The organism is Streptomyces sp. NPDC001848, assembly GCF_042891915.1.
Lineage (GTDB): Bacteria > Actinomycetota > Actinomycetes > Streptomycetales > Streptomycetaceae > Streptomyces.
In genome coordinates, this window is the sequence record NZ_JBIATP010000002.1 from 538,458 (window position 1) to 593,239 (window position 54,782).

Below are 54,782 nucleotides of genomic sequence, written 5' to 3' on the forward strand. Positions count from 1 at the left end.
CCCAGCCGTGGAAGGTGATGTAACCGTTGCCGTTCCGGTCGTCGCGGGACCTGGTGTAGGCATGGGTGTCCGCGTGGGCACCGGACGGCTTGTACAGGTGGATGGTGTCCTTGTCGTTGTTCCAGATGAAGTTGCAGTTCTGGCGGTGGACGACGTTCCCGGCGTCCGAGTCGGTGCCGTGCCCCCCGCGCAGGTTCACGTGGTCGCCGGGCTGGAGGTAGTGGTTGGCCAGGAAGGTGAACCGGTTGCCGGCGGCGTCCTTGACGACGTAGCCCTTCAGGTTCACCGTGGTGCTGCGCGAGTAGTTCTTGATCGTGAGGTACTCGCTCTTGGTGTTTCGGGTACGGCAGTTGTTGGAGTCCCGCCCCGGTGCGTCGTACTGGACGCCCTTGATCTTCGGGGCGGAGGAGTACTCGGTGGCCTGGGCCGGGGTCGCGACGACGACGGCGAGCGCTGCGGCCGTGACGGCGGCCGGCGCAAAGCGAATACGCATGAGGTCCCCCTGAGGGGGTCGACCGAGGCGACGGGGGCGGCAGTCGGGGCATCTGCTGCCGCCCCCGTTCCTCACGGCGACGCCGGTGGGTACAAGGAGCGCGGCAGCTTCGAGGCCGCCGCCGCGTCCAGCAGCCACAGCGTGCGCGAGCGGCCGTGGGCGCCCGCCGCCGGGGCCTGGATCTCGCCCGCGCCCGACAGGGCGATCGCCGCCGCCTGCGCCTTGTCCTCGCCCGCCGCCAGCAGCCACACCTCGCGTGCCGCGCGGATCGCCGGCAGCGTCAAGGAGATGCGCGTAGGCGGCGGCTTCGGTGCGCCATGGACGGCGACCACCGTTCGTTCCGTCTCCCGTACCGCCGGCAGCTCCGGGAACAGCGACGCCACATGGGTGTCCGGGCCGACGCCCAGCATCAGCACGTCGAAGGTGGGCACCGGGCCGTGGTTCTCGGGACCCGCGGCCCGGGCCAGTTCCGCCGCGTACGCCTCGGCCGCCGACTCCACGTCCGCACCGTAGGGGCCGTCCGACGCGGGCATGGCGTGCACGCGCTTCGGGTCCAGCGGCACGGAGTCCAGCAGGGCCTCGCGGGCCTGGGTCACATTGCGCTCGGGGTCGCCCTCCGGCAGGTAGCGCTCGTCGCCCCACCACAGGTCGAGGCGGCCCCAGTCGATGGCGTCCCGGGCCGGTGCGGCGGCCAGTGCGGCGAGCAGGCCGTTGCCGTTGCGGCCACCGGTGAGCACGACCGACGCGGAGCCGCGCGAGGCCTGCGCGTCCACGATCTTCGTGATCAGCCGGGCCGCCGCGGCCTGGGCCATCAACTCCTTGTCGCGGTGCACGACGAGCTGGGGAGCAGTCACTTGGCGGCCGCCTTCTTCGCCGGGGCCTTCTTGGTGGCCTTCTTCGCGGGTGCCTTCGCGGCCGTCTCCACGGGGGCCTCCACCGCCACCGGCTCCTGTGCCGGAGCATCGGCGGCCTCCGCAGCCCCCGTGTTCAGCCGGTCCACCCCGTACCGCAGCGCCGACGCGTACGTGTCGTCCGGGTCCAGCCGCCGCAGCTCCTCCGCGATCAGCTCCGCCGTCTCCCGGCGCTTGAGCGCCACCGCACGGTCCGGCTGGCCCTGGATGGACAGGGTCGCGAGCGAGCCGTCCGCGCGGTCCAGGGTGATCGGACCGCAGGTGGTGTCCATGCGGACCGCGGTCAGGCCGGGACCCGAGGAGATCGAGCGCTTCACCGGGACGTCCAAGCGGTCCGCCAGCCACATCGCAAGGAGTTCGCAGCTCGGGTTGAACTCCTCGCCCTCCACCTCGACCTTCCGCACCTCGCAGGTGACCTGGTCGAGGGCCGCGGCCAGCATCGAGCGCCAGGGCGTGATACGGGTCCACGACAGGTCGGTGTCGCCGGGCGTGTAGGCATCGGCCCGGGCGCTCAGCTCCCGCACCGGCGCCTCGGCCGTGTAGGAGTCGGTCACCCGGCGCTGCGCGAGCGCGCCGAGCGGGTCGTTCGCCGGGTCGAGCGGCGCGTTCACCGGCCACCAGGCGACGACCGGGGCGTCCGGCAGCAGCAGCGGGAGGACGACCGACTGGGCGTGGTCGGACACCTCGCCGTACAGCCGCAGCACCACCGTCTCGCCGGTGCCCGCTTCCGCGCCCACCCGCACCTCGGCGTCCAGACGCGACGAGGTCCGGTCGCGCGGCGAACGCGAGACGCGCCTGATGACCACGAGGGTGCGCGAGGGGTGCTCGCGCGAGGCCTCGCTGGCGGCCTTCAGCGCGTCGTAGGCGTTCTCCTCGTCGGTGACGATGACCAGCGTGAGCACCATGCCGACGGCAGGCGTGCCGATCGCCCGGCGGCCCTCCACCAGCGCCTTGTTGATCTTGCTGGCCGTGGTGTCCGTGAGGTCTATCTTCATGGCCGGCGCCAGCTCCGTCCGTCTCGCTGAAGCATCTCGTCCGCCTCGACGGGCCCCCAGGTGCCGGCCGGGTACTGCGCGGGCCTGCCGTGCTCGTCCCAGTACTCCTCGATCGGGTCGAGGATCTTCCAGGACAGCTCGACCTCCTCCGTCCGGGGGAAGAGGTTGGCGTCACCCAGCAGCACGTCCAGGATCAGACGCTCGTACGCCTCCGGGCTGGACTCGGTGAAGGACTCGCCGTAGGCGAAGTCCATGGACACGTCCCGGATCTCCATCGAGGTGCCCGGCACCTTGGAGCCGAAGCGCACGGTGACGCCCTCGTCCGGCTGGACGCGGATGACGACCGCGTTCTGGCCGAGCTCCTCGGTGGCCGTCGTGTCGAAGGGGGAGTGCGGGGCCCGCTGGAAGACGACCGCGATCTCCGTCACCCGGCGGCCCAGCCGCTTGCCGGTGCGCAGGTAGAACGGCACGCCCGCCCAGCGGCGGTTGTCGATCTCCAGCTTCACCGCGGCGTAGGTGTCCGTCTTCGACTTCTTGTCGATGCCCTCTTCCTCGAGGTACCCGATGACCTTCTCGCCACCCTGCCAGCCGGCCGCGTACTGCCCGAACACGGTCGAGGCGCCCAGGTCCTTCGGCAGCCGCACCGCGCCGAGCACCTTGGTCTTCTCCGCGGCGAGCGCGTCGGCGTCGAAGGAGGCGGGCTCCTCCATGGCCGTCAGCGCCAGCAACTGGAGCAGGTGGTTCTGGATGACGTCCCGGGCGGCACCGATGCCGTCGTAGTAGCCGGCGCGGCCGCCGATGCCGATGTCCTCGGCCATGGTGATCTGCACGTGGTCCACGAAGGACCGGTTCCAGATCGGCTCGAACATCGTGTTGGCGAACCGCAGCGCCAGAATGTTCTGGACCGTCTCCTTGCCCAGGTAGTGGTCGATGCGGAAGACCTGGTCCGGGGCGAAGACCTCGTGCACGACCTTGTTGAGCTCCTCGGCCGACTTCAGGTCGTGACCGAACGGCTTTTCGATGACCGCGCGGCGCCAGGAGCCGGCCTGCTGGTCGGCCAGGCCGTGCTTCTTCAGCTGCTGGATGACCACCGGGAAGGACTTCGGCGGCACGGAGAGGTAGAAGGCGAAGTTGCCGCCCGTGCCCTGCGCCTTGTCGAGCTCCTCGATCGTCGAGCGCAGCCGCTCGAAGGCGTCGTCGTCGTCGAAGGTGCCCTGGACGAAGCGCATCCCCTGGATGAGCTGCTGCCAGACCTCCTCGCGGAACGGCGTACGGGCGTGCTCCTTGACGGCGTCGTGGACCACCCTGGCGAAGTCCTCGTGCTCCCAGTCGCGGCGGGCGAAGCCGACGAGCGAGAAGCCCGGGGGCAGCAGACCCCGGTTTGCCAGGTCGTAAACGGCTGGCATCAGCTTTTTACGTGACAAATCGCCCGTAACGCCGAAGATGACCAGGCCCGACGGCCCCGCGATACGCGGGAGCCGCCGGTCCGCGGCGTCACGAAGCGGATTCGCTCCGTGTACGGATGTCAAGATTTCAGCCCTCCGAGGGCGCGAGGCGCTGCAGTTCCGCCTCGGTCGACTTGAGGAGGTCGTTCCAGGACGCCTCGAACTTCTCGACGCCCTCGTCCTCCAGGAGCTGGACCACTTCGTCGTACGAGATCCCGAGCTTCTCGAGCGCCTCCAGGTCGGCGCGCGCCTGCTCATAGGTGCCGGCGACGGTGTTGCCGCTGATCTCGCCGTGGTCCTCGGTGGCCACCAGGGTGGCCTCCGGCATGGTGTTCACCGTGTTCGGCGCCACCAGCTCGTCCACGTACAGGGTGTCCTTGTACGCCTTGTCCTTCACGCCGGTGGAGGCCCACAGCGGACGCTGCTTGTTCGCGCCGGCGTTCTCCAGTGCGGACCAGCGGTCGGAGGAGAAGACCTCCTCGTACGCCTGGTAGGCGAGCCGCGCGTTGGCGACGGCGGCCTTGCCGCGCAGCGCCTTCGCCTCGGGCGTGCCGAGCGCGTCGATCCGCTTGTCGATCTCGGTGTCGACGCGGGAGACGAAGAAGGACGCCACCGAGTGGATACGGGAGAGGTCCAGGCCCCTCTCACGGGCCTTCTCCAGGCCGCTGAGGTAGGCGTCCATGACCTCGCGGTAGCGCTCCAGCGAGAAGATCAGCGTGACGTTGACGCTGATGCCGTTGCCGATCGTCTCGGTGATCGCCGGCAGGCCCGCACGGGTCGCCGGGATCTTGATGAGCGTGTTCGGCCGGTCGACCAGCCAGGCCAGCTGCTTGGCCTCGGCGACGGTGGCCCGGGTGTTGTGCGCGAGCCGCGGGTCGACCTCGATCGACACCCGGCCGTCCTGGCCCTCGGTGGCGTCGAACACCGGACGCAGGATGTCCGCCGCGTCCCGGACGTCCGCCGTGGTGATCATGCGGATCGCCTCTTCGACGGTGACCTTGCGGGCGGCGAGGTCGGCGAGCTGCTGCTCGTAGCCGTCGCCCGACGAGATCGCCTTCTGGAAGATCGTCGGGTTGGTGGTGACGCCCACGACGTGCTGCTGGTCGATCAGTTCGGCGAGGTTGCCGGACGTGATCCGCTTGCGCGACAGGTCGTCCAGCCAGATCGCGACGCCTTCCTCGGTAAGGCGCTTGAGTGCGTCTGTCATGGAAATTGCATCTCCTACGTGTCGTGTATCAGCGTCAGCGCTGGGCTGCGGCGATCGATTCCCGGGCGGCGGATGCGACGTTCTCGGCAGTGAAACCGAACTCGCGGAAGAGCACCTTGCCGTCGGCCGAAGCACCGAAGTGCTCCAGGGAAACGATGCGTCCCGCATACCCGACGTACTTGTGCCAGGTGAGGCCGATCCCGGCCTCGACCGCGACCCGCGCCCTCACCGACGGCGGCAGGACGCTGTCCCGGTACCCCTGGTCCTGCTCCTCGAACCACTCCACGGACGGCATCGACACCACCCGCGTCGGCACGCCCTCGGCCTGGAGCTGCTCGCGCGCCTCGACGGCGAGGTGCACCTCGGACCCGGTGGCGATCAGGATCACCTGCGGTTCGCCACCGTCCGCCTCGAACAGCACGTAGCCACCGCGCGCGGTGTCCTCGTTCGGCTCGTACGTCGGCACGCCCTGACGGGTCAGCGCCAGACCGTGCGGGGCGCCCTTGCCGAACTCCTTCGTCCAGCGCTTGAGGATCTCGCGCCAGGCGATCGCGGTCTCGTTGGCGTCGGCCGGGCGCACGATGTTCAGGCCCGGGATGGCGCGCAGCGAGGCCAGGTGCTCGATCGGCTGGTGGGTCGGGCCGTCCTCACCGAGACCGATGGAGTCGTGCGTCCACACGTACGTCACCGGCAGGTGCATCAGCGCGGACAGGCGCACGGCGTTGCGCATGTAGTCGGAGAACACGAGGAACGTGCCGCCGTAGATCCGGGTGTTGCCGTGCAGCGCGATGCCGTTCATCTCCGCGGCCATGGAGTGCTCGCGGATGCCGAAGTGGATCGTGCGGCCGTAGGGGCTCGCCTCCGGCAGCGGGTTGTCGGCCGGCAGGAAGGAGCTGTTCTTGTCGATCGTGGTGTTGTTCGACCCGGCGAGGTCGGCGGAACCGCCCCACAGCTCGGGGATGACGGCACCCAGCGCCTGTAGCACCTTGCCGGAGGCGGCACGTGTGGCGACGCCCTTGCCCGCCTCGAAGACCGGGAGCTTCTCCTCCCAGCCGGTGGGCAGCTCGCCCTTGCTGATCCGGTCGTACTCGGCGGCGCGCTCGGGGTTGTTGTCCCGCCACTGCTGGAAGGACTTCTCCCATTCGGCCTTGGCCTCACGGCCTCGCCGAAGCGCCTCGCGGGTGTGCGCCAGGACCTCGTCCGTGACCTCGAAGGACTTCTCCGGGTCGAAGCCCAGGACCCGCTTGGTGGCCGCGACCTCGTCCTCGCCCAGCGCGGAGCCGTGCGCGGCCTCGGTGTTCTGCGCGTTCGGCGCGGGCCAGGCGATGATCGAACGCATCGCGATGAAGGACGGCCGGTCCGTGACCTTCTTCGCTTCCTGGATGGCGTTGTAGATGGCGTGCGGGTCCAGGTCGCCGTCCGGCTTCGGCGCGACGCGCTGCACGTGCCAGCCGTAGGCCTCGTACCGCCGAGCCGTGTCCTCGGAGACCGCGGTCGCGGTGTCGCCCTCGATGGAGATGTGGTTGTCGTCCCACAGCAGGATCAGATTGCCGAGCTTCTGGTGCCCGGCCAGCGAGGACGCCTCCGCGGAGATGCCCTCCTGCAGGCAGCCGTCGCCGGCGATGCAGTAGATGAAGTGGTCGAAGGGGGACTCGCCCTGCGGGGCGTCCGGGTCGAACAGGCCGCGCTCGTAGCGGGCGGCCATCGCCATGCCCACGGCGTTGGCGACACCCTGGCCCAGCGGGCCGGTCGTCGTCTCCACGCCCACCGTGTGCCCGTACTCGGGGTGGCCGGGGGTCTTCGAGCCCCAGGTGCGGAAGGCCTTCAGATCGTCCAGCTCCAGGCCGAAGCCGGCCAGGTACAGCTGGGTGTAGAGGGTCAGGGACGAGTGGCCGGCGGACAGCACGAAGCGGTCACGGCCCACCCAGTCGGCGTCGGCCGGATCGTGGCGCATCACCTTCTGGAAGAGGGTGTAGGCGGCCGGAGCCAGGCTCATCGCCGTACCCGGATGGCCGTTTCCGACCTTCTGTACGGCATCGGCGGCCAGGACACGCGCGGTGTCGACCGCACGCTGGTCCAACTCGGTCCACTCGAGGTCTGTGGTGGTCGGCTTGGTGCTCACCCTGGGTCAGGGCTCCTCTCCACATGTCGAATGCCGGTGCACTGGGCGCCCACCGGCCGCTGCTGAGCCTACCCCTGTAAGTACGTGCGTCTTTTCGGGTCATTCCAGACTGCCGGGAGTCCCGGAAGTCCGCCTCCCGACCCGCCATATCCGTGGTCGGCAACTGAATACGGAGCCGCTCATCCGATCGCTCAACCGAGCGGGAACGGGCTCGTGCTCCACCGTTCCTTTCACCGTTCGTTTCACCGGCCGCACAGCCGCCGGCGAACACGACCCACCCCCCGCGAAGGGCGCGCTTCGGGCAACGTCTAAAGTTGCGTGAGTACGCGCGAGCCTTTACTGGGCGTTCACAGCCACGGCTCGCTGGGATGTCTCTGTCAGGGGTGTGCGTGACGGCCGTCGAATCCCGTCCTGGGGGCACCTCCCAGGCCCTTCAGGCACAGGGGGAGGGGGTGCTTGGTGCGAGCAAGAGCCCGAGCCACCGGCCGTTCGGGGCCCGTGTCAAGGCGTTCGTGGCACTGACCAAGCCGCGGATCATCGAGCTGCTGCTGATCACCACGGTCCCGGTGATGTTCCTCGCCCAGCGGGGCGTGCCGGATCTGAAGCTGGTCCTGCTCACCTGCCTCGGCGGCTACCTGTCCGCGGGCGGTGCCAACGCGCTGAACATGTACATCGACCGCGACATCGACGCGCTGATGGACCGCACCTCCCAGCGCCCGCTGGTCACCGGCATGGTCAGCCCCCGCGAGTGCCTCGCCTTCGGCATCACGCTGGCGGTCGTCTCCACGCTGCTGTTCGGTTTCACGGTCAACTGGCTGTCGGCGTGGCTGTCGCTCGGAGCGCTCCTTTTCTACGTCGTCGTCTACACGATGATCCTCAAGCGTCGTACCTCGCAGAACATCGTGTGGGGCGGCATCGCCGGCTGCATGCCCGTACTCATCGGGTGGTCCTCGGTCACCAACTCCATGTCGTGGGCCCCGGTCATCCTCTTCCTCGTGATGTTCTTCTGGACGCCGCCGCACTACTGGCCGCTGTCCATGAAGGTCAGGGAGGACTACGCGCGCGTGGGCGTGCCCATGCTGCCGGTCATCGCCTCCAACAAGGTCGTCGCCCGGCAGATCGTGCTCTACAGCTGGGTCATGGTCGCCGTCTCCCTGCTGCTGACCCCGCTCGGCTACACCGGCTGGTTCTACACGGCGGTCGCGCTGGCTGCGGGCGGCTGGTGGCTGTGGGAGGCGCACGCGCTGCAGAACCGGGCGAAGGCGGAGGCCACCGGGGCCAAGCTGAAGGAGATGCGGCTCTTCCACTGGTCGATCACCTACGTCTCGCTGCTGTTCGTCGCCGTGGCGGTCGACCCGTTCCTGCGCTGACGACGCGCACACCGCGTCGGCTGACGTACGTCACAGGGCACTGCTCTCGCCAGTCGATCTACCCGTCGGTAGCATCCTGACCATGGCAGACACGCAGCAGGTTGACCCCAAGGACGAGCGCAGGGTGGCCCGGATCGCCCGGCAGATCAGCTCCTTCTCCAAGGCCCACGGCGGTGCCGAGGGCCAGGTCGCGTACATCGGGCAGCGCGGGGCGCGGATCGTGCTCGTGGGCGAGGACGGCACCTGGGGCGACCTCGTGGCGCCCAGCTACGCCGTGGCCGAGAAGGCGGTGGAGAAGTCCGGCATCACCGTCCACGAGGCGTTCGACGGCGAGTTCGCGGGCAAGGTGGAGACCGGCCCCTACGAGTGGACGCGCATGGCGGGGATCCAGGTGGGCGGCAAGCGCGCCGCCCGGTAGCAACACCTCATGCCGGGTTCACCCGTTAGGACCTTCAGGAGGCACGGTCCAGTCACGGGAGTCCGGATGATCGAAACGCCGTCCCTGGTGGACCAGTACTGCCACGGCGTGCTCCGCAGCGAGCTGGGCCTCGGCACCTTCGAGGCCCACCTCGCCCGTACCGAGGGCCCGCCCGCCGCCGGTACCACCCTGTTCGACACCCAGACGGGTTTCGCCGTACGCCGCTGGTGTCCGCCGCTGCTCGGTCTGGAGCCGCACTGCCCGCCCGCCCGTTATCTCGCCCGGCGGCGTGAGCTCGGTGTCCTGGAAGCGGGGCGCAGGCTGCTGCGCGGCAGCGGCATCACCACCTACCTCGTCGACACCGGGCTGCCCGGCGACCTGACCGGGCCCGCCGAGATGGCGTCCACGGGGGATGCCGAGGCACACGAGATCGTGCGCCTTGAGCTGCTCGCCGAACAGGTGGCCGACACCTCCGGCACCGTGGAGGGATTCCTCGCCAATCTCGCCGAGTCGATCCACGGGGCGGCGGCGCACGCGGTGGCGTTCACCTCGGTCGCCGGCGTGCGGCACGGTCTGTCCCTCGCGCCGGAGCCGCCGGGTCCCGGGGAGGTGCGCGGCGCGGCCGGCCGCTGGCTGGCGGGCCGAAGAGTCGGAGGCACCCTGTCCGACCCGGTGCTGCTGCGCCATCTGCTGTGGAGCGCGGTGGCCTCGGGCCGGCCGCTCCAGCTCCATGCGGGCCTCGGCGAACCGGGCCTGCGCATCGACCGCACCGACCCCGTCCTGCTCACCGACTTCGTGCGCGCCACGGCCGGTCTGGGTACGGACCTCGTCCTGTTGCACGGCTACCCGTACCACCGGCACGCGGCGCATCTGGCCGGGGTCTTCCCGCACGTCTACGCGGACCTGGGCGCCGCGCTGGTCCGCACCGGCGCCCGGGCCGCCGCCGTCCTGGCCGAGATCCTGGAGCTGGCGCCCTTCGGCAAGCTCCTCTTCTCCAGCGGCGCCCACGGCCTGCCCGAGCTCCATGTGATCGGCGCCCGCCTCTTCCGCGAGGCGCTGTCCCGGCTGCTGGGCGGCTGGGTCTCCGAGGGCGCCTGGTCCCTGGCGGACGCCCAGCGGGTGGCGGAGATGATCGCGGCGGGGAACGCGCGCCGGGTGTACGGGCTGCAGTGAGCCCTGCGGGGTACGACCGTCAGGCGTTGGTGAGAGCCGACTCCGCCGAGGGACCCGGAAGGCCGGTGGCCGCTCCGGCGCGTTCGCGCAGCGACAGCAGCACCCGGAGCACCCCGATCCACACCAGGCAGGAGCCGAGCATGTGGAGGCCGACCAGGACCGCGGGCAGGTGCGTGAAGTACTGGACGTAGCCGATCACGCCCTGGGCGAGCAGGATCAGGAACAGGTCGCGGGTGCGGGCCAGGGGGCCCTTGGGGGCGTCGACGGCCTTGAGGAGGAACCACAGCGCGAACGTCAGCGTCACCACGATCCAGGCGAGCACCGCGTGCACCTTGGCCACCGTCTCCCAGCTGATGTGGATCCGGTCGACCTTGCCGGAGTCACCCGGGTGCGGCCCGGCCCCCGTCACCACCGTGCCGACGGCGATGAGCAGCAGGGACGCGGCCACCAGGAACCACACCAACTGCTGCACGGCCTTGCCGACCAGCGGCCGGGGCGCGCCGTCGCCCTCGCGGGCGCGCTGCCACATCACCGCGGCGACCGCGACGAGAGCCGTCGCCAGCAGGAAGTGGGCCGCGACCGTGTACGGGTTGAGGCCCACGAGCACGACGATTCCGCCGAGGATCGCGTTGCTCATCACGAGCCAGAACTGCGCCCAGCCCAGCCGGGTCAGGCTGCGCCGGTACGGCTTCTCGGAGCGGGCGGCGATGATCGCCCAGCCGACCGCGGCGCACAGCACGTACGTCAGCATGCGGTTGCCGAACTCGATGGCGCTGTGATAGCTCAGCGCGTGCGTCGGCGTCAGTGAGCCGTCGGTGCACTCGGGCCAGGTCGGGCAACCGAGACCCGAGGCGGTCAGCCGGACGGCACCGCCGGTGACGACGATGACCACCGACATGACGAGCGCGGCGAGAGCCGCCCGCTGGACGGTCCGGGGCTCGGGGGTCCAGCGGTCGGCGATGAAGGCGAGCGGGTTGCGCAGGGCCGCTGTGGCGTCGGCGCGGTTCAGCTTTGGCACGCCCACCATCGTAGGCCGCCGCTTGTGCACGCTTTCACGAGGGTCCCGCTCTGCTCACTCCCAGCGGAAGAACCTCGCGGCGGCGGCCAGGCCCACCACGGCCCACACCGCCAGGATGCCCAGGTCACCCCAGGGGGTTCCGGCCCCGTGCTGCAGCACGGACCGCAGACCGTCGGAGAGGGCGGAGATCGGAAGCAGCCCGAGGACGTCCTGGGCGCCCGCGGGGAACTTGTCCAGCGGCACGATCACGCCGCCGCCCACGAGCAGCAGCAGGAACACCAGGTTGGCGGCGGCCAGGGTGGCCTCCGCCTTCAGCGTGCCCGCCATCAGCAGGCCGAGCCCGGAGAAGGCGGCCGTGCCGAGGACCAGCAGGAGCAGCACGGCGAGGGGGTTGCCGTGTGGCGACCAGCCCAGCGCGAACGCGATCACCGTCAGCAGCACCACCTGGAGGACCTCGGTGACCAGGACGGAGGCCGTCTTGGCGGTCATCAGCCCCCAGCGGGGGAGCGGCGAGGAGGCGAGCCGCTTCAGCACGCCGTAACGGCGCTCGAAGCCGGTCGCGATGGCCTGTCCGGTGAACGCGGTCGACATCACGGCGAGTGCCAGGATGCCGGGCGCGAGGAAGTCGACGGCCTTGCCCGCGCCGGTGTCGACGATGTCGACCGAGCTGAAGAGGACCAGCAGCAGCGTGGGGATGACGACCGTCAGGAGCAGTTGCTCGCCGTTGCGCAGCAGCATCCGCGTCTCCAGCGCGGCCTGCGCGGCGATCATGCGGGGCAGGGGGGCGGCGCCGGGCTTGGGCGTGTAGGTGCCGATGGTGGTCACGAGCGCAGCTCCTTGCCGGTGAGCTCCAGGAAAACGTCCTCCAGGGTGTGCCGTTCGACCGAGATCCTGTCCGGCATCACCCCGTGCTGCGCGCACCACGAGGTGACGGTCGCCAGCAGCTGCGGATCGACCTTGCCGACGACGCGGTAGGCGCCCGGCGTCAGCTCCGCCGCCGAACAGTCCGCCGGGAGCGCCTTCAGCAGGGAGCCCACGTCGAGGCCGGGCCGGCCGGTGAAGCGGAGCGTGTTCTCGGCGCCGCCGCGGCACAGCTCCTCCGGGGCGCCCTGCGCGATCACGCGGCCCGCGTCGATGATCGCCACGTCGTCCGCGAGCTGCTCGGCCTCGTCCATGTGGTGGGTGGTCAGGATCACGGAGACGCCGTCGGCGCGCAGATCGCGGACGAGGTCCCAGGTGGCCCGGCGGGCCTGCGGGTCGAGGCCGGCGGTCGGCTCGTCCAGGAACACCAGCTCGGGGCGGCCGACGACGGCCATGGCGAGCGCGAGCCGCTGCTGCTGCCCGCCCGACAGGCGCCGGTACGGCGTCCTGCCGCAGCTGCCCAGCCCCAGCCGCTCGATGAGCGCGTCCACGTCGAGGGGGTGCGCGTGCAGCTTGGCCACGTGGCGGAGCATCTCCTCCGCGCGGGCGCCCGAGTACACGCCGCCGGACTGGAGCATCACGCCGATCCGGGGACGCAGCGCGGCGGCCTCTCCGACCGGGTCGAGGCCCAGGACGCGCACCGTGCCGGAGTCCGGCTTCCGGTACCCCTCGCAGGTCTCGACCGTGGTCGTCTTCCCCGCCCCGTTGGGGCCGAGAACAGCGGTGATACCCGCCCGGGCCACCAGGTCGAGCCCGTCCACCGCGGTCTTCGTGCCATACCGCTTCACCAGGGCCTGTACCTGGACGACCGGCTCACTTCCCATGGGTCCAGAGTCTAGGTAGGCGTCCCGGGCAGCGGACGAGGGGGGCCGGAAACCGATTGCACCGAGGACGACAGCGTCCGGAAACCACTCTTCGCGCGGCCTGTGCAGTGTCAGCCACCGCTCCGCGTAAGCCACCGCGTCCGCGACCGGGAACAGCCGCACCTGGGCCGCGCCCACCCTTCCCCGCACGACGGGCCTGTCCCGCTCGAAGTCGTGCCCCAGTTCGTCGAAGCGCTCGGAAGTGATCGACACCTCGGTCACCACTTCCCATCCCTTCGGTCCCGGCCGACCCACCTGAACGAGCGGCGAGGGTATGCGGTACTCGGCCAGGTGGAAGCAGGTGCAGGAGTCGTATCCGGCCCCCGGCAGCAGCACACGGGCGCCCAGGGCCTCCAGCCGGGCCAGCGGGCTGCTCCCCCACTGCCTTGAGGGCGTGGGCGGTGCCCCCAGCCCAGGCGGCAGTCGGGCGAGTGGCCTCGACGATCTCCGCGGCGCGCGGGCCGACCGCGGCGAAGGACGTCCGGGGGTGGGCGCTGCGCAGGGCGCCCGGCCGCGTGCGTACGGTCTCCGGGATCACGCCGACCCCGCGCGTGGGCGTGGTCCGGGGGCCGTGGGCGGGCATGGTGGCCCGGATGGTCTCCCACCATTCCTCGGGCACCGGCGGATTTCCCCACAGCGCAGGGTCGGACAGATCGCCGGACTGCGTCGGCACCGCCAGCGTGCCGTCCGGGCCGAGGGCGTCGAGAAGTCCCTGGACGACCGCGACGGCACCTCCGTCGACCCAGCCGAGCGAGCTGAGCGAGGAGTGCACGAGGAGGATCTCGCCGGGCGTCACACCGAGCGCGCGCAGCTGTGCCGCCAGAGTGTCCCTGGTGACAAGAGAGCCGGTCGGAAGGGGTGTGGGCATGGCCTGGGAATCTTGTCCGGATGGCCGGTGACCGCCACCGGTTTGATCGGCCGCAGGTTGGCCGCCGAGCGTTTCCGCAGGTCGGCTTAGGTATGCCTAAGTGACGTACCGCACCGGCCGCCCGTCCGGACGACGCTTGTCAGCTTCTGCGGAATTACGCAACAATGGCGTTGTGAAAAACGTCGGCGAGGCTCGGGAGACCCCGGTGGGGGCCCCTCAGGAGGAGTTCACGACCGGGGAGCGCTCGACGCGCAACCGGGTCGCGCGGTCCATCCTGGACCACGGCCCGTCGACCGTCGCCGAGCTGGCCGGACGACTGGGACTCACCCAGGCGGCCGTACGTCGTCACCTGGACGCGCTCGTCGCCGACGACGTCGTGGAGGCGCGCGAGCAGCGCGTGTACGGCACGCGCACGCGCGGGCGACCCGCCAAGGTCTTCGCCCTCACCGACTGCGGCCGCGACGCCTTCGACCAGTCGTACGACAAGCTGGCCGTGGACGCCCTGCGCTGGATCGCCGAGCACGAGGGCGGTGAGGCGGCCGTCGCCGCGTTCGCCCGCGCCCGGATCGCCGCCCAGGCAGGCGCCTACCGCGAGGCGATCGAGGCGGCCGCTCCGGAGCAGCGCACCGAAGCGCTGGCCAAGGCCTTGAGTGCGGACGGGTACGCTGCTACGGCACGCAGTGCACCGGTCGGCGAGCAGCTCTGCCAGCACCACTGCCCGGTCGCCCATGTCGCGGAGCAGTTCCCGCAGCTGTGCGAGGCCGAGACGGAAGTCTTCTCCCAACTGCTCGGCACGCACGTCCAGCGACTGGCCACGATCGCGCACGGCGACGGCGTCTGCACGACGTTCATCCCCAAGGCGGCGCACCGGGCGCCCCGCAAAGCTTCCAAGATTTCCGAGACCACTCACAACGCATCTGCCAGCACGGCCGGGAGGAACCCCGCATGACTCTCCCCACGGAGACTGCCCACCCTGAGCTCGAGGGCCTGGGCAAGTACGAATACGGCTGGGCCGACTCCGACGTGGCCGGTGCCTCCGCCAGGCGCGGCCTCAACGAGGAAGTCGTCCGCGACATCTCCGGCAAGAAGTCCGAGCCGGAGTGGATGACCAAGCTGCGCCTGAAGGGCCTGAAGCTCTTCGAGAAGAAGCCGATGCCGAACTGGGGGTCGGACCTGTCGGGCATCGACTTCGACAACATCAAGTACTTCGTGCGCTCCACGGAGAAGCAGGCGGAGTCCTGGGAGGACCTGCCCGAGGACATCAAGAACACCTACGACAAGCTGGGCATCCCGGAGGCCGAGAAGCAGCGCCTGGTCGCCGGTGTCGCCGCCCAGTACGAGTCGGAGGTCGTCTACCACCAGATCCGCGAGGACCTGGAGGAGCAGGGCGTCATCTTCCTCGACACCGACACCGCGCTGAAGGAGCACCCGGAGCTCTTCAAGGAGTACTTCGGCACGGTCATCCCGGCCGGTGACAACAAGTTCGCCGCGCTGAACACCGCCGTGTGGTCCGGCGGCTCCTTCATCTACGTGCCGAAGGGCGTGCACGTGGAGATCCCGCTCCAGGCCTACTTCCGCATCAACACGGAGAACATGGGCCAGTTCGAGCGGACCCTGATCATCGTCGACGAGGGCGCCTACGTGCACTACGTCGAGGGTTGTACGGCCCCGATCTACAAGAGCGACTCCCTGCACAGCGCGGTCGTCGAGATCATCGTCAAGAAGAACGCCCGCTGCCGCTACACGACCATCCAGAACTGGTCGAACAACGTCTACAACCTGGTCACCAAGCGCGCCGTGGCCTACGAGGGCGCGACCATGGAGTGGATCGACGGCAACATCGGCTCCAAGGTGACGATGAAGTACCCGGCCGTCTACCTGATGGGCGAGCACGCCAAGGGCGAGACCCTCTCCATCGCCTTCGCGGGCGAGGGCCAGCACCAGGACGCGGGCGCCAAGATGGTCCACATGGCGCCGAACACGTCGTCGAACATCGTGTCGAAGTCCGTGGCGCGCGGTGGCGGCCGGACCTCCTACCGTGGTCTGATCGAGATCGGCGAGGGCGCCGCCGGGTCGAAGTCGAACGTGCTGTGCGACGCGCTGCTCGTCGACACCATCTCCCGGTCCGACACGTACCCGTACGTGGACGTCCGCGAGGACGACGTGTCCATGGGCCACGAGGCGACCGTCTCCAAGGTCTCCGAGGACCAGCTCTTCTACCTGATGAGCCGCGGCCTCTCCGAGGACGAGGCCATGGCGATGATCGTGCGCGGCTTCGTCGAGCCGATCGCCAAGGAGCTGCCCATGGAGTACGCGCTGGAGCTCAACCGGCTGATCGAGCTGCAGATGGAGGGCGCGGTCGGCTGACCGCCCACCGCAAAGCCCCCGTCACGCCAGATACGTAAGAAAGCGAGCACAACGACAGCCATGGCTGAGGCCCAGAACATCCCCGTGGGGTCCACCACCGCGGGCTCGATCGCGGTCGCCGCCGAGTCGACCGTCGCCACGCGCATGAGCGCGCCGCCCTCCTTCGACGTGGCGGACTTCCCGGTGCCGCACGGCCGCGAGGAGGAGTGGCGGTTCACGCCGCTGGAGCGGCTGCGCGGGCTGCACGACGGCACCGCCGTCGCGAACGGCGACGGCGTGAAGGTGGCCGTCGAGGCCCCTGAGGGCGTCACCGTCGAGACCGTCGGCCGCGACGACGCGCGGCTCCGCAGGGCGGGCACTCCCGTGGACCGTGTCGCCGCCCAGGCGTACTCCGCCTTCGAGAAGGCCTCGGTCGTCACCGTCGCCAAGGACACCGTCCTCACCGAGCCGATCCGCATCGCGGTGCACGGCGAGGGCGGGACCGCCTTCGGCCACCAGGTGATCGAGCTGGGCGCCTTCGCCGAGGCGGTCGTCGTCATCGACCACACCGGTGACGCGGTGCTCGCCGCCAACGTCGACTACATCCTGGGTGACGGCGCCAAGCTGACCGTCGTCTCCGTCCAGGACTGGGACGACAAGGCCGTGCACGTGGCCCAGCACAACGCGCTGGTCGGCCGGGACGCGAGCTTCAAGTCCGTGGTCGTCACCTTCGGCGGCGACGTGGTCCGTCTGCACCCGCGCGTGACCTACGCCGGCACCGGTGGTGAGGCCGAGCTGTTCGGCCTGTACTTCACCGACCGGGGCCAGCACCAGGAGCACCGGCTCTTCGTCGACCACAACACCCCGCACTGCAAGTCGAACGTCGTCTACAAGGGCGCGCTCCAGGGCGACGACGCGCACGCCGTGTGGATCGGTGACGTGCTCATCGAGGCCAAGGCCGAGGGCACGGACACGTACGAGATGAACCGCAACCTCGTCCTGACGGACGGCGCCCGCGTCGACTCGGTCCCCAACCTGGAGATCGAGACCGGCGAGATCGTCGGCGCCGGCCACGCCAGCGCCACCGGCCGCTTCGACGACGAGCAGCTCTTCTACCTGATGGCCCGCGGCATCCCGGAGCACGAGGCGCGCCGCCTGGTGGTCCGTGGCTTCTTCGCCGAGCTGGTCCAGCAGATCGGTGTCGCGGACATCGAGGAGCGGCTGATCGCCAAGATCGAGGAGGAGCTGGAGGCGTCGGTCGCATGAGCAGTGCCTTCGTACGTGTCTGCGGTCTGAGCGAGCTGGAGGAGGACACCCCGAAGCGGGTGGAGCTCGACGGCACGCCCATCTCGGTCGTCAGGACCGAGGGCGAGGTGTTCGCGATCAACGACATCTGCTCGCACGCGAACGTCTCCCTCTCCGAGGGCGAGGTCGACGACTGCCACATCGAGTGCTGGCTGCACGGCTCGCGCTTCGACCTCCGCTCCGGCAAGCCGGACGCCCTTCCCGCGACGCGCCCCGTCCCCGTATACCCCGTAAAGATCGAAGGGGACGACGTGCTCGTCTCCCTCACCCAGGAGTCCTGAGGCACCCATGGCAACGCTTGAAATCCGAGACCTGCACGTCACCGTCGAGGCCGACAACGCCACGAAGGAGATCCTCAAGGGCGTCGACCTCACCGTGAAGCAGGGCGAGACGCACGCCATCATGGGCCCCAACGGCTCGGGCAAGTCGACCCTCGCCTACTCGCTCGCGGGTCACCCGAAGTACACGGTCACCGGAGGCACCGTGCTGCTCGACGGCGAGGACGTCCTTGCGATGTCCGTCGACGAGCGGGCCCGCGCCGGTGTGTTCCTGGCGATGCAGTACCCGGTCGAGGTCCCCGGCGTCTCCGTCTCCAACTTCCTGCGCACCTCCGCCACCGCGGTCCGCGGCGAGGCCCCGAAGCTGCGCACCTGGGTGAAGGAGGTCAAGGAGGCCATGGAGCGCCTCAACATCGACCCCTCCTTCGCCGAGCGCAACGTGAACGAGGGCTTCTCCGGCGGTGAGAAGAAGCGCCACGAGATCCTCCAGCTGGAGCTGCTCAGGCCGAAGATCGCGATCCTCGACGAGACCGACTCCGGCCTGGACGTCGACGCGCTTCGGATCGTGTCGGAGGGCGTCAACCGCGTCCGCGAGACCGGCGAGGTCGGCACCCTGCTGATCACGCACTACACGCGCATCCTGCGCTACATCAAGCCCGACTTCGTCCACGTCTTCTCCGGCGGCCGGATCGTCGAGTCCGGCGGCGCCGAACTCGCCGACAAGCTGGAGGACGAGGGCTACGAGGCGTACACGAAGGGTGGCGTATCCGCGTGACACAGCTGCCGGGCCTCCTCGACACCGAGGCGATCCGCAAGGACTTCCCCGTCCTGGACCGGCTGGTCCACGACGGCAAGAAGCTCGTGTACCTGGACAACGCGGCGACGTCGCAGAAGCCGCGCCAGGTGCTGGACGTCCTGAGCGAGTACTACGAGCGCTACAACGCCAACGTCCACCGCGGTGTGCATGTGCTCGCCGAGGAGGCCACGGCGCTGTACGAGGGCGCGCGTGACAAGGTCGCGGAGTTCATCAACGCGCCGAGCCGCGACGAGGTGATCTTCACCAAGAACGCCTCCGAGTCGCTGAACCTCGTGGCGAACATGCTGGGCTGGGCCGACGAGCCCTACCGGGTGGACTCCGAGACCGAGATCGTCATCACGGAGATGGAGCACCACTCCAACATCGTGCCGTGGCAGCTGCTGGCGCAGCGCACGGGCGCGAAGCTGAAGTGGTTCGGCCTCACCGACGACGGCCGGCTCGACCTGTCCAACATCGACGAGATCATCACGGAGAAGACGAAGATCGTCTCCTTCGTGCTGGTGTCCAACATCCTGGGCACGGTCAACCCGGTCGAGGCGATCGTGCGCCGTGCGCAGGAGGTCGGTGCCCTGGTCTGCGTCGACGCCTCCCAGGCCGCGCCGCACATGCCGCTGGACGTCCAGGCGCTCCAGGCCGACTTCGTGGCCTTCACCGGCCACAAGATGTGCGGGCCGACCGGTATCGGCGTCCTCTGGGGCCGCCAGGAGCTGCTGGAGGACCTTCCCCCCTTCCTCGGCGGCGGCGAGATGATCGAGACGGTGTCGATGCACTCGTCGACGTACGCCCCCGCACCGCACAAGTTCGAGGCGGGCACCCCGCCGATCGCGCAGGCGGTCGGTCTGGGCGCGGCGATCGACTACCTCAACTCGATCGGCATGGACAAGATCCTCGCCCATGAGCACGCGCTCACCGAGTACGCGGTGAAGCGGCTGGGCGAGGTCCCCGACCTGAAGATCATCGGCCCGACCACGGCCGAGGACCGGGGCGCGGCGATCTCCTTCACGCTCGGCGACATCCACCCGCACGACGTGGGCCAGGTCCTCGACGAGCAGGGCATCGCGGTCCGGGTCGGGCACCACTGCGCCCGCCCTGTGTGCCTCCGGTACGGAATTCCTGCGACCACGCGAGCGTCGTTCTATCTGTACTCCACGCCGGCCGAGATCGACGCTCTGGTCGAGGGCCTGGAGCACGTACGGAACTTCTTCGGCTGAGGGACGTGAGCTGAGACGGTGAAGCTGGACTCCATGTACCAGGAAGTCATCCTGGACCACTACAAGAACCCCCACGGGCGTGGTCTGAGGGATGGCGACGCCGAGGTGCACCATGTGAACCCGACGTGCGGCGACGAGATCACCCTTCGCGTGAAGTACGACGGCACGACGATCAAGGACGTCTCGTACGAGGGCCAGGGCTGCTCCATCAGCCAGGCCTCGGCCTCCGTGCTGAACGAACTCCTCGTCGGCAAGGAGCTGTCCGAGGCGCAGAAGATCCAGGAGACCTTCCTGGAGCTGATGCAGTCCAAGGGCAGGATCGAGCCCGACGACGCGATGGAGGACGTCCTGGAGGACGCGGTGGCGTTCGCCGGGGTGTCCAAGTACCCGGCGCGGGTGAAGTGCGCCCTCCTGAGCTGGATGGCGTGGAAGGACGCGACGGCCCAGGCGCTGGGCGGAGCCGACGCCGAAAGGAAGACGGCATGAGCGACACCGTGGAGATGAAGCCGGTCTCGGAGGAGGAGCTCCGCGAGGCCCTGATGGACGTGGTCGACCCCGAGCTGGGCATCGACGTCGTCAACCTGGGTCTGATCTACGGCATCCACATCGACGAGGCGGCGAACATCGCCACCGTCGACATGACCCTGACCTCGGCGGCCTGCCCGCTGACGGACGTCATCGAGGACCAGGCCAAGTCCGCCACGGACGGCCTCGTCAACGAGTTGCGCATCAACTGGGTCTGGATGCCGCCGTGGGGCCCCGACAAGATCACGGACGATGGCCGCGAGCAGCTGCGGGCGCTCGGGTTCAACGTCTGAGATCGAGCCACGAGCCACGAGCCGGAGAAACGGCGAGGTCCTACGGGCCTCGCCGTTTCGCATGCCCGGACCGGTTCAGGCCAGGCCGTCGACCAGCCGGAACGCCGAGTCCGCCCGGTACAGATCGCCGGACTGGTACGGGTCCAGCTTGAGCTGGAAGTTCTGGTGGCGCAGGAAGCGGCCGGGGTAGTTGACCGACTCCAGCATGACCGCTCCCGAGTACGACGAGGGGCGGGGGCAGAAGGTGGCGTCCTGCCGGAACAGGGAGGAGCCGTCGTCGGGCTCGGCGCGCAACAGGAAGTTCCGGTGGCGCAGGTACCTGCCGTCGGCCGTGGCGAAGGAGTAACAGGAGGCGTCCGCCAGGCCGTTGACCAGTCTGATGGTGGAGTCCGCACGGCTCTCCGAGCCGCGGACCGGGTCCAACTTCACATAGCTGCCGCTGACGTGCCAGTAGCGGTCGGGATAGTTGACCGACTGCACCGACCTCCAGGCGGTGAAGGGCGTGGGCTTCGGCGGTTTGGCCGAGGAGGCCTCGGTGGCGGAAGCCGTCGGCTCGGCGGGGGCGGTGTGTTTCCCGGCCTCCGGGGAGGACGAGTTGGCCCTGGTCGCCCAGGACGCCTCGCCGGAGGTCATGCCGCTCTTCCCGCTGGGCGCCGCCACGGGGGACGGGGGCAGCGAGAGGTCGGGCACATCCGGGTCGCCCAGCGCGATGGCGGCGTCCTGCGCGCGCTTCGGTGACGTGGCGTCACCTGGCTTGCCCAGCACGGAGATCGCTATCGCGCTGGTGGAGAAGACGGCCACGGCGAGCAGTCCTGCCGCCCAGAGCCTGCGGGATCCGGACGTCCGGGCTTCGCCGGGGACGTTGCCGGTCTCCCACACCGGGGATGGGGCGGGCTGGTCCGGAGCGGGTGGGGGGTTGTTGTCTGGCATGCGCGGTTTCCTCGGCGTCGCGCCACGGCGGACGCGGAATCGTCAAAAGAGCGGGTGGTGGCGGAGCGGGAGCAAGCGGGGAAGGCGGGGGCCGACCCGGGCGACGGGCACGCGGAACGGCGGGGAGCCGTGGATACCGGGTGATCGACCGGTGAAACAGTAGTGGACATGACGGGTTTTCAGCACCCATTCGAGAGCGGTTTCTCGCAGGGGTGTCCTCGGGTGTCCTGCTCCGGGTGCGTCCGGGATGTGTACGGACGTACACATCGATGCGTACACTTGTCCACATGGGATACACGTTCCTCGCCGGGGCGATCGCCGCGGAAGTCGCCGCCACGACCGCCATGAAGTACAGCGACGGGTTCAGCAGGCTCGGGCCCTCGCTGGTCACCCTCCTCGGCTATGTCGTCTCCTTCCTGCTGCTGGCGCAGACCCTGAAGTCCGTGTCGATCGGCACCGCCTACGCGATCTGGTCGGGCGCCGGCACCGCGACCGTCGCCATGATCGGGTTGGTGCTGTTCGGCGAGGGCCTGGGCGCCGCGAAGATCGCCGGGATCGCGCTGATCGTCGGCGGGGTGGTGGTCCTGAACCTGGGAGGTGCGCACTGATGCCCCGCCGCTACGACCCCGAGCGGCGCCGCCGGATCATCGACGCGGCGATCCGGGTCGTGGGGGAGAAGGGCATCGCGGGGCTGAGCCACCGCTCGGTCGCCGCCGAGGCCGACGTGCCGCTCGGCTCCACCACGTACCACTTCAAGACCCTCGACGAACTGATGGTCGCCGCGCTGCGGCAGGCCAACGAGGGCTTCGCCAAGGCGCTCGCCGAGAGCGGCCTGCTGGAGGACGGCAGGGAACGGGACCTCGCCGCGGACCTCGCCCGGGCCCTCGGGGAGTGGCTGAACGGCGACCGCACGAGCGTGGAGCTGGAGTACGAGCTCTATCTCGCGGCCCTGCGCCGCCCCGCACTGCGGCCCGTCGCGGCCGAGTGGACGGAACAGACCGCCGAGTCGCTGGCGCGGCGTACGGATCCGGCCACCGCGCGGGCACTGCTGGCGTTGCTGGACGGGATCTGTCTGCAGGTACTGCTCACGGGGGCGCCGTACGACGAGGAGTACGCGCGGGAGGTCCTGGCACGGGTGATCCCCTGATCCCGGCCGGGCGCCGCGCCGGGGCCGACCGGCAGGTGAGACGCCCCCGCACCGGTTCGCCCGCGCGCGCCCGGCCACGTTAGGTTTCCCCTATGACCGACACGACTGCTCCCCGTACCACCGGTGCCGTGGCCGCAGGCCTGGCCACCGTCGCCGCCGACGGCACCGTTCTCGACACCTGGTTCCCCGCGCCGGAGCTGGCCGCCGAGCCCGGCCCGTCCGGCACCGAGCGGCTGTCCGCCGAGAAGGCCGTGGAGCTGCTCGGCGAAGGCGCCGCCAAGGCGATCGGCCCGGACGCCCGCCGGGGCGTCGAGGTGGTCGCGGTGCGCACGGTCATCGCCTCGCTCGACGAGAAGCCGATCGACACGCACGACGTCTATCTGCGCCTCCACCTGCTCTCCCACCGGCTGGTGAAGCCGCACGGCCAGAACCTGGAGGGCATCTTCGGCCTGCTCGCCAACGTGGCCTGGACCTCGCTCGGTCCGGTCGCCGTCGACGACGTCGAGAGGGTCCGCCTGAACGCCCGCGCCGAGGGCCTGCACCTCCAGGTGACCTCCATCGACAAGTTCCCGCGCATGACGGACTACGTGGCCCCCAAGGGTGTCCGCATCGCCGACGCCGACCGGGTCCGCCTCGGCGCGCACCTCGCCGAGGGCACCACGGTCATGCACGAGGGCTTCGTGAACTTCAACGCCGGCACGCTCGGCACCTCCATGGTCGAGGGCCGTATCTCCGCGGGCGTCGTGGTCGGCGACGGCTCGGACATCGGCGGTGGCGCCTCCACCATGGGCACCCTCTCCGGCGGCGGCAACGTGATCATCTCCATCGGCGAGCGCTGCCTGATCGGCGCGGAGGCGGGCGTGGGCATCGCCCTCGGCGACGAGTGCGTCGTCGAGGCCGGCCTGTACGTCACCGCCGGCACCCGGGTCACGCTGCCCGACGGCCAGATCGTCAAGGCCCGCGAGCTCAACGGCGCCTCCAACATCCTCTTCCGCCGCAACTCCGTCACCGGCAAGGTCGAGGCCCGCCCGAACAACGCGGTCTGGGGTGGCCTGAACGAGATCCTGCACAGCCACAACTGATCAACGGCGGCCGTGACCTGCGGCCGCCTCCTCGATCACCGTCCTGCCCCGCTGCCGGACTGCCCAGCTGAGTTCAGGCGGCCCCGAACCGCTCGTACGCCCTCAGCAGCCCGTCGACCGTCTCCCGGCCGGCGGGCCGCAGCGGCGCGCGGACCGGGCCCGCGGGCAGACCGAGCGCCCCGAGCAGGCCCTTGGCGGTGACCGTGCCGGGCAGGCCGGCGGACATCATCAAGTCGATGAGCGGGGTGGCCTGGTGCTGCAGCCGGGCCGCACCAGCCGTGTCCCCGGCGTCGAAGGCGTCCAGAACCGAACGGAGTCGGCGCGGGACGGCGTTCGCGACCGTGCTGACGTATCCGGCGCCGCCGACCGCGTACAGGGCGAGGTTGTGCTCGTCGCAGCCCGCGTAGTACGCCAACCCGGTCCGCGCCAGGACCTTCTGGGTGCCGAGGAAGTCGTACGCGCAGTCCTTGACGGCGACGATCCGCGGATGGTCCGCGAGGCGGATCATGGTCTCCGGTTCGATGCGGGTGCCGGTGCGGCCCGGGATGTCGTAGAGCATGAGCGGCAGCCCCGAGACATCGGCGATCTCACGGAAGTGGGCCTCGACCGCGTCCTGCGGGGGCCGGCTGTAGTACGGAGTGACCACCAACAGCCCGTCCGCGCCCGCCTTTTCGGCCGCCAAGGCCAGCTCCACGGTGTGCCGGGTGTCCGAGGTGCCCACGCCCGCCACGATGGACGCGCGCCCGCCGACCGCCTCCCGCACCGCCCGCACCAGTGCCGCCTTCTCGGCGTCGGTGGTGGTCGGTGACTCGCCCGTGGTGCCCGACAGCACCAGGCCGTCGCAGCCCTCGGTCACGAGCAGGTCGGCGAGTTGCTGCGCGCCGTCGAGGTCGAGCGCGCCCTCCTCGGTGAAGGGTGTGATCATGGCGCACAGCGCGCGGCCGAAGGGGCGGGTGGAGCGGGGTGTGGTCGTCATGGGAGTAGTCTCGGCAGCGCGACAGTGAAGCTCCACTTAATTCTTCTACAGGGTATTGATTAGGTCTGCTTGCGCTATGGTGATCGCTACGGGTGATCGTTATGGGTGATCGCTATGGGTGATGTGGAGCGCGTCCCGATGACCTCGCTCGCGAGGATGGCGGCCGCCCAGGGACGCCTGGCGCCCTCGGAACCGCAGGTCAGGGATGCGGTGGCGGAGGCGCTCGGGGCGCGGCGAGCCGTTGGCGGCGTGTGCGGTGGGCCGTCCGCGGCGGGCGCGGTGAGGGCGCGCGGAGTGTGCGCGGCGCGCGGTCAGGGGCGCGCGGAGTGTGCGGTGCGGGACCGTCGGCCACCAGGCACTGGTGCCAAATCGGGCGGCGTGGGTCACCATGGCCGGGACGGTAACCAACAGCCGGGAGGCGTCATGAAGCTGGGCAAGGCACTCGCCACCGGGGTCGCCGAGGAGCGCCCGCAGGTGCACGAGGAACAGGCCGACCTCCGGGTCGCCGACATCGCCGGCATCGCGGAGCCCGTCGAGGAGGCGCCCGCCCCCGAAGAGGTCCCGGTCGCGCGATGAGACTGCGGCTCCCCGAGGAACGACCGACGGAGCCGCCGACCGGATACAAGATCGCCCACCCGGTGCTGTCCCAGGACGGCACCCGGGCCGGGTTCACCGGTGTGTCGCTGGGCGGCGCGCTGCCCTACGGGGTCCTCGACGAGGCCCGGTGTGTCTACGGGCTGCGGCACCGCGCGCCGCACCGCCGCTGCGACTGCGGCTTCCACTGCGTCCACGACCGTGCGGAGGCGGAGGCGCTGCTGTGCACCGGGGAGCACCGGGCGGCCGTGCTGCTCGAGGTGTCGGTCCTCGGCGCGTACATCCGCTTCGAACGCGGCTTCCGGTACGCGCGCCAGCGGGTGCGGACCATGATGGTCGGTGCCTGCGCGTGCGGAGCGTCGGCCGCGGCGCTGGCCGACGCGGGCTGGGGCCGGCCGGGCTGGCGCGTCCTGCAGACGTCGTGCGCCGGGTGCGTGCGCGGCCGTACGTCCGTGTCGCTCACGGCGTTCGCCGGGCTCGCGGGGGAGGGGCTGCGGGTACGGGCCGTATCAGGCGTCGAGAGCCCGCCCGCGGATCTCGGCGTCTCCGAGCTGGTCGCCGAGGCGGCCCTGCTCCAGGCCCGGCTCGACTGGTTCCAGAGCCGGCTGGCGCGCCTGGAGAACGGCGGTCCCGCGCGGTGAGACGGGCCCACGGGACCGGACTTGACCTCAAGTTTGGTTGAGGTCGCAACGTGGTCGGTGCATACGACAGCGCCGACCACGGAGGCCTTTGATGACCCGTCGTACCACCGCCCACCCGGACCTCACGGACTCCAGGGCCAAGGCGCCCTTCTTCAGCACCTGGCGCGTGGGGACGCCCTTGCGCCAGCGGCAGACGGTCGAGGCCATCGCCGAGACCTGGGAGCGCAGGCCGTGGCCCGCCGACGGGTTGCTCGGCTACTACGTCTACACCGGACACGACACCTCCACCCTGCTGCACCACTCGCGCTGGGCGGACGAGCAGGCCTATGAGGCGTACGTCAAGACGCAGCGGCAGGAACGCGTCGACGAGATCGACACCACGGTGCCGGGCATCGAACGGCTCTGGCTCGGCCGGTACCGGTACTACCGCAGCCACGCTCCGGCCGACCGGGCCGGGCGCGTGCCCGGGTGCATCGTGATCGTCGACATCGAGTTCGACGGGCCCGACCCCGAGCGGCAGCGCGCCTGGGTCGACGCCGTCGTCGAGGCGCTGGAGAGCGAGCCGACCCCGCATCCCGGCGGCATCTCCGCCCACTTCCACCTCGGCACCGACGGCAACCGGGTCCTCAACTACGCCGAGTGGGAGAGCGCCCAGGCCCACCTGGACGCGCTCGCCGCGCCAGGCGACGGCATCGGCTCGGCCATGCCCCAGTGGGAGCGCGTGCAGACGTGGCCCGGCCTCAAGAGCACCACCGTGAGCCGCTACGACTACGCGCTCGGACTTTTGCCGGACTGACCTCCGGGGTGGGCCGGCACGCGGTCGGCACGCCCCGTCCTCTCCCGACCTCTCGCCGAAAGCTTTCTCCGTCTGGACAAGAAAAGTTTTCGGTGAGAGGGTGGAGCCATGTTGGACGTCACCGTCATCGAGGACCCGGAGGCCGCGGCCGTCTCGCTGGACCCCGTCCGCGCCCGGCTGCTCGCCGAACTGGCGGCGGGGCCGGCGTCGGCGGCGATGCTGGCCGGAAAGGTCGGACTGCCCCGGCAGAAGGTGAACTACCACCTCAAGGCCCTGGAGCGGCACGGCCTGGTCGAGCTGGCCGGCGAGCGCCGCAAGGGCAACGTCACCGAGCGGCTGATGCGGGCCACCGCGGCGTCGTACGTGATCAGTCCGCTCGCGCTCGCCTCCGTGCAGCCCGACCCGGACCGCTTCCGCGACCAGCTCTCGGCGCGCTGGCTGCTCGCCCTCGGCGCCCGGCTGGTCCGCGACGTCGGCTCGCTCGTCACCGGCGCGGCCAAGGCCCGCAAACGGCTCGCGACCTACGCGCTCGACGGCGAGGTCCGCTTCGCCTCGGCCGCCGACCGCGCCGCGTTCGTGCAGGAGCTGACGGCGGGCGTCAGCGCCCTGATCCGCAAGTACGACGCCCCGGACGCCGAGGCGGGCCGCGACCACCGGATCGTCGTGGCCCTCCACCCCACGGTCAAGGACCGGACCGGGACCGCCCCGGAACTCGACTCTCCGCAAGAATCCCAGTGAGCAGGAGCCCCGCCATGTCCAAGGAATTCGAGATCGTCCGTGAGTTCGAGGTCGACGCCACGCCGGAGGAGGTGTGGGAGGCGATCACCACCGGCACGGGCGGTTACCTGTGGCCGATGGAGCCGCCCGAGCCCAAGGAGGGCGGCAAGGGGCCCTTCGGGTCCACGGTCACCGCCTGGGACCCGCCGCACCGCTATACCAACCGCAGCGAGGACGTCGGCTTCCCCACCCAGTCGCTCAACCAGCTCGATCACACCATCGAGCCGCGCGAGGGCGGCCGGCGCGCCTGGGTGCGCTACGTGCACAGCGGGATCTTCACCGACGACTGGGACAACCAGTACGACGGCGCGAGCAAGCACACCGACTTCTACCTGCACACCCTGCGCGAGTACCTGACCCGGTTCGCGCCCCGCCCGGTCGCCTTCGCGACCCTGAACGGGCCTGCGGCCTCCACGGCGCCCGACGCCTTCGTCCTCGTCCAGCGTGCGCTCGGGCTCGGCGACGACACGGCCGAGGGCGCACGCGTGGCCGTCCGGGGGCCGGGCGCGTTCGAGGCCGTGCTCGACTACCGCAACCCGTACTTCGTCGGGCTGCGCACCGACGACGCCCTGGTCCGCTTCTTCGGCCGCAACCACTGGGGCGCCCCCGTCGGCATCAGCGTCCACGACTTCGCGCCCGGCGCCGACGCCAAGGCGAACGAGGCCGCCTGGCAGGAATGGCTGAACGGGGTCTTCGCCTGACGAAGACCCCGTCGCCCGGCCGCGGGTGCTACGGGCGGAACCGCAGCACCTGCGGGTCGTGGTCGCTGATCTGGTCGTGGAACTCCGAGTTGATGTGCACGCTGTCGTAGTCGAGGTCGCAGCCGCGGCGGATCGACGGGCTGACCAGGATCTGGTCCAGGACCTGTGCGTTGCCCTGGTAGTCGTACGTGTACCGCTCGCTCCTCGGCAGCGACTTGATCGCCGACCAGAGCTCGCCGTCACCCTCGAGGATCTTCGTGGTGTCGGAGAACTCGAAGTCGTTCATGTCGCCCAGCGCGATGACATCGGCGTTCTTCTGGGTGTCGAGGATGTCCTTGACGAAGGTGTTCACCTCGGTCGCCTGAAGGTGGCGCTGGACCTCCGAGCTGCGGGTCGGCGGCTGGTACTGCGAGTGCAGCGACTGGTCGCCGCCCTTGGAGGTGAGGTGGTTGGCGATCACGAAGACGGTCCTGCCGCGGAAGACGAACTCGCCGACGAGCGGCTTGCGGCTGGACTTCCAGGCGTCGTCGGTCGGGTCGATACGACCGGGGGAGATCGTCAGCTGCGCCTTGCCGTGCACCTTCGTCACACCGACCGCGGTCGTGGAGTCGCCGCCCGGGCGGTCGGTGAAGGAGATCCGCTCCGGGTTGAACAGGAAGACCTGGCGGATGTTGCCGCCGGGCTCGCCGCCGTCCTGGTCGTTGACCGGGTCGATCGAGCGCCAGTCGTACTTCGGGCCGCCCGCCGCGACGATCGCGTCGATCAGTTTGTTCACCGTCTGGCTCGCGCCGACCGTGCCGTCGTCCTTGGCGCCGTTGTCGTCCTGGATCTCCTCCAGGGAGACGATGTCCGGCGACTGCAGGTTGTCCACGATCGCGGCGGCGTGGGCCGCGAACGTGGTGTCCGACGGGTCCAGGTTCTCGACGTTGTAGGTCGCCACGGCCAGCTCGCCGCGTTCCTGCTTGCGCGTGGTCTCCCGTTGCAGCCCCCCGCTCCTCAGCGTGCCCAGCTGACCGGCGACCAGGGTGTAACCGCCGAACTGGTTGTAGTCCAGCGGGCCGGTCGTGGTCCCGGCGAGCGTGTCGCCGACGTTCGCCCGGGGGAAGTCGGCGGTGGATCCCAGCGACTGGATCTGCAGCCGGCCGGTGTCCTGGGACTCGTAGGAGCCGTAGACGGTGCCGCCGCGGCGGGTGGCGTGCTCGTGCGGCTTCACCGTGACCCACAGCTCGCTGTACGGGTCGGTCGCGGTCACCACGCGGGCGTCGGCGACCTGGACGTTCATGCCCTCCAGGGACTCGTAGTGGTCCAGGGCGTACGCCGACGGCTGGAGCGTCAGGCCGTTGATCGAGCCGTTCGCGGCCGGGTCGCCCGCCGGGGTGTACCGGTCCGGCACCGAGTCCTCGTCGATCACCACCGGCGCGGGGACTGCGTTGCCGCTGGAACGCACCGTCACCGTCGGCTTGGTGATCTCCGTGACCGACTGGTTGCCGGACGAGGTGCCGCCCGGGACGTACTCCGAGACCGTGCCCGTCACCGTCACCGCGTCACCGACGGCGACCTTCGGGGTGGAGCTGGTGAAGACGAAGACGCCCTCACTGGTGGCCGGGTCGTCGTCCGGGGTCGGGTCCTGCATCCAGAACCCTCTCGACGAGCCGTAGGTCCGCACACCCGTGACGATTCCGGCCACGTCCGTGACGTTCTGGCCCACGAGCGGTGATATCCGCGTGGTGCCCTGGATGTCGTGGATGCGCACGGTGTCCGCGTGTGCGGGAGAGGTGAGGACCACACCGGACACGGCGGAGCAGACGGCGGCGACGGTGAGCGCGGCCAGCCGCGCGGAAGACTTGCTCGGCAACGGAATCCCTCCGGGGAGATACGTGGGCGCCGGGACGAAGTGGAGCGTGTAACCGGTGGCCGCGACCGGCGGGGCGGTGGCGACGCGCGTAGCGGGCGACGGACGGCACCGAACCTCGGTGAACAGCTGTCCCCCCGACTTCTACGCGCGTCAATCTCCTGTGCTCTCAGGCCAGTTGTCAAGGTTTCGGCCATGTACGGCAGCCGGCGGGGAGATGAACCAGGCGGCATGGGTGGAAATCCGTCTAGGCTGAGCAGAGTGTTTCGGGGCGCCCCTCGGCCACCACGTACGTCCCCAAGGAGACCCAGCCGATGTCACACAGCTCCCTCCTGCCGCCGGTCCGGCTGCGTTCCGAGGCGGAGCTCGCACGGGACGCGCTCGCCACACCCCTGCTCTCCCGTGCCGCCCGGCTCGCCCGCTGGGCCGGCCCGGACACGCGCGTCGGCCCGGGGGGCGAACTCGTCGAAGAGCAGCTGCCCGCCGCGGCCGAGGTCCTCGGGCTGACCGGTGAGGACGCCGCCGCCTGCGCGAGCGAGGCCTGGCGGGTCGCCGTCGACGCCGGCCTCGTCCAGGTCGTCGACCAGGAGGCGGGGACGGTCACCACCGGCGCGGATCTGGCGCTGCTCACCTCCGGCAGCCCGGGCGACGTGCTCGGCGTGTGGCTCGGCGCGCTGGAGGCCGTCCTCGCCGACGCGAGCGTGCCCGAGCTGGACGGGCTCGTCGACGCCATGGAGGAGGACGGCGGGATCGACCTGTCCTCGCTCGACTGGGACCCGGAGGCGGAGGCCGAGTTCCTCGACGGAGTGCTGGGCAACCTCTATCTGCTGACGGTCAGTGAGGACGGGCCCGGCGACAGCGCGGTGCCGCTGCCGGCGCTCGCCGCGTCGATGATCGTGCCCGACGACATGGGCGAACCCACCAACGACGTCCTGGAACAGGTCTCGGACGCCATGATGCGGCTGGACGACCAGTTCCGGATCCTCGAACCCATCGGGCTCGTCGACTTCCAGCCGGTCGACGAGGCGCTGATGACCGACGCCGAGGACGAGTCCACGGCGGCCGTCGACGAGACGGACGTCAGCCGCTACGGGATGGTACGGCTGACGCCGCTCGGCCTGTACGGGATGCGGACCCGGCTGCAGGAGGCCGGGATGACGGCGCCCGCGGTGGGGGAGCTGGCGGACAAGGGCGCGGACGCCCTGCTCGACGGCACGTCGGGGTTTCCGCCGGCGGCCGCGCAGGCGGAGACGGAGCAGTGGCTGGCACGCCGGGAACCGCTGGCGGCGGCGCGGGAGCTGCTGGCCGCGGCGCGGGGCTCGGACACCGGTGCGCCGCTGCGCAGGCTCCGCTGCCAGCAGGCGCTGTCCCTCATCGGGCCGGAGGCCGAACCCGCGCTGCGTGAGGTGCTGGACGACGCGGAACTGGGCGGTCTGGCGCGGGTATGGCTCACCGAGCGCGGGGCGGCCGACGTGCCGGCGCCGCCGGAGTCCATGGTGTTCTGGCTGACCATCGACACGCTGGCCGCGCAGCTGGCGGCCGAGGGCAACTCGGAGGAGCTGCAGGGCCTGGTGGAGGGACTGGCGGCCCAGCACAGCGGCTTCTTCGCCACGGCCTGGCGGGTGGACCATCCGGCGACACCGGACGTCCTGGAGGCGATGGGGCGCCTGCACCCGGACAAGAAGGTGGCGAAGGAAGCGCGGAAGGCGGCGTTCAAGGCGCGGTCGCAGCAGGGGGGTTAGTCACTCCTCGATCCGCGGCCCGCACCGGGGTCGCGGATCGTGCTTCAGACCGGTTGGTCCAAGGACGGTCCCTTCAGCAGGACGGCGGGCAGCATTCCCTCGGTGATCTGCGCCCTGGGCAGGGTGAGGCCGAAGCGCTGTTCCAGGATGTCGAGGCACGACCAGTGCACGAACCGGGGCTCGCCCGTGTCGCCGAGGGGCAGGCCGGAGGCTTCGATCTCGGCCCTGAGGTGCGTGACCAGGTCCTCGTCCTCGCCCGTGATCTCACCATCGCCCCACGAGGTGTCGAGGTGGAGGTTGAAGCTGCACATCCGCCGGCCGTCGTGCCAGTACGCGAAGTGGGGAGGCACCGGCTTTCCGTTCTGCTCCTGGTATTCCAGGTGGAAGACATGGGCACCGCCGTGTGACACGGCGGGTTCCTCGTCGAACTCGACGTACCAGCCACCGTGCTTGACGACGAATGCCCACTCGCCGATCTCTCCGTGGCGCAAGATGATCCCGTCCCACGAGTCCCCGTAGAGTCCCTGGATCAGGTCGAGAGCCGTCTGCCCCGTGAGCTGCCCGATGGTCCGTGGCTCGTGTGCCGATCCGTGCTTCGTCCCGGCGACACGCCGGGCGAGTTCCTGGCCGGCGATGTCCTGGGCGATGGTGACGCTGTAGCCGAACCAGTCGATGGGATGCGGCTCGGCGAGCCAGGTGATTCCGTCGGGCACAACGTCCCTTTCCGGGAGGGGAGATCGGGGCATGGGGCCTGCGTGCCCGGCCAGCCCATCAGAGATGAACCAGGAGTGCAGTGGTGGAAGCCACAGCTCCGGTCAGGTCGAGCCGCCGGCCCTGCGCCGCCCGGTGATCACGAACCCCGACACCAGCAGGGCGGTCAGCGCGATCAGCGAGCCGACGCCGAACGCGCGGGCCGAACCCCCGATGAGGATGTCGGTCGGGGAGCCGGTCGCGTGCCGGGTCGCCGTGCCGTAGACCGTGACGAGGACGGACAGGCCGAGGGTGCCGCCGAGCCACTGGAGGGTCTGCAGGAGACCGGAGGCGGCGCCCGCCTCGTGCGGTTCGACGCCGGCGAGGATCGTCGCGTTGAGCGGCATGAAGCTCAGGCCGACGCCGAGGCCCATCAGCAGCAGGGGGCCCAGCAGCCCGGTGGCGTAGCCGTCGCCGGGCCGCAGTCGCCAGAGCCATCCGGCCGCGACGACGATCAGGGCCATGCCGGTGAGCAGGACCGGCTTGACGCCGAGACGGCCGAGCAGCCGCGGTACGAGGCGCACGGTCGTGAACATCACCAGGGTCATCGGCAGGAAGGCGAGCCCGGCCCGCAACGGGCTGTAGTCCAGCACCTGCTGGCTGATCAGGGTGAGGAAGTAGAACGCTCCGAACATGCCCGCGGGCAGCAGCAGGACGCCCGCGTAGCCGCCCGCGCGGTTCCGGCTCGCGAACAGGCCGAGGGGCAGGATCGGCTGCTCGGCCCGGGACTCGACGAGGACGAGGCCGGTCAGCAGGGCCGCCGTCGCGGTGAAGCCGAGCAGTGCCTGGGTGTCACTCCAGCCGTGCTCGGAGACGCGGATGAACGCGTACACCAGCGAGGTCGTTCCGGCGGTGCCGGTGAGCGCGCCCGCCGCGTCGAAACGGCCGGCGTGGCGCGGGGTCTCGGTGACGAAACGGGGGAGGGCCAGGGCCACCGCGACCCCGATCGGCACGTTGATGAGCAGGGCCCAGCGCCAGGTCGCCCAGGAGGTCAGCATGCCGCCGACGACCAGGCCGACGGAGGCGCCGATGCCGGCCGTCGAGGAGTAGACGCCGAGGGCGTGGTGGCGGCGCGGTCCGTCCGGGAAGTTGGTGGTGATCAGCGCGAGGGTGCTGGGCGCGGTGAGCGCGGCGCCGACGCCCTGGAGCGCGCGGGCCGCCAGCAGCCAGGCGCTGTCGGTGGCGAGTCCGCCGAGCAGGGAGGACAGCGCGAAGACCAGGACACCGACGGTGAGGGTCCTGCGGCGGCCCACGATGTCGCCGACCCGCCCGCCGAGCAGCAGCAGTCCGCCGAAGGCGAGGGTGTAGGCGTTGAGTACCCAGGACAGGCCGGTGGGGGAGAAGGCCAGGTCCTGCTGGATGTCGGGGAGCGCGACATTGACGACGGTGGAGTCGACGCCGACCATCAGGTAGGCGGTGACGATCACGAGGAGGACGGTGCCGAGCCTGGCGGGACGCCGTGGTGCGGAGGGTGCGTCTGTGGTGGTGGACGGTGCGGACGGGGTGGACATGGAGTTCTCCCGTTGTGGCGTCCCCGGGTGAGAAGGTGCGGCGTACGGGCAGCGCGGACCGCCCGTGACAATAAGCGGGGACTGTCTCCGGTTAGTCCTCGATAAGATACGGAGAGGGTCCCCGGTTTGCAAGGAGTATCTGGATGACGCAGGTCAGACCCATGCGTGCGGACGCTCGGCGCAACTACGAGCGGTTGCTGAAGGCCGCGGCGGAAGCCTTCGCCGAGCACGGGGAGAACGCGTCGCTCGACGACATCGCCAAGCGCGCCGGCGTCGGCTCGGGCACCCTCTACCGGCACTTCCCGACCCGTCAGGACCTGTTGGAGGCGGCGTACGTCGACCGGGTGCGGGCGATGGCCGCGCGGGCCGACGAGATCGCGCGCGAGCTGCCGGCGGGCGAGGCGCTGGTGGAGTGGCTGAACGAGCTGTGCGCCGGGACGATCCAGGTCCGGGGAATGAAGGCCCTGTTGGGCTCGGCCGTCACGGACGGCAGTTCCGCCGCGGTCACCGCCTGCGGCACCTCGATGAAGGAGGCGGCGGCGCGGCTCGTGGAGGCGGCGCAGAAGGAGGGAACCCTGCGGGCGGACGTGAAGCCGATCGAGATCCTGCGGCTGGCGCACGGGGTTGCCACAGCCTCCGAACTGGCCGACGGGCAGGGGAAGGACATCCGCCGCTATCTGTCGCTGCTGACGGACGGGTTGCGGCCGTAGGAGGACGGCCGCCGCACCTGCGGGCCGCGGCCAGGGGCGCCCGCAGGTGTCGTACGACTGCCCGGACGGCCTACAGCGCCTCGGCCGCCGGCTTCACCATGTTCCGTACGGTGCGGGCCTTGACGAAGTCGCCCATCGCCGTCATGTCCCACTCGCCGGAGAACTGCCGGATCAGCTTGGCCATCATCACGCCCGTCTGCGGCTCGGCGTGGGTGAGGTCGAAGCGGACCAGCTCCTGGTCGGTCGCGGCGTCCACGAGGCGGCAGTAGGCCTTGGCGATCTCGGTGAACTTCTGCCCGGAGAAGGAGTTGACCGTGAAGACCAGCCCGGTGACCTCCTGCGGGAGGCGGCCGAGGTCCACGGTGATGACCTCGTCGTCGCCTCCGCCCTCGCCGGTGAGGTTGTCGCCGGAGTGCTTGATCGCGCCGTTCAGGATGGTCAGCTTGCCGAAGTAGCAGCTGTCGATGTGGTTGCGCTGCGGGCCGTACGCGATGACGGAGGCGTCCAGGTCGATGTCCTTGCCGTGGAACGCGGGCTCCCAGCCGAGGCCCATCTTCACCTGGGCCAGCAGGGGTCGGCCGCCCTTGACCAGGGAGACGGTCTGGTTCTTCCGGAGGCTGACGCGACCCTTGTCGAGGTTGATCTTTCCGGCGCCGGGGGCGGGGGCGGGCGGTGCGGCAGGCGCCGGGGGAGCGGTGGGCGGGGGCTGCACGGCGGGCGCGGTGGGCTGGGCCGGGGCGGCCGGTTCCTCGACCCTGACGCCGAAGTCGGTGGCGATGCCCGCGAGGCCGTCGGCGTAGCCCTGACCGACGGCGCGGGCCTTCCACACGCCGCCCCGCAGATAGACCTCCACGACCACCAGTGCGGTCTCCGTGCCGAGTTGGGGCGGGGTGAAGGTGGCAAGGACGCTGTTGTCGTCCGCGTTGCGCAGGGTGGCCGTCGGCTCGATGCCCTGGAAGGTCTGGCCGGCGGCGTCGGGGCTCGCGGTGACGACGATCTTCTCGATGCCCGGGGGCACGGAGGCGGTGTCGATGGTGATCGAGTCGGGGCTCGTGCCACCGCCGGAGCGGTAGGTGACACCCGGGCCCACCGGCTGGTTGTAGAAGATGAAGTCGTCGTCGGAACGCACCTTGCCGTCGGCGGTGAGCAGCAGGGCGGACACGTCGAGCCGCACCGGTGCGGCGACGTCGACGGTCACGTGGGGGACGCCGAGGGGGATGTTCGAGCCGGGGGTCATTGCTGTCATGCCAGGGGTAACGAGCGAGCCCGCTTTACCGTTCCCTTACCCGACGGCCCGTCCGGGCGGTCCTCGCCGCCGCCGCCCCCGCGTCCCTGTCGGGGTTCCGCCAGGGCCGGCAGCGGGGGTCCGGGGGGAAGCCCCCAGGGGCGGGACGGGTAGGGGCGGCGGGGGCGAGAACCATCCGCGCCGTACCCCCTACGGCACGATCACGATCTTCCGCCCCACCCCCGCCGCGAACTGCTCCAACGCCTGCGGGTACCGCTCCAGCGGCAGGCGGTCGCTGATGAAGACCTCGGGGTTCAGCACCCCGTTCGCGAACAGTTCCGCCGCCCGTTCGAAGCTGTGCAGCACCGCCATGGAACCCGTGATGGTGATCTCCTGGTTGTAGATGCGGTACGGATCGATCGTCACCCGCGTCGCATAGTCCGCCACCCCGAACTGCAGGAACGTGCCCGCCTTCGCCACCCGGCCCAGGCCGTCCTGGATCGCCGCCGCGTTGCCCGTCGCGTCGACGACGACGTCCCAGCCCTGCGGGCGGTCCAGTTCGTCCGCGTTCGCCGCCGACGCCGTGACGCCCAGCCGCCGTGCCGTCTCCAGCCGCGCCGGGTTCAGGTCCACCACGTCCACGCTCGCCGCGCCCGTCCGCTTGGCCAGCTCCAGCATCATCAGGCCCATCGTTCCCGAGCCGTAGATCAGGACGTGTGCCCCGAGGCGGGACCGCAGGACGTCGTAGCCGCGCACCGCGCAGGACAGCGGCTCCACCAACGCCGCGTCCTGGGTGCGGACATGCTCCGGGAGCTTCACGCAGTTCGCCACCGGCGCCACCGCGTACTGGGCCGCGCCACCCGCCGTGGTGACGCCGATCGCGGCCCACCGTTCGCACAGGTTGTTGTGGCCCGTACGGCAGTAACGGCACTCGTGGCAGTAGAGGGACGGGTCCACCGCGACCCGGTCTCCGACCGCCAGCTCCGTGACCTGGGTGCCGACCCCGACGACCTCGCCCGCGAACTCGTGCCCGGGCACGATCGGCAGCTTGGGCGCGAACTCGCCCTGGAGGATGTGCAGATCCGTCCCGCACAGTCCGCAGGCCGCGACCTCGACGACGACCTCGCGCGGTCCGGGCGTCGGGTCCGGGACCTCCGAGACGACGGCGCGGCCCACGGACTCGATGACGGCGGCCTTCATTTCACGGCTCCCAACGACAGGCCCTGGACCAGTTTGTCCTGGGCGGCGAACCCCGCGGCGAGCACCGGCAGGGAGATGACGAGCGACGCGGCGCACACCTTGGCGAGGAACAGGCCCTGGCTGGTGATGAAGCCGGTCAGGAAGACGGGTGCCGTTTCGGCCACCACGCCGGTCAGCACTCGGGCGAAGAGCAGTTCGTTCCAGCTGAAGATGAAGCAGATCAGTGCCGTCGCGGCGATGCCGGGCAGCGCGATCGGGGCCACCACGCGAGCGAGGACCGTCGGCAGCCGGGCGCCGTCGATCTGCGCCGCCTCGATCACCGCCACGGGAACCTCGGCGAGGAACGACTGCATCATCCACACCGCGATCGGCAGGTTCATGGAGGTGTAGAGGATGACCAGGAGCCAGATGTTGTCGAGCATCCCGGTGTTCTTCGCGAACAGGTAGATCGGCAGCAGGCCCGCCACCACCGGCAGCATCTTGGTGGACAGGAAGAAGAACAGGACGTCCGTCCACTTCTTCACCCGGCGGATGGACAGGGCGTACGCCGCCGGGAGGGCCAGCAGGAGCACGCACAGGGTCGAGACCACCGACGCCATGGTCGAGTTGATCAACGCCGGCCAGGGGCTCGCGCCGCCGCCCGCGCCGAAGAAGTCCCGGTAGCTGTCCAGGGTCAGGGCGGCCCCGAAGGACGGCGGGTTCGTCGCGGCGTCGGTCTCCGAGTGGAAGGAGGTCAGGGCCATCCAGGCGATGGGCAGGAAGAACAGCAGACCCACCAGCCAGGCCAGCAGGCCGAGGCCCGCTCCGCGGCGGCTGCGGCCGCCTGCGGTCGCCGTGCGTACGGCAGCGGTGCTCATGCGCGGGACACCTCCTCGCGGAACAGGGACGACACGACGCGCAGGGCGAAGGTCGCGATGACGATGGAGCCGATGACGACCAGGACGCCGGCGGCGGAGGCGAGGCCGTTCTCGTGGGCCTGGTAGAAGCTCTGGTAGACGGTGTAGGGGAGGTTCGCGGTGCCGAGTCCGCCCGAGGTGAGCGTGAACACCGCGTCGAAGTTCTGCACGATGTAGATCGAGCCCAGCAGGGCACCCAGCTCCAGATACCGGCGCAGGTGCGGGAGCGTGAGGTGGCGGAAGATCTGCCAGTCGTTCGCGCCGTCGACCCGGGCGGCCTCCATCTGCTCGTGGTCGCGGCTCTGCAGGCCGGCCAGCAGGATCAGCATCATGAACGGCGTCCACTGCCAGATCAGCGAGGCCTCGACCGCGAGCAGCGGCGTGTTGGAGATCCAGTCCGGTTGGGGGCCGCCCACATAGTGCAACAACCCATTGAACAGACCGTATTCAGGGTTGTAGAGCACGTGTTTCCAGAGCAGTGCGGCCGCCACCGGCACCACCAGGAACGGGGCGATCAGCATCGTGCGGACCAGGCCGCGGCCCCGGAACTTCCGGTTGAGCAGCAACGCGATGCCGAGGCCCAGGACCAGGCTGACCAGCACCACCGTGACCGTCAGCAGGACCGTCGTCCACACCGAGTGGCGCAGGTCCGGGTCGGTGAGGACCTGGCGGTAGTTGTCGACGCCCGTGAAGTGCCGGTCCTTCGGATAGAGCGCGTTCCAGTCGAAGAACGAGATCACCAGCGTGGCCACGAACGGCAGCTGGGTCACCACGATCATGAAGACCAGGGCGGGCAGCAACGGCGCTCGGGTGGCCCACGCTCGCATACGGTTCGGCGGCCGGGTCGCCGGCCGCGCAGCGGCGGCGGCGATCCGGGCGGAGGTGGTGATGGTCATGATCCCTCGTACTTCTTCGCGACGGCCTCGGCGAGCGCCTGCGACTTCTTCAGCGCGCTGTCCACGGACTCCCGGCCCGCTATGGCGGAGCTGATCTCCTGGGAGACCTTGGTGCCCAGATCGGTGAACTCGGGGATGTCGACGAACTGGATGCCGGGCGCGGGACGGGGCTGCACACCCGGGTCGTTCGGCTTGGCGCTCGCTATGGCGTTCCGGGTGACGTCCGCGAAGGCGGCCGCCTCCTTGCGGTAGTCCGGGATGTCATAGGTCGACGAACGCTTGCCGGCCGGCACGTTGGCCCAGCCCGCCTTCTCGCCCACGAGCTTCTCGTAGTCCTTGCCGGACGCCCACGAGATGAACTTCCAGGCGTCGTCAGGGTTCTTGGACGCCTTCTGGATGCCCCAGGCCCAGGTGTAGAGCCAGCCGGAGCTGTCGGTTTTCTCGACCGGGGCCGGGACGTATCCGATCTTGCCCTTGACCGGGGAACCGGAGGCCTCCAGCGAACCCGCGCCCGACGTGGCGTCGTACCACATCGCCGTCTTGCCCTGTGTCGTGTCGTTGAGGCACTCGGCGAAGCCGGACTGGGCCGCGCCGGACTCGCCGTGCTTGCGCACCAGGTCGACGTAGAACTGGGTGGCCTGCTTGAACTCCGGGGAGTCCAGCCGTGCCTTCCAGTCCTTGTCGAACCAGGTGCCGCCGAAGGTGTTGACGACCGTGGTCAGCGGAGCCATCACCTCGCCCCAGCCGGGCAGCCCGCGCAGACAGATGCCCTTCATGCCGGGCTCGGCGCCGTCCGCCCTGGCGGCCAGGTCGGCGACCTGCTGCCAGGTGGGCTTGGCCGGCATGGTCAGGCCCTTCTTCCGGAAGACGTCCTTGCGGTACATCAGGAAGGAGGACTCGCCGTAGAAGGGCTCGCCGTAGAGCTTGCCGTCCGCGGCGGTCAGGGCCTGCCGCATCGGGGCGAGGATGTCCTGCTGGTCGAAGGCGGTGTCGCCCTTGACGTACGAGTCCATCGCGTGGAGCCAGCCGTTCTTCGCGTAGATCGGGATCTCGTAGTTGCTCAGGGTGGCGACGTCGTACTGGCCGGCCTGGTTGGCGAAGTCCTGGCTGATCTTGTCGCGGACGTCGTTCTCCGGCAGCACGGTGAAGTTCACCTTGATCCCGGTCTTCTTCGTGAAGTTGTCGGCGGTGAGCTTCTGCAACTCCACCATCTGCGGGTTGTTCACCATCAGGACGTTGATGGCGTGGGCGGATCCGCCGCCCACGCCGCCGGCGCCGCCGGCTCCTGAGCAGCCGGCGAGCAGTGGAGTGATCAGCGTTCCTACGGTGGCCACGGCAAACAGGGCGCGGGGCGTTCGTCGGCTCTGGGTTCGCATGGGGTACTCCTGGGCGAATGGGGAGATAAGGGGCGCGCTCGGGTGTGGGTGTGCCCCTGAAGGGGACGGTGTTCGTTTTTCAGACGCGGATGACCTGCGGGCCCTGCAGCGAGTAGCGGTGGGCTTCGGAGGCGGGCAGCAGCGTGCTGGTGACGACCGCCTCCAGTTCGCCGATCTGCGCGAACCGGCAGAAGCTGACCGCCCCGAACTTGGTGTGCACGCCCGCGAAGACCGTGCGCCGGGAGGCGCGGATCGCCTGGGCCTTGACCTCGCTGACCGCCGGGTCGGGGGTGGTCAGGCCGTGTTCGCGGGAGATGCCGTTGGCGCCGATGTACGCCAGGTCGATGACGAAACCGGCCAGCATCTTCGTCGTCCAGTGGTCGACGGTGGCGAGCGTGCCGGGCCGCACCCGGCCGCCCAGCAGCAGGACCGTGGTGTTCTCGGCCTCCGCGAGCGCGCCCGCGGTGGCCAGGGACGCGGTGACCACGGTCAGCTGCCGGTCCCGGGGGAGCGCCTCGGCGATGAGCTGCGGGGTGAAGCCCTCGTCCACGAAGACGGTCTCGGCGTCCCCCAGCAGCTCGGCCGCGGCGGCCGCGATCCGGCGCTTCTCGGGGACGTGGCTGGTGGCGCGGAAGGCGAGGGTCGTCTCGAAACCGGCGCTCTCCACGGGGTAGGCGCCGCCGTGGGTGCGGCGGACCAGTCCGTGGTCCTCAAGGGCGCGCAGATCGCGCCGTACGGTCTCCTTCGCCACGCCCAGTTCGGCGGCGAGCGTGGTGACGTCGACCGAGCCCGCGCGGCGGGCGGCTTTGACGATCTCGCGCTGGCGTTCCTCCGCGGTCCTGTCCGTCATCGCCGACACCTGTCTTTCGTGCTCTTGCGCTCGTTCGCCGCTCGCTCGTATCCGGGCGCCCGAACCGGTGGTGCCCGTTCGGGCCCGGCAGGGCTCATGGGGGAAGTTCTACAGCGGGTGCGCGGCGGTGACCAGGCCTGTTGCATGCCCGAGTGTGCCCGACCCGGCCCGCTTGGCCGGATGCGTGCCCGCGTCGGACCTGGGACGGAGCGGGACGGCGGGTGAGATCGGGCAGCTTCCGTGCCCGAAAAGCGGGGCGGGCGGGCCCGTTCGGTGCCCGCCCGCCCCAGGGGGTGTCGTCTCAGTACGGCCAGATGGGCGGGTCCGTCACGAAGTGGCCGCCCAGGTGTGCGTGCGCCGGGTTGTCCGGGTCCAGCTCGCCCTGCTCGGCGATGAGCTTCTCGGCGTACGGCTCGGAGTCGTCCTGCGGCTCGTAGCCCAGGGCCCGCGCGGTGGTCAGGTCCCACCACAGGCGGGTGTTGGCCGAGGAGCCGTGGACGACGGTGTGTCCGACGTCCTCGGCGGTCAGGGCCGCGTGGAAGAGGCGGGCGCCGTCCTCGGGGCTCATCCAGACGGAGAGCATGCGGACGCTGGTGGGCTCGGGGAAGCAGGAGCCGATGCGCACCGAGACCGTTTCCAGGCCGTGCTTGTCCCAGTAGAACTGGGCGAGGTCCTCGCCGAAGGACTTCGACAGGCCGTAGAAGGTGTCGGGGCGGCGCGGGGTGTCGATCGGGATCAGGGGGTCGTCGCCCTGGGGGCGGGGAGTGAAGCCGACCGCATGGTTGGAGGAGGCGAACACGATCCGGCGTACGCCCTCCTCGCGTGCCGCCTCGTACACGTGGTACGTGCCCTCGATGTTCGCCTTCAGGATCTTCTCGAACGTGGACTCCAGGGAGATGCCCGCGAGGTGGATGATCGCGTCGACGCCCCGCACGGCCTCGCGCACCGCCTCCTTGTCGGCGAGATCCGCCGTGATCGCGTCCGGCTCGCCCTCGATCGGCCGCAGGTCGAGGAGCCGTAGCTGGTAGCCGTACTGCGGCAGCAGTCCCCGCATCAGGGTGCCGAGTCCGCCGGCGGCGCCGGTGAGCAGAACGGTGCGGGGAGCGGGCATCCTCGGTCTCCTTGAGATCAACGGCCGCATTCGTGCACAGGATGGCCGCATTCGTGCACAGAATTCACATGCATGGAAACGCTAGGGATCGCCGACCGGCCCGTCAAGTGTGGCGCGGAGGTGTGGAATCGGCCCCTGACTTGCCCGGTTGCGCGCTTGACCGGCTCTGAGGTGGCCCCATAGCGTGGGGTCGTTCAGAAACATGGACGCGGATCAGAAGCGTGCACCGGTTCCGATATGGTCCACCATCCGGAGTGGGGTTCACCGGGAGCGCCCCGTCGGTCCGCACAGGAGCGCCTGTTCAAGGGAGAGCCCGTGACCTCAGCCCCTCTCGCCGCTCGACTCGGCATTCCCACCGGGCCCCTGTTCTTCCCCGTCACCGCGTACGGGCCCGACGGCTCCCTCGCCCTCGACGTCTACCGCGCCCATGTGCGCAGGGGCGTGGAGGCGGGCGCCGCCGCCGTGTTCGCGTGCTGCGGCACGGGTGAGTTCCACGCGCTGACGCCGGAGGAGTTCGAGGCGTGCGTAGGGGCGGCCGTCGAGGCCGCGGACGGGCGGGTGCCGGTCGTGGCGGGCGCCGGCTACGGGACCGCGCTCGCCGTGCGCTACGCGAGGCTCGCGGAGGGCGCCGGGGCGGACGGGCTGCTCGCCATGCCTCCCTACCTCGTGGTCGCGGGCCAGGAGGGCCTGCTGCGGCACTACCGGGAGCTCGCCGCCGCGACCTCGATGCCGACCGTCGTCTACCAGCGCGACAACGCCGTGTTCACGCCCGGGACGGTGGTGGAACTCGCCCGCACGGACGGTGTCATCGGCCTCAAGGACGGGCTCGGCGACCTGGATCTGATGCAGCGCATCGTCAGCGCCGTGCGCAGCGAGGTCCCGGGCGACTTCCTCTACTTCAACGGGCTGCCGACCGCCGAGCAGACCCAGCTCGCCTACCGCGGCATCGGCATCACGCTGTACTCGTCCGCCGTGTTCTGCTTCGTCCCGGAGATCGCCGTCGTCTTCCACCAGGCACTCGCCTCCGGCGACGACACCACCGTGAACCGGCTCCTCGACGGCTTCTACCGCCCGTTCGTCGAACTGCGCTCCCGCGGCCGCGGCTATGCCGTCTCCCTCGTCAAGGCGGGGGTACGGCTGCGCGGTCTGGACGTCGGCGAGGTACGGCCGCCGCTGCACGAGCCCTCCGAGGACCACGTCGAACAGCTCGCCCAGCTGATCGACCGCGGGTACGCGCTGCTCGAGGAGGGCATGTGAAGGCGTCGGCGTTCGTCTACCCCTGGGACGTCAACGGGGACCCCGAGGCCCCGGACCGCATCGCCGCGCTGGGCGTCCGCCAGGCGACCCTCGCCTCCGCGTACCACTCCACACGCGCCCTCACGCCCCGGCACCCGCGCCACCGCATCGTGACCGCCCGCCACACGGCCGTGCTCTACCCGGCGGACACGCGCTGGGAGGGCCGCGCCCTGCGCCCCCACCCGGCCGGCGACTGGGCCCCGGGCGACGCCTTCGGCGAGGCGGCCCGCGCGCTCACCGCGGCCGGGCTGGAAGTGCACACCTGGGTGGTCCTGGCGCACAACTCCCGCCTGGGCGAGGAGCATCCCGGCACCTGTGTGGTCAACGCCTACGGTGACCGCTACCCCTGGGCGCCGTGCATCGCGCAGCCCGCCACGCGCGCGTACCTCGTCGACCTGGCGGCCGAGGCCGCCGTACGGCCCGGGGCGCGCGGCACCGAGCTCGAATCGCTCGGCTGGTACGGACTGGCGCACCTGCACGCCCATGACAAGATCGGCGGCGTCCCGCTCGGGGACGCCGGGCAGTACCTGATGTCCCTGTGCTTCTGCCCGAGCTGCCGTGCGGGCTACGGACGGCACGGACCGGACGCCGACGAGCTGGCCGCGGCGGTACGGGCCGCACTGGAGCCGGTGTGGCGCGGCGCGCCCTCCGACGGGGGCTGGGCGGGCGTCGAGAAGCTCCTCGGTGAGACGAGAGCGGCCGCCACGCGCGCGTGGCGCGACACCACCGCCCGCACGCTCCAGGAGGAGGCCGTGGCAGCGGTCCGGGCGGCCGCCCCCGACGGCTTCCAGGTACTGCTGCACGCGGATCCGGTCTCGTACCACTGCGGCGCCAACGCGGGCGTCGACCCCGCCCACATCCTGTCCGTCGCGGACGGTGTGGTGGTGCCCTGCACGGGCGGCGCCGACCTGCTGACGCCGTTCGCGGAACAGAACCGGACGGGTGCCGTCCTCGCGGCCAACCTCACCGTGGTCTCCGGCATGGGCGGCAGCCCGGCGACACTCGCGCGCGACGCCCGTGGCGCCACCGAGCGGGGCGCCACGGAACTGCGGCTGTATCACGCCGGGTTGGCGTCCGACGGCGACCTCGACGCCGTACGGGAAGCACTCGCGGCGCTGTGACACAGCGGCACCACCGCCACCGGCGCGACCAGGCCCAGCACCACCAGTACCAGCCGCTGGTCGACCAGTTCGACCAGCGCCGCCCCGAGGGCCAGCCCGACCGCGTTCGGCCCGAACAGCAGCGTGTTCGCCGTGGCGGCCGCACGGCCCAGCAGCGGGCCCGACGTCTCCCGCTGCACCGCGGTGAACGCCGCGATCAGGACACACGGCAGTCCCGCGCCGATGGCTGCGCCGCAGCCCAGCGCCACCGGGTCGGACGGGATCGCACGGAGCGCCGCACCGGCGGCGAACAGGGCGATGCCGCAGGCCGCGAACCGGCGCTCGCCCAGGCGGCGCAGGGCGGGGCCGGAGATCGTGCCCATGAGCACCGAACCGGTGCCCTGGACGGCGGCGAGCTCCCCGGCGTACGCCGGGGAGCGGCCCAGGCCGTCCACGACCGCGTAGACCATCGCGCCGTTGAGCCCGGCGAACAGCATGGTGATCCCGCCGGCCAGGACGAGCGGCCGCAGCCGCTCGTGCCCGAACAGATGGCGCGCGCCCTCGGCGGTCCGCGTACGCAGGCCGGCGGTGGGCGGCTCGGGCCTGTCCGCACGGACCCGCAGCAGCGCGTACAGGCCCGCGGCGAGCACGAACGTGACCGCGTCCAGGAACGCCACGCCGGGGCCGCCGTACGCCGCGTAGATCCCCGCCCCGGCCAGTGGGGCGACCAGCTTCATGCCCTCCATGGCCGCCGTCCTCAGTCCGTTGAAGTCACCCAGCAGCGAACCGTCGACGGCGGTGGCGACCAGCGCGGACTCGGCCGCGTCGTGCACGATCCCGGCCGCCCCGTACACCAGTAGAACCGCGTACAGCAGCCACAACGCCTGCGGCGAGTCGACGGTGAGGAGGGTGAGGAGGAGGGCGGCCAGGCCGAGGTTCGTGGCGATCAGCAGGGGTTTGCGGCGGAGGCGGTCGGCGAGCGTGCCCAGGGCCGGGCCGGCCAGGACCGGCGCCCACAGGGCGAGCAGGCACAGCGAGGCCAGGCCGTCCGAGCCGGTGAGGTCCTTCACCCACACCCCGGATGCCAGCCACAGCGCCGACGTGCCGAAGCCGGACACCACCACGCCGGCCAGACAGAGCCCCGCACTGCGGTCGCGCAGCATGCGCGCCGCGGTCCATCCAGTCGTCATGCCCGGTCATCGTGGCCGTAAGGACCCGGGCGCCGGATCGGGCAGCTGCCTTGGAAACGCGGGTCCGCGCGCCGGGCCGAACGGACATCCGTAGGGCCTCGTACCCGGAACCCCACCGCCGGCGCCTCGATGCGCTCATCATCGGCTGAGCGGGCGCCGCGACAGGGGCGAGGTGTCACCCACCCCCCGGCCCCTCGCGGCCGTGACCGTCAGGCCGTGACGATCTCCCCCTTCAGCGGCAGCAGCGCCCCCGCGACGGTGTCGATCGTGGGGGCGTCCACTCCCGCCTCGGCCAGTGCGGCGGCCAGGTGCTGTACGACCTTGTCGAACGCGGCGTCGGTGATCGCCAGGCCCGCGTGCGCCGCGCGCATCGCGCGGCCCGGGTACGGGCGCTTCGCGCCGAGCGCCTGGCCGACGAACAGACGCTGGTGCCGTTTGAGGCGGTCCATGTCGACGCCGTCGAACCAGTTCGCCAACTCCGGGTCGGCGAGCACCTTGTCGTAGAAGACGTCGACCACGGCTGCGACGGCGGCCTCGCCGCCGATCCGTTCGAAGACGGTGGTCTCCGCGGCGGGCGCGGCGGGCTCTGGGGCGGTGGAATCCAACATGACCGCAGCGTCCACCGGCCGTCTTGCACCGCCGTGTGCCGGCCGTTTCCCGGGCGTCAAGTCGCGCTCCCCGCGCGCCGGAACGGAAGCTGAACCCCCGTCAACGAGCCATTAACACGACGAGTGACCATCCGTCACACGGGTGTTGCCGCAACTCCCTTTGTCAGAAGCATTGACGAAACACAGGGCTGCTCTTACCTTCGACGCGTCGTACTTCGTACGTCATATATGAGACGCGATACGCGAAATCAGATACGCGACATCACTCACGTGACATCCGAGAGGCGCGCATGACCTCTGTGCCCACGCCGATCCCCTCCCGTACCCAGTACGTGCTGGAGGGGATCAAACACCGCATCCTCGCCGGGCAGCTCACGCCCGGTCAGCCCTTGGTGGAGACCGAACTCGCCGCTCAGTTCGGGGTGTCGAAGACCCCCGTGCGCGAGGCGCTCAAGACCCTGGCCGGGACCGGGCTCGTCGTGATGAGCCAGTACAAGGGCGTCACGGTGCGCATGGTGGACGCGGACATGGCGCGCGAGGTCTACGACGTCCGGCTGCTCCTGGAGCCGGAGGCGCTGCGGCGCTCGGTGCGGCGCGGGGCCTCCCTGGACGCCGCGCGCGACGCGCTGGAGCGGGCCGACGAGGCGAACGACACGGCCGAACGCTCCCTGGCCAACCGGGAGTTCCACCGCGCCCTGTACCTGCCGTGCGGCAACCCGCTGCTCGGCCGGATGCTCGACGAGGTCCGCGACCAGGCCGCCCTCGTCTCCGCCGTCGCCTGGGCCGCCGACCCCTCCTGGGAGCGGGAGGCCGGCGAGCACCGGGAGATCCTGCGGCTCGCCCTCGAAGGCGACGCCGACGGGGCGGCGAGCGTCCTCCACGCCCACATCGCGTCGTTCGTGCGACGGGCCTTCCCCGCGACCGAAGCAGCGGAGCCGGGGGTCCGGGGAGAGGACGGTCAGGAATGACAACGACGTTCGAGACCCAGCGGGCGGCCCTGGCCGACGTGGTGGCGATCCCGGTGACCCCGTTCACCGAGGACGGCCGCGTGGACCAGGACGCCCACCGGGCCCTGCTGCGTCGCCTGCTCGACGGCGGGGTGAGGACCCTGACGCCCAACGGCAACACCGGGGAGTTCTACGCCCTCACCCCCGAGGAGCGGCGCCTCGTCACCGAACTGACCGTCCAGGAGGCCGGGGAGCGGGCCGCGATCCTGGTCGGGGTGGGGCACGACGTGCCCACCGCCGTCGCCTGCGCCCGGCACGCCCGCGAGCTGGGCGCCCCGATGGTGATGGTCCACCAGCCCGTCCACCCGTACGTCTCGGCCGCCGGCTGGGTCGACTACCACCGCGCGATCGCCGAGGCCGTCCCCGAACTGGGCGTCGTGCCCTACATCCGCAACGCCCAGTTGCCCGGCACGCGGCTCGCCGAGCTCGCCGACCACTGCCCGAACGTCATCGGGGTGAAGTACGCCGTCCCCGACGCCGCCAAGTTCGCGGCCTTCGCACGGGACGCCGGCCTGGACCGGTTCGTCTGGGTGGCGGGCCTCGCCGAACCGTACGCGCCCTCCTACTTCTCGGCCGGTGCCACGGGCTTCACCTCGGGGCTCGTGAACGTCGCCCCGTCCGTCTCGCTGAACATGATCGAAGCGCTTCGATCGGGCGACTACCCGGCCGCCATGAAGGTCTGGGAGCAGATCCGCCGCTTCGAGGAGCTGCGCGCCGCGAACGGCTCCGCCGACAACGTCACCGTCGTCAAGGAGGCCCTCGCCTCCCTCGGGCTGTGCCGCCGGGACGTGCGCCCGCCCAGCAGGGCGCTGCCCGAGGAGGAGCGCGCGGAGGTCGCCGCCATCGCCGCCGGGTGGTCCGTATGAAGAAGCCGGAACAGCTCAGAAGCCACCAGTGGTACGGCACCGACGGGCTGCGCTCCTTCAGCCACCGGGCCCGCACCCGGCAGCTCGGCTATCTGCCCGAGGAGCACCTCGGCAAGCCCGTCATCGCCATCCTGAACACCTGGTCCGACATCAATCCTTGTCATGTACATCTAAGAAATCGCGCGCAGGCCGTGAAGCGTGGCGTGTGGCAGGCGGGCGGCTTCCCGCTGGAGTTCCCGGTCTCCACGCTCAGCGAGACCTTCCAGAAGCCGAGCCCGATGCTGTACCGCAACCTGCTGTCGATGGAGACCGAGGAGCTGCTGCGCTCCTACCCGGTCGACGGGGCCGTGCTGCTGGGCGGCTGCGACAAGTCCACGCCCGCGCTGCTCATGGGGGCCGCGAGCGTCGACCTGCCCACCATCTTCGTGCCCGCGGGGCCGATGCTGCCGGGCCGCTGGCGGGGCGAGGTCCTCGGCTCCGGCACCGACATGTGGAAGTACTGGGACGACAAGCGCGCCGGCCTCATCGGCGACTGCGAGATGCAGGAGCTGGAGAGCGGTCTCGCCCGCTCGCCCGGGCACTGCATGACGATGGGTACGGCGTCCACGCTGACGGCGGCCGCCGAGGCGCTCGGTGTCACGGTCCCCGGGGCGTCCAGCATCCCCGCCGTCGACTCCGGGCACGACCGGATGGCCGCCGCCGCGGGCCTGAGGATCGTCGAACTCGTCCACCAGGACCGGAAGTTGTCCGAGATCCTGACCCGCGAGGCGCATCGGCCGCCAGATCGTCGGCGGCGTCCGCCTCGCCGGTCAGCAGATGGGCGAGCCGGGCGAGTTCCGCGTAGTGCCGCTCGAAGAAGGCGTGGAACTCCACGGAGGCGGCGTCGTCGACGACAGTGCCCACGGGCGACCTCTCCTCGCTGCGGCTCCGGCACCGGTGACGGCGCCTGTGTATGTCATGTAGATGCCATGTGGACGACTGGAGTACGTCCCGGGTGAGATCCGGAAGCGTAGCAGCGTTCGTACGAGGCTTCGAACGCCGTATGGCAGGCCGAACTCTCCGATTCCGTAACACGGAGAAAACCTGAAACGCGTTCACCGGGGGAACAATCCAGCCAGCATCCGCACCGGTTCAACAGGCACCAAGGAGTCACTCCATGCCCGACACGCAGAAGGTGGCCGGTCGGCCGAGCGCCGCACCCCCGGCGGTCAACGGTCTCGACCGGTACTTCAGAATCTCCGAACGGGGCTCCACCTTCGGCCGCGAGATACGTGGCGGCTTCGCCACGTTCTTCACGATGGCCTATATCCTTGTCCTGAATCCGATCATCCTGGGCAGCGCCAAGGACAAGTTCGGCCACCAACTGGACACCGGCCAACTGGTCACGGCCACCGCGCTGGTGGCCTGTGTGATGACGATCATCATGGGCGTCGGCGGCAACCTGCCGCTCGCCATCGCCGCCGGTCTCGGCCTCAACGCCGTCGTCGCCTTCCAGCTCGCCCCGCTGATGAGCTGGGCCGACGCCATGGGCCTGGTCGTCATCGAGGGCATCCTGATCTGTGTCCTGGTGCTCACCGGCCTCCGGGAAGCGATCATGAATGCGATCCCGCAGCAGCTCAAGCAGGCCATCGGCGTCGGCATCGGCCTGTTCATCGCCTTCATCGGCTTCGTCGACGCCGGGTTCGTCAGCCGCATCCCGGACGCCGCGAACACCACCGTGCCGGTGCAACTGGGCACCGTGGGCCGGCTGACCGGCTGGCCCGTCCTGGTCTTCTGTCTCGGGGTGCTCCTCACCATCGCGCTGCTCGCCCGCAGGGTGAAGGGCGCGATCCTGATCAGCATCGTGACCATGACCGTCGTCGCGATCGTCATCAACGCCGTCGTCGACATCAAGAGCTGGGGCCTGACCACCCCGAAGGTCCCCGACAAGATCGCGGCGACCCCCGACTTCGGGCTCGTCGGTCACTTCAGCCTGTTCGGCGCCTTCGGCGAGACCGGCGCGATCACGGTGATCCTGCTGATCTTCACCCTGATCCTGTCGGACTTCTTCGACGCCATGGGCACCATCGTCGGCATCAGCGCCGAGGCCGGCCTGCTCGACGAGCAGGGTCAGGTACCGGGCATCGGCCGTGTCCTGTTCATCGACGGCGCCGCCGCGATCGCCGGCGGCGTGGGCTCCGCCTCCTCCAACACCGCGTACATCGAGTCCGCCGCCGGTGTCGGTGAGGGCGCGCGCACCGGGTTCGCCAACCTGGTCACCGGCGGGCTGTTCGGCCTCGCCCTGTTCCTCACCCCGCTGCTGACCATCGTGCCGCTGCAGGCGGCGGCGCCCGCCCTGATCGCGGTCGGCTTCCTGATGATGACGCACGTCAAGCACATCGACTGGGACCGCTACGAGATCGCCGTCCCGGCGTTCCTCACCATCGCCGCGATGCCGTTCACGTACTCGATCACCGACGGCATCGGCGCCGGGTTCCTGTCGTACGTCGTCATCAAGACGGTCCTCGGCAAGGCCAGGGAGGTCAACTGGCTGCTGTGGGGCGTGTCGGCGCTGTTCCTGGTGTACTTCGCGATCGATCCGGTGGAGCAGCTCCTCGGAGTCAGGTGAGGCCCGGGGCAGCCCCGTCGGAGGGCTGCCCCCAAGGGACTAACTCCTGAGCGCCGCCTGCATCATCGCCTTGGCCACCGGTGCCGCCAGCCCGTTGCCGCTGACCTCCGAGCGTGCCGCGTCCGACTGCTCGACCACCACCGCGACGGCGATCTCCTTGCCCGTCGAGTCGGACTTGCCGTACGAGGTGAACCAGGCGTACGGCACCTGGCTGTTGTTCTCGCCGTGCTGTGCGGTGCCGGTCTTGCCGCCCACGGTGACGCCCGGAATCCGGGCGTTCGTCCCCGTGCCCTTCGCGACGACCGTCTGCATGGCCGACTGCAGCTGCGCGGCGGTCGAGGAACTCACGATCCGCTTCCTGGACGTGTCGTTGTCGTAGTTCTTCAGCACATCGCCGCCGCTGTCGGTGATCTGCGACACCATATGCGGGCTGACCAGCTCACCGCCGTTGGCTATGGCTGCGGACACCATGGCCATCTGCAGCGGGGTCGCGGTCACGTCGAACTGGCCGATGCCGGACAGGGCCGTCTGCGCCTTGTCCATGTTCGAGGGGTACACGCTCGCGTACGCCCGCACCGGCACGTTCAGCCGGTCGTCGTCGAAGCCGAACTTCTCGGCCATCGCCTTCACCTTGTCCTGGCCGAGGTCGACGGCCATCTTGGCGAAGACGTTGTTGCAGGAGTACTCGAGTGCCGTGCGGATCGTCGCGTTCGTACAGGGCGCGTTCGGGTTCTCGTTCGACAGGTCGCGGGTGGTGCCCGGCAGCGTGTACGGGTCCGGGCTGTCGGTCTTCTGGTCCACCGACGAGTAGAGCCCGTCCTCCAGCGCGGCCGCCGCCACCACCAGCTTGAACGTCGAGCCCGGCGGCAGCGGCTGGCGCAGCGCCCGGTTGGTGAGCGGCTTGTCCGCATCCGCGTTGAGCTGCTTCCAGGCAGCGGCGGCGGTGTTGGCGTCGGTCAGCGACGAGGGGTCGTAGGACGGGGTCGAGACGACCGCGAGGATCCGGCCGGTCCTCGGGTCGATCGCGACGGCCGCGCCCTTCTTGTCGCCGAGTGCCTCGTACGCCGCCTTCTGCACGTCCGGATCGATCGTCGTGACCACGTTGCCCGGGGCGGCCCGCTGGTTGGTGATCGTGTCCATGACGGTCTTCAGCCGGGGATCCGTGCCGTTGAGCAGGTCCTGGTAGACGCCTTCCAGCTGGGTCGGCGCATAGCTCTGCGAGGCGTAGCCCGTCACCGCCGCGTACAGCTTGCCGTCGGTGTAGGTGCGCTTGTACGCGAGGTCGCCACCGCTCGTCCGCGCCGAGCCGGTGACCGCCCTTCCGGCCACGATGATGTTCCCCAGCGGCTGCGAGTACGTCTCGATCGCGCCTCGCCGGTTGTCCTTGTCGTCCGCGAGCGCCTCGCCGTCGTAGAACTGCACCCAGGTGGCCCTGACCAGCAGGGCGAACACCAGGACCAGCACGAAGACGGAGGCGCGCCTGATCGTCTTGTTCATGCCGACCAGGAGGACGAACGAGAGGGGCCGGATCGTTCCCGAACGCCCCTTTTCTCATCCGGCGCTCAGGAAAGCCGTCGGCCGGCCCCCCGTCGGTCAGCCCCCGTCGGTCAGCCCTCCGTCGGCCGGCCCTCCAGCGTCAGCACGACCTCGTCGATCTCCTCACCCCGCGCGTGCGCGTACCCCCTGGCCCGCGCCGCCTCCCGGAACCCGCACTTCTGAAGGACGCGCAGCGACCCGGCGTTGTCCGCCGCCGCCCGTGCGTACAGCGGGCGTTCCGGCACCTCGGCCAGCAGCCCCCGCAGCGCGGCCGTCGCCACACCCCGCCCCCAGTACGCGCGGTCGATCCAGTACGTCACCTCGCGCTCGCCCGGCTTCCCGTAGACCGCCGCGCTCCCCACCACGTCACCGTCCGCGAGGACGGTGCGGGCGAGGACGTCGGACGAGGACCGTATCTTCTTCCAGTGGGCGTCGAAGACGTCCCGGTCGCCCGGGTCCCCGGGGGTGAACGCGGCCATCCGCACCGCCTCGGGATCGCTCATCTGCCGGTGGAAGACCGGCAGATCGCTGTCGTGGACCTCGCGGAGCACGACCTCCATGGTTCACAGCCTCCGGGTGGCGAGCGTCAGGCGGTCCCTGGCGTCGAACAGCGCGTCCTTGATCATCTGTTCGTGGGCCGGGGTCAGCCGCGCGACCGGCACCGAACAGCTGATCGCGTCGCGGGCCGGGGTGCGGTAGGGGATCGCGACCCCGAAGCAGCGCAGCCCGAGCGTGTTCTCCTCCCGGTCCACGGCGAAGCCCTGTTCCCGGACCTGGTGCAGCTCCTCGATGAGCTTCTCGCGGTCCGTGATGGTGTGTTCGGTCAGCGCCGGGAGCGTCTCCGGGAGCAGCTTGCGGACCTGCTCGTCCGTGTACGTGCTCAGCAGCGCCTTGCCCAGCGACGTCGAGTGCGCGGGCAGCCGGCGCCCCACCCGGGTGAACGGCCGCAGGTAGTGCTGCGACTGGCGGGTGGCCAGGTACACCACGTTCGTGCCGTCGAGGCGTGCCAGGTGGATCGTCTCCGTCGTGTCGTCCGACAGCCGGTCCAGGGTCGGGCGGGCCGCCGCCACCACCTCGTCACCGTCGATGTACGAGGTGCCGACCAGCAGGGCCCGCACCCCGATGCCGTACCGCGTGCCCGTCGCGTCCGTCTCCACCCAGCCCAGCTCCACGAGTGTGCGCAGCAGCATGTACAGACTGGACTTGGGGTACCCGACCGCCTCCTGCACGGAGGCCAGGGAGTGCATACCGGGACGACCGGCGAAGTACTCGAGCAACTCGACCGTCCGCACCGCGGACTTGACCTGCGCCCCGCCGCCTGTCTCGCCTGCCGACATCGCCCTTGACCCCTTCGTTCGACGGGAAATAGTCTCCGAGCAGCATATTCATCATCAGAGACAGTGTTCAGTATATCGAACACCCCTGATGGCTGACGTACGAACTGCGGCATGACATCTGGAGGGACCCGCGGTGGCAGCAGCACCAGTCTGGAGTGTCGACCCCCGTACCGGGAAGCAGCGTGAACAGGTTGCGGTGGAGGCCACAGCCGAGGAGGTCGACGCCACCGTCCGGGCCGCCCACGACGCCCGCGCATCCCTCGCCGACCGCGCGGTCCGCTCCGCCTTCCTGCGCACCGCGGCCGACGAGTTGGAGGCGGCCGGGGACCAGCTCGTGGAGGCGGCGGACGCGGAGACCGCCCTCGGCCCGGCGCGGCTGACGGGCGAGCTCGCCCGCACCTGCTACCAGCTGCGTGCCTTCGCGGACATCGTCGACGAGGGCGCCTTCCTCGACGTCGTCATCAACCACCCCGACGACACCGCGACCCCGCCGATCCCCGACCTGCGCCGCTACAAGGTGCCGCTGGGCGTCGTCGCCGTCTACTCGGCCTCCAACTTCCCGTTCGCCTTCTCCGTGGCCGGCGGCGACACCGCGAGCGCGCTCGCCGCGGGCTGCCCCGTCGTGGTCAAGGCCCATCCCGACCACCCGGCCCTGTCCGAGCTGGTCGCGGCGGTGCTGCGCCGGGCCGCCGAGCGGCACGCCATCCCCAGGGACGTCGTCGGCCTCGTCCACGGTTTCCAGGCGGGCATCGAGCTGATCAAGCACCCGCTGATCGCCGCCGCCGGGTTCACCGGCTCCATCCGCGGCGGTCGTGCCCTCTTCGACGCGGCGGCGGCCCGCCCCGTCCCGATCCCCTTCCACGGTGAACTCGGCTCGCTCAACCCGGTGGTC

The 54,782-nt window shown here is 70.5% G+C and carries 53 protein-coding genes and 3 pseudogenes (2 of these 56 cut by a window edge); 28 read left to right on the forward strand and 28 right to left on the reverse strand.

Features of this window, described 5'->3' with window-relative positions:
- The 6 genes from ACFYZJ_RS05460 to tkt all read right to left on the reverse strand — a co-directional run.
- Window positions 1–493: the 5' portion of a lamin tail domain-containing protein gene (locus tag ACFYZJ_RS05460; RefSeq protein ID WP_388563100.1), read on the reverse strand. 17 nt of this gene lie to the left of the window's left edge; only the first 493 of its 510 coding nucleotides appear in the window; its start codon is at window positions 491–493; its stop codon lies off the left edge, out of view.
- A 71-nt stretch (window positions 494–564) separates the two neighbouring features.
- On the reverse strand, window positions 565–1,347 hold the full coding sequence (gene pgl, locus ACFYZJ_RS05465) for a 6-phosphogluconolactonase (RefSeq protein ID WP_388563102.1): 783 nt from the start codon (window positions 1,345–1,347) through the stop codon (window positions 565–567).
- Complete coding sequence (gene opcA, locus ACFYZJ_RS05470; protein WP_388563104.1) at window positions 1,344–2,399, reverse strand: glucose-6-phosphate dehydrogenase assembly protein OpcA; 1,056 nt, start codon at window positions 2,397–2,399, stop codon at window positions 1,344–1,346. Before opcA ends, pgl begins: the two co-directional genes overlap by 4 nt.
- Entirely contained in the window at window positions 2,396–3,928 is a 1,533-nt protein-coding gene (gene zwf, locus ACFYZJ_RS05475) for a glucose-6-phosphate dehydrogenase (RefSeq protein WP_388563106.1), read from the reverse strand. The genes opcA and zwf overlap by 4 nt, the downstream gene beginning before the upstream one ends.
- Window positions 3,929–3,932: 4 nt before the next feature.
- Window positions 3,933–5,051 (reverse strand): transaldolase, encoded by a 1,119-nt coding sequence (gene tal, locus ACFYZJ_RS05480; RefSeq protein ID WP_388563108.1) that lies wholly within the window; start codon window positions 5,049–5,051, stop codon window positions 3,933–3,935.
- 34 nt (window positions 5,052–5,085) lie between these two features.
- Entirely contained in the window at window positions 5,086–7,173 is a 2,088-nt protein-coding gene (tkt, locus tag ACFYZJ_RS05485; protein WP_388563110.1) for a transketolase, read from the reverse strand.
- Between the two features lie 383 nt (window positions 7,174–7,556).
- Here tkt and ACFYZJ_RS05490 point away from each other — a divergent pair, with 383 nt between their 5' ends.
- From ACFYZJ_RS05490 to ACFYZJ_RS05500, 3 genes are all read left to right on the forward strand, one after another.
- Window positions 7,557–8,543 (forward strand): heme o synthase, encoded by a 987-nt coding sequence (locus ACFYZJ_RS05490; protein ID WP_388563390.1) that lies wholly within the window; start codon window positions 7,557–7,559, stop codon window positions 8,541–8,543.
- 82 nt (window positions 8,544–8,625) lie between these two features.
- The gene (locus ACFYZJ_RS05495; RefSeq protein ID WP_388563111.1) at window positions 8,626–8,961 is read left to right on the forward strand and encodes a hypothetical protein; all 336 of its coding nucleotides are present in this window, start codon (window positions 8,626–8,628) and stop codon (window positions 8,959–8,961) included.
- A gap of 66 nt (window positions 8,962–9,027) precedes the next feature.
- Window positions 9,028–10,134, forward strand: coding sequence for an amidohydrolase family protein (locus ACFYZJ_RS05500; protein ID WP_388563113.1), 1,107 nt, complete (start codon window positions 9,028–9,030; stop codon window positions 10,132–10,134).
- A gap of 19 nt (window positions 10,135–10,153) precedes the next feature.
- Here the strand turns inward: ACFYZJ_RS05500 and ACFYZJ_RS05505 are convergent, their stop codons facing one another.
- From ACFYZJ_RS05505 to ACFYZJ_RS05520, 4 genes and pseudogenes are all read right to left on the reverse strand, one after another.
- Window positions 10,154–11,161, reverse strand: a complete 1,008-nt coding sequence (locus tag ACFYZJ_RS05505; protein ID WP_388563115.1) for a heme A synthase — start codon at window positions 11,159–11,161, stop codon at window positions 10,154–10,156.
- 45 nt (window positions 11,162–11,206) lie between these two features.
- Window positions 11,207–11,923, reverse strand: coding sequence for an ABC transporter permease (locus tag ACFYZJ_RS05510; protein ID WP_388563392.1), 717 nt, complete (start codon window positions 11,921–11,923; stop codon window positions 11,207–11,209).
- A 50-nt stretch (window positions 11,924–11,973) separates the two neighbouring features.
- Window positions 11,974–12,897 (reverse strand): ABC transporter ATP-binding protein, encoded by a 924-nt coding sequence (locus ACFYZJ_RS05515; protein ID WP_388563394.1) that lies wholly within the window; start codon window positions 12,895–12,897, stop codon window positions 11,974–11,976.
- Between the two features lie 87 nt (window positions 12,898–12,984).
- Window positions 12,985–13,804, reverse strand: a pseudogene (locus tag ACFYZJ_RS05520) (aminoglycoside N(3)-acetyltransferase); the annotation flags it as partial.
- 172 nt (window positions 13,805–13,976) lie between these two features.
- Here ACFYZJ_RS05520 and ACFYZJ_RS05525 point away from each other — a divergent pair.
- Genes ACFYZJ_RS05525 through ACFYZJ_RS05560 form a run of 8 tightly spaced genes read left to right on the forward strand, consistent with a single transcriptional unit; the run spans window position 13,977 to window position 20,579 of the window.
- A complete protein-coding gene (locus ACFYZJ_RS05525; RefSeq protein ID WP_388563117.1) occupies window positions 13,977–14,753 on the forward strand; it encodes a helix-turn-helix transcriptional regulator in 777 nt (258 codons plus the stop codon).
- Window positions 14,750–16,171, forward strand: a complete 1,422-nt coding sequence (sufB, locus tag ACFYZJ_RS05530; RefSeq protein ID WP_388563119.1) for a Fe-S cluster assembly protein SufB — start codon at window positions 14,750–14,752, stop codon at window positions 16,169–16,171. Before ACFYZJ_RS05525 ends, sufB begins: the two co-directional genes overlap by 4 nt.
- Window positions 16,172–16,231: 60 nt before the next feature.
- On the forward strand, window positions 16,232–17,416 hold the full coding sequence (gene sufD, locus ACFYZJ_RS05535; RefSeq protein WP_388563121.1) for a Fe-S cluster assembly protein SufD: 1,185 nt from the start codon (window positions 16,232–16,234) through the stop codon (window positions 17,414–17,416).
- Complete coding sequence (locus tag ACFYZJ_RS05540) at window positions 17,413–17,736, forward strand: non-heme iron oxygenase ferredoxin subunit (RefSeq protein ID WP_388563123.1); 324 nt, start codon at window positions 17,413–17,415, stop codon at window positions 17,734–17,736. The genes sufD and ACFYZJ_RS05540 overlap by 4 nt, the downstream gene beginning before the upstream one ends.
- Window positions 17,737–17,743: 7 nt before the next feature.
- Window positions 17,744–18,508: a Fe-S cluster assembly ATPase SufC gene (gene sufC, locus ACFYZJ_RS05545; RefSeq protein ID WP_388563125.1), complete on the forward strand. Its 765-nt coding sequence runs from the start codon at window positions 17,744–17,746 to the stop codon at window positions 18,506–18,508.
- Entirely contained in the window at window positions 18,505–19,761 is a 1,257-nt protein-coding gene (locus ACFYZJ_RS05550; RefSeq protein WP_388563127.1) for a cysteine desulfurase, read from the forward strand. Before sufC ends, ACFYZJ_RS05550 begins: the two co-directional genes overlap by 4 nt.
- Window positions 19,762–19,779: 18 nt before the next feature.
- Window positions 19,780–20,247, forward strand: coding sequence for a Fe-S cluster assembly sulfur transfer protein SufU (gene sufU / locus ACFYZJ_RS05555; protein ID WP_388563129.1), 468 nt, complete (start codon window positions 19,780–19,782; stop codon window positions 20,245–20,247).
- A complete protein-coding gene (locus ACFYZJ_RS05560) occupies window positions 20,244–20,579 on the forward strand; it encodes a metal-sulfur cluster assembly factor (protein ID WP_103844434.1) in 336 nt (111 codons plus the stop codon). Before sufU ends, ACFYZJ_RS05560 begins: the two co-directional genes overlap by 4 nt.
- A 75-nt stretch (window positions 20,580–20,654) precedes the next feature.
- Here ACFYZJ_RS05560 and ACFYZJ_RS05565 read toward each other — a convergent pair whose 3' ends face one another.
- Complete coding sequence (locus tag ACFYZJ_RS05565) at window positions 20,655–21,509, reverse strand: AbfB domain-containing protein (RefSeq protein WP_388563131.1); 855 nt, start codon at window positions 21,507–21,509, stop codon at window positions 20,655–20,657.
- 287 nt (window positions 21,510–21,796) lie between these two features.
- On the opposite strand from ACFYZJ_RS05565, the gene ACFYZJ_RS05570 reads away from it, so the two are divergent.
- From ACFYZJ_RS05570 to dapD, 3 genes are all read left to right on the forward strand, one after another.
- Window positions 21,797–22,117 carry a DMT family transporter gene (locus tag ACFYZJ_RS05570; protein ID WP_388563133.1) on the forward strand — a complete coding sequence of 107 codons (321 nt, stop codon included), beginning with the start codon at window positions 21,797–21,799 and terminating at the stop codon, window positions 22,115–22,117.
- Window positions 22,117–22,656, forward strand: coding sequence for a TetR/AcrR family transcriptional regulator (locus tag ACFYZJ_RS05575; protein ID WP_388563135.1), 540 nt, complete (start codon window positions 22,117–22,119; stop codon window positions 22,654–22,656). The genes ACFYZJ_RS05570 and ACFYZJ_RS05575 overlap by 1 nt, the downstream gene beginning before the upstream one ends.
- Window positions 22,657–22,748: 92 nt before the next feature.
- Entirely contained in the window at window positions 22,749–23,738 is a 990-nt protein-coding gene (dapD, locus tag ACFYZJ_RS05580) for a 2,3,4,5-tetrahydropyridine-2,6-dicarboxylate N-succinyltransferase (protein WP_388563137.1), read from the forward strand.
- A 73-nt stretch (window positions 23,739–23,811) separates the two neighbouring features.
- On the opposite strand, the gene dapA is transcribed toward dapD, so the two are convergent.
- Window positions 23,812–24,714 (reverse strand): 4-hydroxy-tetrahydrodipicolinate synthase, encoded by a 903-nt coding sequence (gene dapA / locus ACFYZJ_RS05585; RefSeq protein ID WP_388563139.1) that lies wholly within the window; start codon window positions 24,712–24,714, stop codon window positions 23,812–23,814.
- Between the two features lie 423 nt (window positions 24,715–25,137).
- Between dapA and ACFYZJ_RS05590 the strand changes: the two genes are divergently transcribed.
- From ACFYZJ_RS05590 to ACFYZJ_RS05610, 5 genes are all read left to right on the forward strand, one after another.
- Entirely contained in the window at window positions 25,138–25,290 is a 153-nt protein-coding gene (locus ACFYZJ_RS05590; RefSeq protein ID WP_388563141.1) for a hypothetical protein, read from the forward strand.
- The gene (locus ACFYZJ_RS05595; RefSeq protein WP_388563143.1) at window positions 25,287–25,949 is read left to right on the forward strand and encodes a hypothetical protein; all 663 of its coding nucleotides are present in this window, start codon (window positions 25,287–25,289) and stop codon (window positions 25,947–25,949) included. The genes ACFYZJ_RS05590 and ACFYZJ_RS05595 overlap by 4 nt, the downstream gene beginning before the upstream one ends.
- Window positions 25,950–26,040: 91 nt before the next feature.
- A complete protein-coding gene (locus ACFYZJ_RS05600) occupies window positions 26,041–26,745 on the forward strand; it encodes an antibiotic biosynthesis monooxygenase (protein WP_388563145.1) in 705 nt (234 codons plus the stop codon).
- A 108-nt stretch (window positions 26,746–26,853) separates the two neighbouring features.
- Window positions 26,854–27,483, forward strand: coding sequence for an ArsR/SmtB family transcription factor (locus ACFYZJ_RS05605; RefSeq protein WP_388563147.1), 630 nt, complete (start codon window positions 26,854–26,856; stop codon window positions 27,481–27,483).
- Window positions 27,484–27,497: 14 nt separating this feature from the next.
- Window positions 27,498–28,223, forward strand: a complete 726-nt coding sequence (locus ACFYZJ_RS05610; protein WP_388563149.1) for an SRPBCC domain-containing protein — start codon at window positions 27,498–27,500, stop codon at window positions 28,221–28,223.
- Between the two features lie 28 nt (window positions 28,224–28,251).
- Here ACFYZJ_RS05610 and ACFYZJ_RS05615 read toward each other — a convergent pair whose 3' ends face one another.
- Complete coding sequence (locus tag ACFYZJ_RS05615; protein WP_388563151.1) at window positions 28,252–30,078, reverse strand: endonuclease/exonuclease/phosphatase family protein; 1,827 nt, start codon at window positions 30,076–30,078, stop codon at window positions 28,252–28,254.
- A gap of 311 nt (window positions 30,079–30,389) precedes the next feature.
- On the opposite strand from ACFYZJ_RS05615, the gene ACFYZJ_RS05620 reads away from it, so the two are divergent.
- Window positions 30,390–31,817, forward strand: a complete 1,428-nt coding sequence (locus tag ACFYZJ_RS05620; protein ID WP_388563153.1) for a hypothetical protein — start codon at window positions 30,390–30,392, stop codon at window positions 31,815–31,817.
- 44 nt (window positions 31,818–31,861) lie between these two features.
- On the opposite strand, the gene ACFYZJ_RS05625 is transcribed toward ACFYZJ_RS05620, so the two are convergent.
- Together ACFYZJ_RS05625 and ACFYZJ_RS05630 are read right to left on the reverse strand one after the other, a co-directional pair.
- Window positions 31,862–32,530, reverse strand: coding sequence for a DUF6461 domain-containing protein (locus tag ACFYZJ_RS05625; protein ID WP_388563155.1), 669 nt, complete (start codon window positions 32,528–32,530; stop codon window positions 31,862–31,864).
- A 102-nt stretch (window positions 32,531–32,632) separates the two neighbouring features.
- On the reverse strand, window positions 32,633–34,078 hold the full coding sequence (locus ACFYZJ_RS05630; RefSeq protein WP_388563157.1) for an MFS transporter: 1,446 nt from the start codon (window positions 34,076–34,078) through the stop codon (window positions 32,633–32,635).
- Between the two features lie 143 nt (window positions 34,079–34,221).
- Between ACFYZJ_RS05630 and ACFYZJ_RS05635 the strand changes: the two genes are divergently transcribed.
- Window positions 34,222–34,788 carry a TetR/AcrR family transcriptional regulator gene (locus tag ACFYZJ_RS05635; RefSeq protein ID WP_388563159.1) on the forward strand — a complete coding sequence of 189 codons (567 nt, stop codon included), beginning with the start codon at window positions 34,222–34,224 and terminating at the stop codon, window positions 34,786–34,788.
- A gap of 70 nt (window positions 34,789–34,858) precedes the next feature.
- Here the strand turns inward: ACFYZJ_RS05635 and ACFYZJ_RS05640 are convergent, their stop codons facing one another.
- The 7 genes from ACFYZJ_RS05640 to ACFYZJ_RS05670 all read right to left on the reverse strand — a co-directional run bounded on the left by ACFYZJ_RS05640 (window position 34,859) and on the right by ACFYZJ_RS05670 (window position 42,342).
- Entirely contained in the window at window positions 34,859–36,025 is a 1,167-nt protein-coding gene (locus ACFYZJ_RS05640) for a TerD family protein (protein WP_388563396.1), read from the reverse strand.
- A 198-nt stretch (window positions 36,026–36,223) separates the two neighbouring features.
- Complete coding sequence (locus tag ACFYZJ_RS05645; protein ID WP_388563161.1) at window positions 36,224–37,213, reverse strand: zinc-dependent alcohol dehydrogenase family protein; 990 nt, start codon at window positions 37,211–37,213, stop codon at window positions 36,224–36,226.
- Window positions 37,210–38,070 carry a carbohydrate ABC transporter permease gene (locus tag ACFYZJ_RS05650; protein ID WP_388563163.1) on the reverse strand — a complete coding sequence of 287 codons (861 nt, stop codon included), beginning with the start codon at window positions 38,068–38,070 and terminating at the stop codon, window positions 37,210–37,212. The genes ACFYZJ_RS05645 and ACFYZJ_RS05650 overlap by 4 nt, the downstream gene beginning before the upstream one ends.
- The gene (locus ACFYZJ_RS05655; RefSeq protein WP_388563165.1) at window positions 38,067–39,005 is read right to left on the reverse strand and encodes a carbohydrate ABC transporter permease; all 939 of its coding nucleotides are present in this window, start codon (window positions 39,003–39,005) and stop codon (window positions 38,067–38,069) included. The genes ACFYZJ_RS05650 and ACFYZJ_RS05655 overlap by 4 nt, the downstream gene beginning before the upstream one ends.
- On the reverse strand, window positions 39,002–40,381 hold the full coding sequence (locus ACFYZJ_RS05660) for an ABC transporter substrate-binding protein (RefSeq protein ID WP_388563167.1): 1,380 nt from the start codon (window positions 40,379–40,381) through the stop codon (window positions 39,002–39,004). Before ACFYZJ_RS05660 ends, ACFYZJ_RS05655 begins: the two co-directional genes overlap by 4 nt.
- A gap of 79 nt (window positions 40,382–40,460) precedes the next feature.
- Window positions 40,461–41,231, reverse strand: coding sequence for a DeoR/GlpR family DNA-binding transcription regulator (locus ACFYZJ_RS05665; protein ID WP_388563169.1), 771 nt, complete (start codon window positions 41,229–41,231; stop codon window positions 40,461–40,463).
- A gap of 301 nt (window positions 41,232–41,532) precedes the next feature.
- Window positions 41,533–42,342: an NAD-dependent epimerase/dehydratase family protein gene (locus ACFYZJ_RS05670; protein WP_388563170.1), complete on the reverse strand. Its 810-nt coding sequence runs from the start codon at window positions 42,340–42,342 to the stop codon at window positions 41,533–41,535.
- 315 nt (window positions 42,343–42,657) lie between these two features.
- Between ACFYZJ_RS05670 and ACFYZJ_RS05675 the strand changes: the two genes are divergently transcribed.
- Both ACFYZJ_RS05675 and ACFYZJ_RS05680 read left to right on the forward strand, forming a co-directional pair.
- A complete protein-coding gene (locus tag ACFYZJ_RS05675; RefSeq protein ID WP_388563172.1) occupies window positions 42,658–43,599 on the forward strand; it encodes a 5-dehydro-4-deoxyglucarate dehydratase in 942 nt (313 codons plus the stop codon).
- Complete coding sequence (locus ACFYZJ_RS05680) at window positions 43,596–44,759, forward strand: hypothetical protein (RefSeq protein ID WP_388563174.1); 1,164 nt, start codon at window positions 43,596–43,598, stop codon at window positions 44,757–44,759. The genes ACFYZJ_RS05675 and ACFYZJ_RS05680 overlap by 4 nt, the downstream gene beginning before the upstream one ends.
- On the opposite strand, the gene ACFYZJ_RS05685 is transcribed toward ACFYZJ_RS05680, so the two are convergent.
- Window positions 44,696–45,928: an MFS transporter gene (locus ACFYZJ_RS05685; RefSeq protein ID WP_388563176.1), complete on the reverse strand. Its 1,233-nt coding sequence runs from the start codon at window positions 45,926–45,928 to the stop codon at window positions 44,696–44,698. The two genes, ACFYZJ_RS05680 and ACFYZJ_RS05685, sit on opposite strands and share 64 nt — an antisense overlap.
- A gap of 209 nt (window positions 45,929–46,137) precedes the next feature.
- Complete coding sequence (locus tag ACFYZJ_RS05690) at window positions 46,138–46,536, reverse strand: group 1 truncated hemoglobin (RefSeq protein WP_388563178.1); 399 nt, start codon at window positions 46,534–46,536, stop codon at window positions 46,138–46,140.
- Between the two features lie 290 nt (window positions 46,537–46,826).
- On the opposite strand from ACFYZJ_RS05690, the gene ACFYZJ_RS05695 reads away from it, so the two are divergent.
- From ACFYZJ_RS05695 to ACFYZJ_RS05705, 3 genes and pseudogenes are all read left to right on the forward strand, one after another.
- Window positions 46,827–47,504 (forward strand): GntR family transcriptional regulator, encoded by a 678-nt coding sequence (locus tag ACFYZJ_RS05695; protein ID WP_388563180.1) that lies wholly within the window; start codon window positions 46,827–46,829, stop codon window positions 47,502–47,504.
- Window positions 47,501–48,409, forward strand: coding sequence for a dihydrodipicolinate synthase family protein (locus tag ACFYZJ_RS05700; RefSeq protein WP_388563182.1), 909 nt, complete (start codon window positions 47,501–47,503; stop codon window positions 48,407–48,409). The genes ACFYZJ_RS05695 and ACFYZJ_RS05700 overlap by 4 nt, the downstream gene beginning before the upstream one ends.
- Window positions 48,406–49,179 (forward strand): annotated as a pseudogene (locus tag ACFYZJ_RS05705) (dihydroxy-acid dehydratase); the annotation flags it as partial. The gene ACFYZJ_RS05700 and the pseudogene ACFYZJ_RS05705, both read left to right, overlap by 4 nt.
- On the opposite strand, the pseudogene ACFYZJ_RS05710 reads toward ACFYZJ_RS05705, so the two are convergent.
- Window positions 49,178–49,312 (reverse strand): annotated as a pseudogene (locus ACFYZJ_RS05710) (SigE family RNA polymerase sigma factor); the annotation flags it as partial. The pseudogenes ACFYZJ_RS05705 and ACFYZJ_RS05710 overlap by 2 nt on opposite strands.
- A gap of 253 nt (window positions 49,313–49,565) precedes the next feature.
- On the opposite strand from ACFYZJ_RS05710, the gene ACFYZJ_RS05715 reads away from it, so the two are divergent.
- Window positions 49,566–51,017, forward strand: a complete 1,452-nt coding sequence (locus tag ACFYZJ_RS05715; protein WP_388563184.1) for an NCS2 family permease — start codon at window positions 49,566–49,568, stop codon at window positions 51,015–51,017.
- Window positions 51,018–51,056: 39 nt separating this feature from the next.
- Here ACFYZJ_RS05715 and ACFYZJ_RS05720 read toward each other — a convergent pair whose 3' ends face one another.
- From ACFYZJ_RS05720 to ACFYZJ_RS05730, 3 genes are all read right to left on the reverse strand, one after another.
- Window positions 51,057–52,514: a peptidoglycan D,D-transpeptidase FtsI family protein gene (locus ACFYZJ_RS05720; RefSeq protein ID WP_388563186.1), complete on the reverse strand. Its 1,458-nt coding sequence runs from the start codon at window positions 52,512–52,514 to the stop codon at window positions 51,057–51,059.
- Between the two features lie 110 nt (window positions 52,515–52,624).
- Window positions 52,625–53,113, reverse strand: a complete 489-nt coding sequence (locus ACFYZJ_RS05725; RefSeq protein WP_388563188.1) for a GNAT family N-acetyltransferase — start codon at window positions 53,111–53,113, stop codon at window positions 52,625–52,627.
- Window positions 53,114–53,116: 3 nt separating this feature from the next.
- On the reverse strand, window positions 53,117–53,890 hold the full coding sequence (locus tag ACFYZJ_RS05730) for an IclR family transcriptional regulator (protein ID WP_388563190.1): 774 nt from the start codon (window positions 53,888–53,890) through the stop codon (window positions 53,117–53,119).
- Window positions 53,891–54,023: 133 nt separating this feature from the next.
- Between ACFYZJ_RS05730 and ACFYZJ_RS05735 the strand changes: the two genes are divergently transcribed.
- On the forward strand, window positions 54,024–54,782 hold the 5' portion of the coding sequence (locus ACFYZJ_RS05735; protein WP_388563192.1) for an aldehyde dehydrogenase (NADP(+)). It continues 771 nt past the right edge of the window; only the first 759 of its 1,530 coding nucleotides appear in the window; it begins with the start codon at window positions 54,024–54,026; the stop codon falls past the right edge of the window.

What these genes read in the sequence shown, in the direction of transcription:
- opcA (WP_388563104.1), bottom strand. Translation starts at nt 2,399, where the DNA reads ATGAAGATAGACCTCACGGACACCACGGCCAGCAAGATCAACAAGGCG.
- tal (WP_388563108.1), bottom strand. Translation starts at nt 5,051, where the DNA reads ATGACAGACGCACTCAAGCGCCTTACCGAGGAAGGCGTCGCGATCTGG.
- ACFYZJ_RS05495 (WP_388563111.1), top strand. Translation starts at nt 8,626, where the DNA reads ATGGCAGACACGCAGCAGGTTGACCCCAAGGACGAGCGCAGGGTGGCC.
- ACFYZJ_RS05500 (WP_388563113.1), top strand. Translation starts at nt 9,028, where the DNA reads ATGATCGAAACGCCGTCCCTGGTGGACCAGTACTGCCACGGCGTGCTC.
- ACFYZJ_RS05505 (WP_388563115.1), bottom strand. Translation starts at nt 11,161, where the DNA reads ATGGTGGGCGTGCCAAAGCTGAACCGCGCCGACGCCACAGCGGCCCTG.
- ACFYZJ_RS05510 (WP_388563392.1), bottom strand. Translation starts at nt 11,923, where the DNA reads ATGATCGCCGCGCAGGCCGCGCTGGAGACGCGGATGCTGCTGCGCAAC.
- ACFYZJ_RS05515 (WP_388563394.1), bottom strand. Translation starts at nt 12,897, where the DNA reads ATGGGAAGTGAGCCGGTCGTCCAGGTACAGGCCCTGGTGAAGCGGTAT.
- sufB (WP_388563119.1), top strand. Translation starts at nt 14,750, where the DNA reads ATGACTCTCCCCACGGAGACTGCCCACCCTGAGCTCGAGGGCCTGGGC.
- sufD (WP_388563121.1), top strand. Translation starts at nt 16,232, where the DNA reads ATGGCTGAGGCCCAGAACATCCCCGTGGGGTCCACCACCGCGGGCTCG.
- ACFYZJ_RS05540 (WP_388563123.1), top strand. Translation starts at nt 17,413, where the DNA reads ATGAGCAGTGCCTTCGTACGTGTCTGCGGTCTGAGCGAGCTGGAGGAG.
- sufC (WP_388563125.1), top strand. Translation starts at nt 17,744, where the DNA reads ATGGCAACGCTTGAAATCCGAGACCTGCACGTCACCGTCGAGGCCGAC.
- ACFYZJ_RS05560 (WP_103844434.1), top strand. Translation starts at nt 20,244, where the DNA reads ATGAGCGACACCGTGGAGATGAAGCCGGTCTCGGAGGAGGAGCTCCGC.
- ACFYZJ_RS05565 (WP_388563131.1), bottom strand. Translation starts at nt 21,509, where the DNA reads ATGCCAGACAACAACCCCCCACCCGCTCCGGACCAGCCCGCCCCATCC.
- ACFYZJ_RS05570 (WP_388563133.1), top strand. Translation starts at nt 21,797, where the DNA reads ATGGGATACACGTTCCTCGCCGGGGCGATCGCCGCGGAAGTCGCCGCC.
- ACFYZJ_RS05575 (WP_388563135.1), top strand. Translation starts at nt 22,117, where the DNA reads ATGCCCCGCCGCTACGACCCCGAGCGGCGCCGCCGGATCATCGACGCG.
- dapD (WP_388563137.1), top strand. Translation starts at nt 22,749, where the DNA reads ATGACCGACACGACTGCTCCCCGTACCACCGGTGCCGTGGCCGCAGGC.
- dapA (WP_388563139.1), bottom strand. Translation starts at nt 24,714, where the DNA reads ATGACGACCACACCCCGCTCCACCCGCCCCTTCGGCCGCGCGCTGTGC.
- ACFYZJ_RS05590 (WP_388563141.1), top strand. Translation starts at nt 25,138, where the DNA reads ATGAAGCTGGGCAAGGCACTCGCCACCGGGGTCGCCGAGGAGCGCCCG.
- ACFYZJ_RS05595 (WP_388563143.1), top strand. Translation starts at nt 25,287, where the DNA reads ATGAGACTGCGGCTCCCCGAGGAACGACCGACGGAGCCGCCGACCGGA.
- ACFYZJ_RS05600 (WP_388563145.1), top strand. Translation starts at nt 26,041, where the DNA reads ATGACCCGTCGTACCACCGCCCACCCGGACCTCACGGACTCCAGGGCC.
- ACFYZJ_RS05605 (WP_388563147.1), top strand. Translation starts at nt 26,854, where the DNA reads ATGTTGGACGTCACCGTCATCGAGGACCCGGAGGCCGCGGCCGTCTCG.
- ACFYZJ_RS05610 (WP_388563149.1), top strand. Translation starts at nt 27,498, where the DNA reads ATGTCCAAGGAATTCGAGATCGTCCGTGAGTTCGAGGTCGACGCCACG.
- ACFYZJ_RS05620 (WP_388563153.1), top strand. Translation starts at nt 30,390, where the DNA reads ATGTCACACAGCTCCCTCCTGCCGCCGGTCCGGCTGCGTTCCGAGGCG.
- ACFYZJ_RS05630 (WP_388563157.1), bottom strand. Translation starts at nt 34,078, where the DNA reads ATGTCCACCCCGTCCGCACCGTCCACCACCACAGACGCACCCTCCGCA.
- ACFYZJ_RS05635 (WP_388563159.1), top strand. Translation starts at nt 34,222, where the DNA reads ATGACGCAGGTCAGACCCATGCGTGCGGACGCTCGGCGCAACTACGAG.
- ACFYZJ_RS05640 (WP_388563396.1), bottom strand. Translation starts at nt 36,025, where the DNA reads ATGACCCCCGGCTCGAACATCCCCCTCGGCGTCCCCCACGTGACCGTC.
- ACFYZJ_RS05645 (WP_388563161.1), bottom strand. Translation starts at nt 37,213, where the DNA reads ATGAAGGCCGCCGTCATCGAGTCCGTGGGCCGCGCCGTCGTCTCGGAG.
- ACFYZJ_RS05650 (WP_388563163.1), bottom strand. Translation starts at nt 38,070, where the DNA reads ATGAGCACCGCTGCCGTACGCACGGCGACCGCAGGCGGCCGCAGCCGC.
- ACFYZJ_RS05655 (WP_388563165.1), bottom strand. Translation starts at nt 39,005, where the DNA reads ATGACCATCACCACCTCCGCCCGGATCGCCGCCGCCGCTGCGCGGCCG.
- ACFYZJ_RS05660 (WP_388563167.1), bottom strand. Translation starts at nt 40,381, where the DNA reads ATGCGAACCCAGAGCCGACGAACGCCCCGCGCCCTGTTTGCCGTGGCC.
- ACFYZJ_RS05665 (WP_388563169.1), bottom strand. Translation starts at nt 41,231, where the DNA reads ATGACGGACAGGACCGCGGAGGAACGCCAGCGCGAGATCGTCAAAGCC.
- ACFYZJ_RS05670 (WP_388563170.1), bottom strand. Translation starts at nt 42,342, where the DNA reads ATGCCCGCTCCCCGCACCGTTCTGCTCACCGGCGCCGCCGGCGGACTC.
- ACFYZJ_RS05685 (WP_388563176.1), bottom strand. Translation starts at nt 45,928, where the DNA reads ATGACGACTGGATGGACCGCGGCGCGCATGCTGCGCGACCGCAGTGCG.
- ACFYZJ_RS05690 (WP_388563178.1), bottom strand. Translation starts at nt 46,536, where the DNA reads ATGTTGGATTCCACCGCCCCAGAGCCCGCCGCGCCCGCCGCGGAGACC.
- ACFYZJ_RS05695 (WP_388563180.1), top strand. Translation starts at nt 46,827, where the DNA reads ATGACCTCTGTGCCCACGCCGATCCCCTCCCGTACCCAGTACGTGCTG.
- ACFYZJ_RS05700 (WP_388563182.1), top strand. Translation starts at nt 47,501, where the DNA reads ATGACAACGACGTTCGAGACCCAGCGGGCGGCCCTGGCCGACGTGGTG.
- ACFYZJ_RS05715 (WP_388563184.1), top strand. Translation starts at nt 49,566, where the DNA reads ATGCCCGACACGCAGAAGGTGGCCGGTCGGCCGAGCGCCGCACCCCCG.
- ACFYZJ_RS05720 (WP_388563186.1), bottom strand. Translation starts at nt 52,514, where the DNA reads ATGAACAAGACGATCAGGCGCGCCTCCGTCTTCGTGCTGGTCCTGGTG.
- ACFYZJ_RS05725 (WP_388563188.1), bottom strand. Translation starts at nt 53,113, where the DNA reads ATGGAGGTCGTGCTCCGCGAGGTCCACGACAGCGATCTGCCGGTCTTC.
- ACFYZJ_RS05730 (WP_388563190.1), bottom strand. Translation starts at nt 53,890, where the DNA reads ATGTCGGCAGGCGAGACAGGCGGCGGGGCGCAGGTCAAGTCCGCGGTG.